This is a genomic window from Staphylococcus sp. mip270_02, assembly GCF_054031535.1.
Genome location: NZ_CM132934.1, coordinates 1 through 57,671 on the forward strand (window position 1 = coordinate 1; position 57,671 = coordinate 57,671).

The following is a 57,671-nucleotide window of genomic DNA, read 5'->3' on the forward strand; positions in this document are numbered from 1 at the left end:
CTGGCAACGTCCTACTCTTGCGGAACGTAAGTCCGACTACCATCGGCGCTAAAGAGCTTAACTTCTGTGTTCGGCATGGGAACAGGTGTGACCTCTTTGCCATTGTCACCAGACAATGAAATGTATGAAATTATACATTCAAAACTAGATAGTAAGTAAAATATGATTTAACCAAAACAAAACAATTTAAAATTTGATTAAGTCTTCGATCGATTAGTATTCGTCAGCTCCACATATCGCTATGCTTCCACCTCGAACCTATTAACCTCATCATCTTTGAGGGATCTTATAACCGAAGTTGGGAAATCTCATCTTGAGGGGGGCTTCATGCTTAGATGCTTTCAGCACTTATCCCGTCCATACATAGCTACCCAGCGATGCCGTTGGCACGACAACTGGTACACCAGAGGTATGTCCATCCCGGTCCTCTCGTACTAAGGACAGCTCCTCTCAAATTTCCTACGCCCACGACGGATAGGGACCGAACTGTCTCACGACGTTCTGAACCCAGCTCGCGTACCGCTTTAATGGGCGAACAGCCCAACCCTTGGGACCGACTACAGCCCCAGGATGCGATGAGCCGACATCGAGGTGCCAAACCTCCCCGTCGATGTGAACTCTTGGGGGAGATAAGCCTGTTATCCCCGGGGTAGCTTTTATCCGTTGAGCGATGGCCCTTCCATGCGGAACCACCGGATCACTAAGTCCGTCTTTCGACCCTGCTCGACTTGTAAGTCTCGCAGTCAAGCTTCCTTATGCCTTTACACTCTATGAATGATTTCCAACCATTCTGAGGAAACCTTTGAGCGCCTCCGTTACTCTTTAGGAGGCGACCGCCCCAGTCAAACTGCCCATCTGACACTGTCTCCCACCATGATAAATGGTGCGGGTTAGAAATCCAACACAGCGAGGGTAGTATCCCACCAACGCCTCCACGTAAGCTAGCGCTCACGTATCTCAGGCTCCTACCTATCCTGTACAAGCTGTGCCGAATTTCAATATCAGACTACAGTAAAGCTCCACGGGGTCTTTCCGTCCTGTCGCGGGTAACCTGCATCTTCACAGGTACTATGATTTCACCGAGTCTCTCGTTGAGACAGTGCCCAAATCGTTACGCCTTTCGTGCGGGTCGGAACTTACCCGACAAGGAATTTCGCTACCTTAGGACCGTTATAGTTACGGCCGCCGTTTACTGGGGCTTCGATTCGTAGCTTCGCAGAAGCTAACCACTCCTCTTAACCTTCCAGCACCGGGCAGGCGTCAGCCCCTATACATCACCTTACGGTTTAGCAGAGACCTGTGTTTTTGATAAACAGTCGCTTGGGCCTATTCACTGCGGCTCTCCTGGGCGTTAACCCTAAAGAGCACCCCTTCTCCCGAAGTTACGGGGTCATTTTGCCGAGTTCCTTAACGAGAGTTCGCTCGCTCACCTTAGAATTCTCATCTTGACTACCTGTGTCGGTTTGCGGTACGGGCACCACAATTCTAGCTAGAGGCTTTTCTCGGCAGTGTGAAATCAACGACTCGAGGAAACAATTTCCTCTCCCCATCACAGCTTGACCTTAAGAGTGCCGGATTTGCCTAACACTCAGTCTTACTGCTTGGACGTACAATCCAATAGTACGCTTCGCCTATCCTACTGCGTCCCCCCATCGCTTAAAACGAATTATGGTGGTACAGGAATATCAACCTGTTATCCATCGCCTACGCCTATCGGCCTCAGCTTAGGACCCGACTAACCCAGAGCGGACGAGCCTTCCTCTGGAAACCTTAGTCAATCGGTGGACGGGATTCTCACCCGTCTTTCGCTACTCACACCGGCATTCTCACTTCTAAGCGCTCCACATGTCCTTGCGATCATGCTTCAACGCCCTTAGAACGCTCTCCTACCATTGTCCTTACGGACAATCCACAGCTTCGGTAATATGTTTAGCCCCGGTACATTTTCGGCGCAGTGTCACTCGACTAGTGAGCTATTACGCACTCTTTAAATGATGGCTGCTTCTAAGCCAACATCCTAGTTGTCTGGGCAACGCCACATCCTTTTCCACTTAACATATATTTTGGGACCTTAGCTGGTGGTCTGGGCTGTTTCCCTTTCGAACACGGACCTTATCACCCGCGTTCTAACTCCCAAGTTAAATTGATTGGCATTCGGAGTTTGTCTGAATTCGGTAACCCGATAAGGGCCCCTCGTCCAAACAGTGCTCTACCTCCAATAATCATCACTTGAGGCTAGCCCTAAAGCTATTTCGGAGAGAACCAGCTATCTCCAGGTTCGATTGGAATTTCTCCGCTACCCACAACTCATCCGCTCACTTTTCAACGTAAGTCGGTTCGGTCCTCCATTCAGTGTTACCTGAACTTCAACCTGGTCATGGGTAGATCACCTGGTTTCGGGTCTACGACCAAATACTCAACGCCCTATTCAGACTCGCTTTCGCTACGGCTCCACATTCACTGCTTAACCTTGCATCAAATCGTAACTCGCCGGTTCATTCTACAAAAGGCACGCCATCACCCATTAACGGGCTCTGACTACTTGTAAGCACACGGTTTCAAGTTCTATTTCACTCCCCTTCCGGGGTACTTTTCACCTTTCCCTCACGGTACTGGTTCACTATCGGTCACTAGAGAGTATTTAGCCTTGGGAGATGGTCCTCCCGGATTCCGACGGAATTTCTCGTGTTCCGTCGTACTCAGGATCCACTCAAGAGTGAATAAACTTTCGACTACAGGATTATTACCTTCTTTGATTCATCTTTCCAGATGATTCGTCTAGTTTATTCTTTTGTAACTCCGTATAGAGTGTCCTACAACCCCAACAAGCAAGCTCGTTGGTTTGGGCTCTTCCCGTTTCGCTCGCCGCTACTCAGGGAATCGATTTTTCTTTCTCTTCCTGCGGGTACTAAGATGTTTCAGTTCTCCGCGTCTACCTTCAGATATGCTATGTATTCACATATCGATAACATGACATAACTCATGCTGGGTTTCCCCATTCGGAAATCTCTGGATCAAAGCTTACTTACAGCTCCCCAAAGCATATCGTCGTTAGTAACGTCCTTCATCGGCTTCTAGTGCCAAGGCATCCACCGTGCGCCCTTAATAACTTAATCTTTTTTGACTTTCAACACGAACAAGTCGGTTGAAAACCCAAAATGTTATTAATCTGTGAGTGTTCTTTCGAACACTAGCGATTATTTCTTTTTGAATTCAAAGCTTGTTAAAAAACTCTAATTCACTCGGTTTTGCTTGGTAAAATCATAAATTTTACTTACTTATCTAGTTTTCAATGTACAAAATAATGCAATGAATACTCCAATGAGCACTCAAAACTGAATACAATATGTCAATGTTATTCCTATTTCATCTTCGTAAGAAGATGTTTCCGAATATATCCTTAGAAAGGAGGTGATCCAGCCGCACCTTCCGATACGGCTACCTTGTTACGACTTCACCCCAATCATTTGTCCCACCTTCGACGGCTAGCTCCATAAATGGTTACTCCACCGGCTTCGGGTGTTACAAACTCTCGTGGTGTGACGGGCGGTGTGTACAAGACCCGGGAACGTATTCACCGTAGCATGCTGATCTACGATTACTAGCGATTCCAGCTTCATGTAGTCGAGTTGCAGACTACAATCCGAACTGAGAACAACTTTATGGGATTTGCATGACCTCGCGGTTTAGCTGCCCTTTGTATTGTCCATTGTAGCACGTGTGTAGCCCAAATCATAAGGGGCATGATGATTTGACGTCATCCCCACCTTCCTCCGGTTTGTCACCGGCAGTCAACCTAGAGTGCCCAACTTAATGATGGCAACTAAGCTTAAGGGTTGCGCTCGTTGCGGGACTTAACCCAACATCTCACGACACGAGCTGACGACAACCATGCACCACCTGTCACTTTGTCCCCCGAAGGGGAAGGCTCTATCTCTAGAGTTTTCAAAGGATGTCAAGATTTGGTAAGGTTCTTCGCGTTGCTTCGAATTAAACCACATGCTCCACCGCTTGTGCGGGTCCCCGTCAATTCCTTTGAGTTTCAACCTTGCGGTCGTACTCCCCAGGCGGAGTGCTTAATGCGTTAGCTGCAGCACTAAGGGGCGGAAACCCCCTAACACTTAGCACTCATCGTTTACGGCGTGGACTACCAGGGTATCTAATCCTGTTTGATCCCCACGCTTTCGCACATCAGCGTCAGTTACAGACCAGAAAGTCGCCTTCGCCACTGGTGTTCCTCCATATCTCTGCGCATTTCACCGCTACACATGGAATTCCACTTTCCTCTTCTGCACTCAAGTTTCCCAGTTTCCAATGACCCTCCACGGTTGAGCCGTGGGCTTTCACATCAGACTTAAGAAACCGCCTACGCGCGCTTTACGCCCAATAATTCCGGATAACGCTTGCCACCTACGTATTACCGCGGCTGCTGGCACGTAGTTAGCCGTGGCTTTCTGATTAGGTACCGTCAAGACGTGCACAGTTACTTACACATTTGTTCTTCCCTAATAACAGAGTTTTACGAGCCGAAACCCTTCATCACTCACGCGGCGTTGCTCCGTCAGGCTTTCGCCCATTGCGGAAGATTCCCTACTGCTGCCTCCCGTAGGAGTCTGGACCGTGTCTCAGTTCCAGTGTGGCCGATCACCCTCTCAGGTCGGCTACGTATCGTTGCCTTGGTAAGCCGTTACCTTACCAACTAGCTAATACGGCGCGGGTCCATCTATAAGTGATAGCAAAACCATCTTTCACTTTAGAACCATGCGGTTCCAAATGTTATCCGGTATTAGCTCCGGTTTCCCGAAGTTATCCCAGTCTTATAGGTAGGTTACCCACGTGTTACTCACCCGTCCGCCGCTAACGTCAAAGGAGCAAGCTCCTTATCTGTTCGCTCGACTTGCATGTATTAGGCACGCCGCCAGCGTTCATCCTGAGCCAGGATCAAACTCTCCATAAATGAATTATGATGTTTGATTAGCTCATAAAATACTAATTTGTGTTATCTCTAACACTTGTTTTGAACCAACAATTTAATGTTGCGTTCGGAATTAACGTTGACATATTGCAATTCAGTTTTCAATGTTCATTTCTTCAATCACAAGAAACAATTTTACTCTCTTCAACTCAGAAAGTCAAGAAGTTTTTAAAATTATTTTTTATTTTTTTGGTAAAACTTCCATAAAAAAACGACCCAAGGGTCAATATGGAATTGCCTGGCAACGTCCTACTCTTGCGGAACGTAAGTCCGACTACCATCGGCGCTAAAGAGCTTAACTTCTGTGTTCGGCATGGGAACAGGTGTGACCTCTTTGCCATTGTCACCAGACAATGAAATGTATGAAATTATACATTCAAAACTAGATAGTAAGTAAAATATGATTCAACCAAAACAAAACAATTTAAAATTTGATTAAGTCTTCGATCGATTAGTATTCGTCAGCTCCACATATCGCTATGCTTCCACCTCGAACCTATTAACCTCATCATCTTTGAGGGATCTTATAACCGAAGTTGGGAAATCTCATCTTGAGGGGGGCTTCATGCTTAGATGCTTTCAGCACTTATCCCGTCCATACATAGCTACCCAGCGATGCCGTTGGCACGACAACTGGTACACCAGAGGTATGTCCATCCCGGTCCTCTCGTACTAAGGACAGCTCCTCTCAAATTTCCTACGCCCACGACGGATAGGGACCGAACTGTCTCACGACGTTCTGAACCCAGCTCGCGTACCGCTTTAATGGGCGAACAGCCCAACCCTTGGGACCGACTACAGCCCCAGGATGCGATGAGCCGACATCGAGGTGCCAAACCTCCCCGTCGATGTGAACTCTTGGGGGAGATAAGCCTGTTATCCCCGGGGTAGCTTTTATCCGTTGAGCGATGGCCCTTCCATGCGGAACCACCGGATCACTAAGTCCGTCTTTCGACCCTGCTCGACTTGTAAGTCTCGCAGTCAAGCTTCCTTATGCCTTTACACTCTATGAATGATTTCCAACCATTCTGAGGAAACCTTTGAGCGCCTCCGTTACTCTTTAGGAGGCGACCGCCCCAGTCAAACTGCCCATCTGACACTGTCTCCCACCATGATAAATGGTGCGGGTTAGAAATCCAACACAGCGAGGGTAGTATCCCACCAACGCCTCCACGTAAGCTAGCGCTCACGTATCTCAGGCTCCTACCTATCCTGTACAAGCTGTGCCGAATTTCAATATCAGACTACAGTAAAGCTCCACGGGGTCTTTCCGTCCTGTCGCGGGTAACCTGCATCTTCACAGGTACTATGATTTCACCGAGTCTCTCGTTGAGACAGTGCCCAAATCGTTACGCCTTTCGTGCGGGTCGGAACTTACCCGACAAGGAATTTCGCTACCTTAGGACCGTTATAGTTACGGCCGCCGTTTACTGGGGCTTCGATTCGTAGCTTCGCAGAAGCTAACCACTCCTCTTAACCTTCCAGCACCGGGCAGGCGTCAGCCCCTATACATCACCTTACGGTTTAGCAGAGACCTGTGTTTTTGATAAACAGTCGCTTGGGCCTATTCACTGCGGCTCTCCTGGGCGTTAACCCTAAAGAGCACCCCTTCTCCCGAAGTTACGGGGTCATTTTGCCGAGTTCCTTAACGAGAGTTCGCTCGCTCACCTTAGAATTCTCATCTTGACTACCTGTGTCGGTTTGCGGTACGGGCACCACAATTCTAGCTAGAGGCTTTTCTCGGCAGTGTGAAATCAACGACTCGAGGAAACAATTTCCTCTCCCCATCACAGCTTGACCTTAAGAGTGCCGGATTTGCCTAACACTCAGTCTTACTGCTTGGACGTACAATCCAATAGTACGCTTCGCCTATCCTACTGCGTCCCCCCATCGCTTAAAACGAATTATGGTGGTACAGGAATATCAACCTGTTATCCATCGCCTACGCCTATCGGCCTCAGCTTAGGACCCGACTAACCCAGAGCGGACGAGCCTTCCTCTGGAAACCTTAGTCAATCGGTGGACGGGATTCTCACCCGTCTTTCGCTACTCACACCGGCATTCTCACTTCTAAGCGCTCCACATGTCCTTGCGATCATGCTTCAACGCCCTTAGAACGCTCTCCTACCATTGTCCTTACGGACAATCCACAGCTTCGGTAATATGTTTAGCCCCGGTACATTTTCGGCGCAGTGTCACTCGACTAGTGAGCTATTACGCACTCTTTAAATGATGGCTGCTTCTAAGCCAACATCCTAGTTGTCTGGGCAACGCCACATCCTTTTCCACTTAACATATATTTTGGGACCTTAGCTGGTGGTCTGGGCTGTTTCCCTTTCGAACACGGACCTTATCACCCGCGTTCTAACTCCCAAGTTAAATTGATTGGCATTCGGAGTTTGTCTGAATTCGGTAACCCGATAAGGGCCCCTCGTCCAAACAGTGCTCTACCTCCAATAATCATCACTTGAGGCTAGCCCTAAAGCTATTTCGGAGAGAACCAGCTATCTCCAGGTTCGATTGGAATTTCTCCGCTACCCACAACTCATCCGCTCACTTTTCAACGTAAGTCGGTTCGGTCCTCCATTCAGTGTTACCTGAACTTCAACCTGGTCATGGGTAGATCACCTGGTTTCGGGTCTACGACCAAATACTCAACGCCCTATTCAGACTCGCTTTCGCTACGGCTCCACATTCACTGCTTAACCTTGCATCAAATCGTAACTCGCCGGTTCATTCTACAAAAGGCACGCCATCACCCATTAACGGGCTCTGACTACTTGTAAGCACACGGTTTCAAGTTCTATTTCACTCCCCTTCCGGGGTACTTTTCACCTTTCCCTCACGGTACTGGTTCACTATCGGTCACTAGAGAGTATTTAGCCTTGGGAGATGGTCCTCCCGGATTCCGACGGAATTTCTCGTGTTCCGTCGTACTCAGGATCCACTCAAGAGTGAATAAACTTTCGACTACAGGATTATTACCTTCTTTGATTCATCTTTCCAGATGATTCGTCTAGTTTATTCTTTTGTAACTCCGTATAGAGTGTCCTACAACCCCAACAAGCAAGCTCGTTGGTTTGGGCTCTTCCCGTTTCGCTCGCCGCTACTCAGGGAATCGATTTTTCTTTCTCTTCCTGCGGGTACTAAGATGTTTCAGTTCTCCGCGTCTACCTTCAGATATGCTATGTATTCACATATCGATAACATGACATAACTCATGCTGGGTTTCCCCATTCGGAAATCTCTGGATCAAAGCTTACTTACAGCTCCCCAAAGCATATCGTCGTTAGTAACGTCCTTCATCGGCTTCTAGTGCCAAGGCATCCACCGTGCGCCCTTAATAACTTAATCTTTTTTGACTTTCAACACGAACAAGTCGGTTGAAAACCCAAAATGTTATTAATCTGTGAGTGTTCTTTCGAACACTAGCGATTATTTCTTTTTGAATTCAAAGCTTGTTAAAAAACTCTAATTCACTCGGTTTTGCTTGGTAAAATCATAAATTTTACTTACTTATCTAGTTTTCAATGTACAAAATAATGCAATGAATACTCCAATGAGCACTCAAAACTGAATACAATATGTCAATGTTATTCCTATTTCATCTTCGTAAGAAGATGTTTCCGAATATATCCTTAGAAAGGAGGTGATCCAGCCGCACCTTCCGATACGGCTACCTTGTTACGACTTCACCCCAATCATTTGTCCCACCTTCGACGGCTAGCTCCATAAATGGTTACTCCACCGGCTTCGGGTGTTACAAACTCTCGTGGTGTGACGGGCGGTGTGTACAAGACCCGGGAACGTATTCACCGTAGCATGCTGATCTACGATTACTAGCGATTCCAGCTTCATGTAGTCGAGTTGCAGACTACAATCCGAACTGAGAACAACTTTATGGGATTTGCATGACCTCGCGGTTTAGCTGCCCTTTGTATTGTCCATTGTAGCACGTGTGTAGCCCAAATCATAAGGGGCATGATGATTTGACGTCATCCCCACCTTCCTCCGGTTTGTCACCGGCAGTCAACCTAGAGTGCCCAACTTAATGATGGCAACTAAGCTTAAGGGTTGCGCTCGTTGCGGGACTTAACCCAACATCTCACGACACGAGCTGACGACAACCATGCACCACCTGTCACTTTGTCCCCCGAAGGGGAAGGCTCTATCTCTAGAGTTTTCAAAGGATGTCAAGATTTGGTAAGGTTCTTCGCGTTGCTTCGAATTAAACCACATGCTCCACCGCTTGTGCGGGTCCCCGTCAATTCCTTTGAGTTTCAACCTTGCGGTCGTACTCCCCAGGCGGAGTGCTTAATGCGTTAGCTGCAGCACTAAGGGGCGGAAACCCCCTAACACTTAGCACTCATCGTTTACGGCGTGGACTACCAGGGTATCTAATCCTGTTTGATCCCCACGCTTTCGCACATCAGCGTCAGTTACAGACCAGAAAGTCGCCTTCGCCACTGGTGTTCCTCCATATCTCTGCGCATTTCACCGCTACACATGGAATTCCACTTTCCTCTTCTGCACTCAAGTTTCCCAGTTTCCAATGACCCTCCACGGTTGAGCCGTGGGCTTTCACATCAGACTTAAGAAACCGCCTACGCGCGCTTTACGCCCAATAATTCCGGATAACGCTTGCCACCTACGTATTACCGCGGCTGCTGGCACGTAGTTAGCCGTGGCTTTCTGATTAGGTACCGTCAAGACGTGCACAGTTACTTACACATTTGTTCTTCCCTAATAACAGAGTTTTACGAGCCGAAACCCTTCATCACTCACGCGGCGTTGCTCCGTCAGGCTTTCGCCCATTGCGGAAGATTCCCTACTGCTGCCTCCCGTAGGAGTCTGGACCGTGTCTCAGTTCCAGTGTGGCCGATCACCCTCTCAGGTCGGCTACGTATCGTTGCCTTGGTAAGCCGTTACCTTACCAACTAGCTAATACGGCGCGGGTCCATCTATAAGTGATAGCAAAACCATCTTTCACTTTAGAACCATGCGGTTCCAAATGTTATCCGGTATTAGCTCCGGTTTCCCGAAGTTATCCCAGTCTTATAGGTAGGTTACCCACGTGTTACTCACCCGTCCGCCGCTAACGTCAAAGGAGCAAGCTCCTTATCTGTTCGCTCGACTTGCATGTATTAGGCACGCCGCCAGCGTTCATCCTGAGCCAGGATCAAACTCTCCATAAATGAATTATGATGTTTGATTAGCTCATAAAATACTAATTTGTGTTATCTCTAACACTTGTTTTGAACCAACAATTTAATGTTGCGTTCGGAATTAACGTTGACATATTGCAATTCAGTTTTCAATGTTCATTTCTTCAACCACAAGAAACAATTTTACTCTCTTTAACTCAGAAAGTCAAGAAGTTTTTTGAAATTGTTTTTTATGTTTCGTTTGTATGTTTGTCGTTTTGTTTCGTCCGACAAGTAAATACTATACACGTATAAAAACCTTTTAACAACGGTAAAATTTACACTTACTCTCTTTAAGAACCTAGCTTTATTAGCAAAAACCAAACTTTAAATCATCAATTGTAATTAAAGTCCTTTTTTCAGCGTTTTTCAATACTAAAAAAGTACTGATATATATAAAATAGCTCCTATATCCATACTTTATTTTATTTTACATTTTCTTAATTTTATTTATAAAAATAAGGCTATCCCAAAATGGAATAGCCTTATACTCTATTTACTATGCATTTCATGCATTGCTACATCTCTGTTCTACCCATTATAGCTTTAGATAATGTAACTTCATCTGCATACTCTAAATCTCCACCTACAGAAAGACCTTGTGCTAATCTCGTTACTGTAACGCCGATTGGTTTTACTAGTCTTGAGATATACATAGCTGTCGACTCTCCCTCTAAATTAGGGTTCATTGCTAGTATCAATTCTTTTACTTCTTCGTCTTTTAAGCGATCAATCAAACTAGGTATATTAATATCTTCAGGTCCAATACCGTCCATAGGTGATATAGAACCATGTAGTACATGATACAGTCCTTTGTATTCACGCATCTTTTCCATTGCAATAACATCTTTATCATCTTCTACTACACAGATGACAGATCGATCTCTTTGCTTATCTTGGCAAATATAACATGGGTCTTGTTCTGTGATATGTCCACATACACTACAATAGGTTAGCTCTCTTTTAACATCTACAAGTGATTTGGCAAATTGAACAACGTCGTCTTCTTTCATATCTAATACATGAAACGCCAGACGTTGAGCCGTTTTAGGTCCAATGCCTGGCAGTTTCATGAAACTGTCAATAAGTTTCGAGATTGGTTCAGGATAATGCATGCGATCACATTCCAGGAATGTTTAAGCCTTGCGTGTGCTTACCTAAACGTTCTTGCGTAAGTTCATCTGCTTTATTCATTGCTTCATTTGTAGCAGCAATCACTAAGTCTTGTAACATTTCAATGTCATCTGGATCTACCGCTTCTTCTTTAATTTCTACATCTAATACTTCTTTATGACCTGATACAGTTACAGTTACCATACCGCCACCAGCTGTACCTTGCACTTTTTCTTCTTTAAGCTTTTCTTGCTCTTCGCCCATTTTCTTTTGCATTTTTTGCATTTGTTTCATCATTTGTTGCATATTTCCGCCACCGCGCATAATTATATCCTCCTTAAAACTTTTACATCACTTTGTTGTGATTTATCTTTTTTCTCATTATACATGCCTTTTTGAACATTGTCATGTATCACTCTTCATCTATAACATTTACAGTACTTTCACCGAATAAGTCTTTTGCTTTTTGAACAACATCTACTTCATCAGGTATTTGAGTCGTAGTTTGTTCGTCATTTCCAGCTTCTGTTGTTGAGCCAGTTTTTCTATTTTGAAGATATTCTGTTCTCACTCTCATCCATTGATCTGCTGGCACCCCAACTACTTTAACTGTCTTATCTATAATATTACAAACAACATTTTCGATGTTCTCTCGTTTTTCATCATCTTTATTAACAATTTCACAATGAATCTCTTCCTCAAATTTGATAAGCACATGGGTCTCACTAGCTGCCACTGGTTCAGAATTCTGTAACAAGCTAACTAAAGATTTCATATCATTATTTTTGGCATGATCGACAACTTCTTGCCAATGCTCTTTCAATTGTTTGATATCATCTTTATTCGCTTTATCTAAAACTTTGGCAATTTGTTGCATTGAAAAGGCATTTTTAGATTGTCCACCTTTGCTAGAAACACGCTTTGTTTGCTGCGGCGATGTAGTTGTCGCTATACCATTCGCCCTAATTGATTTAAGCTCATTTTCAAGTTGTTCCATTCTTTGTATTAATACATCATTATTAGGTTCTGTTGCAACACCTGTTGTAGCAACTGTTCGAACATGTTCAGGTGTTTCTTTAATCATTTCAGCTAATTTTACTAATAATACTTCAAAATGTACACTTTGATTCACACTGAAACGAATCGATACAAGTGTATCGTTAATAACATCTATCATTTTGTATAGTACATTTAACTCAAAATGCATTAATGCATCATATTCAGTTTCTTCGTTAGATGTTTTATTCATAATCGTATCTCTAACAAAATAAATCATATCATTAATCAAGCGATTTACTTCTTTACCCTGAGACACAAATTTATGGTACGTTGCAAAGGCATTTCTTACATCCCCCTCTACAACCTCTCTAAATAATTCATCTAACGCTTTCGCATCTACACTACCCGTGACATTCAAAGCATCTTCTAAGGTCAAGTGCTCATCACCAAAAGCAATAGCTTGGTCCATAATACTTAGCGCATCACGCATACCACCTTCAGAAGCTTTCGCTATAAAATCTAATGCCGTTTCATCATAATCAATTTGTTGTTCTTCTGCTACGAATTTCAATCTTTCTACAATTTCATTTTGACTAATTGCTTTAAAATCAAATCTCTGTGCTCTTGAGATAATTGTAGGCGGAATTTTGTGAGGTTCTGTTGTCGCCAATATAAAAATCGCGTGTGCTGGCGGTTCTTCCAATGTTTTAAGCAATGCGTTAAACGCGCCAGTCGTAAGCATGTGTACTTCATCTATGATATAAACTTTAAATTTCGATTCACTAGGTGCATATTTAACTTTATCTCTAATATTTCTAATTTCATCCACACCATTATTACTAGCTGCATCAATTTCAATAACGTCTGAGTTTGTACCACGAGTGATACCTTTACAAATCGCACATTCATTACAAGGTTCTCCATCTGCACGCTCAAGACAATTAATAGCTTTGGCAAACACTTTGGCGATACTTGTTTTCCCAGTACCCCTAGGCCCGCTAAATATATAAGCATGTGATTGTTTATTTTTCGAAATCGCATTACGTAGTGTTTTGGTAACATGTTCCTGTCCTACAACATCATCGAAACTTTGCGGTCGGAACATTCTATATAAAGCTTGATAATTCACTTTCGCACCTCCAATTACATTCACCAATAATTATAGCATTGTATTTTCCACTTTGAATATTAGTTAAAAGCTTCAGGATAAATTACATCACCTTTTGGTTGTTCAAGTAATTGATCCCATAAAAATTTAACCATAAAGAATTTCGATGGTACATCAAACGGATTAGAAATCTCAAAATCTTGTGCCTCTTCATAACCAAACTTACCATAATATGATGGGTCTCCCAATACAATAATCGTACTATAGTCTTGTGCTTTAGCCCGTTCTTCAACCGCTTGAATCAGCGCTTTGCCTATACCTTTCCCTCTATAATCTGCTAATACAGATAATGGCGCTAATGCCAAAGTGGTATAACGGTTGTCTCCACTTACAATTGCAATTTCAGATAACATGATATGACCTATGACTTCACCGTCATCATTTTTAGCTACAACCTCTAGTTCATAATTATATTCAGGTGCTTTCCTCAACTTTTTCACTAATTCTTGTTCATCGTGATTTGATTCTGCCACATCTGAAAAAGCCGCTTCAATAGCATCTAAACTTGTATCATAATCATTTTCAGTTAAAGTACTTAAGTAAATTTGCATGGCTACCCCCTCAAAACGTTTAGTTTTATTTTTAAACATTATAACATCAGTTAGCACATTCCATTTGTACGGATACTAAAACAACATTTAAGCATTGCTTATATTTTAATATAAAAAAAGAGCGACTGCTATCAAAAGAAGTCACTCTTTATATATGTATATTTTAATTTAATTATTTTTTAAAATTAAAACCGTGCACCTTCGCTTCGAATACGTATCATAAACGTAACCAAAGTCGACAGCTAAATCTCGGCAACCCTACGGCACATACGATGATCCACTTAATGCTGCTTCCGTCAGGACCTGACATGGTTCATGGGTTCATATTGCATAGGACCGAGATCTTCAAACACTACGTGCTTTGGGCAGACTTCACAAAAACGTACCCTTAGCAAAGGAATTCAGTCTCGCGTAAAGCGGATTTCGAGTACAGGGAACCGCTACCTCCCCACCTAGCACGGCAAAATATATCATACTATATTCTTCTATCTGAATGCAAGCATTAGCTTTTCATTTAACAAATAGATTATTAGAACCATTCACAAAATGGTCATCTTATAAATAAATTTTATATTTTGTGACGTCTTGAGAAATCTTTAAATTTAAACTCTGTGGCTAAATGCCTAGAAATATTATATTGGAATTGTGTAGTATCTTTGAGATGTACAATCCCCCGTACAGTAGCTGTATAAGGTGGCGCTACATCACCAAACATCTCATACTCTAAATCACCAAAAGCTTCAAATGTTATTGATTTATTAGAATAACTAATATCTAACCCTAGCACATTCTCTACATATGCATATAGAGACGTTTTTACAATATCTAAGGTCAAACCTGGAACAATTGCTTCTATTAAATAATCTTCATCAATTATCTTTACTTTGTCATTAATTTTTCTAGTACGAATAACATGCCACAATACTGTGCTTTGGGTAACATTTAAAGCTTCCTTCACCCTTGGCACATCCCCTGCAGGTATTCGCTCTAAAACTTTCACTTCAGTTTCATGTTGTAATCCTAGCCCTTGTTGAACTTCTCGAAAGCTCGTTAAATCTGCAAATGGAAATTCTGTTAGTCCTTGATATATTACAACCGAACCTTTACCACGAATTTTTTGTATCATTCCATCTCTCACTAATAAATTCAAAGCTTTACGGACAGTTTCACGTGACGCATCATAAGTTTCTACCAGTTCATATTCTGACGGTAATTGTGTACCATAAGATATGCGCGATTCAATGATGTCTGCTCGCAAAGTTTCATATATTGTAATAAACTTTTTTTGTGTCATATGCGCTCACTCACTACCCTTTTATAAATTATTGTGCTACAACTATTGCACCAAAACCATCTATCAGCCCATCCGAGATATTACCATGTTGCATCATCACTCGACCTTCAACATTTAAGTCTTCTGGTATAGTAACACTTTCTTTTGAAAAGTTCGCCACAACTAACCAAGTTTCACCTTTATAATGTCGTTTATATACAAATAACTCATCGTGTTCCATGTACAATGGTTCAATACTACCATAAGTTATAATATCGTATTCATGACGTAAGCGAATTAAGTCTCTGTAAGTATGCAAAACAGATTGATCATCTTTAATAGCTGCTTCAACATTGATTTGATCAAAATTATTAGGAATATCTATCCAAGGTATTCCTGTAGTAAATCCTGCATTTTCCTCGCTCGTCCACTGTACAGGTGTTCGTGAGTTATCTCTAGATTTTTGACCTAATATTGTTAACATTTCATCTTCATCATAACCAGCTCGTTTCATATTATTATAAGCGTTTAACGATTCTATATCTCTGTACTGGTCAATACTACCAAAACCAGGATCCGTCATACCTATTTCTTCCCCTTGATATATATATGGCGTCCCTTGCATCATATGCAATACTGTTGCCAGCATCTTAGAGCTTTGTTTACGTAACATTTCATTAGTATCGTTTCCAAAACGCGAAACAACACGCGGTTGATCATGATTACACCAAAAAATCGCGTTCCAACCTCCACCTTCATAAATGCCCAGTTGCCATTCCATTAGTATATCTTTTAATTTATGAAAGTCTAATTTTGCATTTGACCATTTTTCGCCATTAACGTAATCCACTTTAAGATGATGGAAATTGAAAACGCTATTCAACTCTTGACGTTCAGGCGCCGTATATTTTATACAATGATCAATCGTTGTGGAAGACATCTCACCCACAGTCATTAAGTCTTTACCTCCAAAAGTACACTCATTCATTTCATGTAAATATTCATGTACATGTGGGCCGTCCGTATAGAATTCTTTTCCTATTTTTTTAGAATTTTTAAATTCACCTTTTGAAATTAGATTAATAACATCAAAACGGAAGCCATCTATACCGAAGTCTATCCAATAATTGATAATATCATATAATGCGTACCTTACTTTGGGGTTATCCCAGTTCAAATCCGCTTGTGTTACATCAAACAAATGTAAATAATACGCATCTGTCTTTTCATCGTATTTCCACGCATTCCCTCCAAATTTCGATTCCCAATTTGTTGGTGGTTGAGCATCAGATGACCTTTTAAAGAAATAGTAATCTCTATATTCACTATCGCTATCAGCGTATGCTTGTTTAAACCATTCGTGTTCTGTAGATGTATGATTTATAACAATATCCATCATTATCTTTAAATCACGTTTATGAGCTTCAGCAACAAGTGTTTCTAAATCTTCAATCGTGCCGAACTTCTCATTTATTTTATAATAATCACTAATGTCATAACCATTATCATTCATTGGAGATTCATACACTGGTGTTAACCAAATGTAGTCTACACCTAAATACTGTAAATAATCTAACTTTTCAATGATTCCTTTCAAATCACCTTCACCGTTACCTGTCGTGTCATTAAATGATTTCGGATATATTTGATAAACTACTGACTTTCTCCAATCACTTTGACTCATGAAATTACCACCTTTACTTATATTATTTAAAGAAGAAAAACCCGCTAAGCCGTTTTAGCGAGTTTAGTTGTATTGCTTTAGAATGCTTATTCTTCTACCATTTCTTTTGCTTTATCTTTACTAAATTTTGACAAGAATACCGTTAAAATTGCCGGAACCACAATTGCTAAAAAGGTACATACAAGGTAGATACCCCAATACTCGCTTTTAATTGAGATGAAAGCAGGAACGCCACCGACACCAACACTACCAAGCACGCGCGTTGCACCAATGATTGCTCCTAACACACAAGATGTTGAAATCGCTGCGACAAACGGATATTTCAATGGTAAATTGACACCAAATAATGCCGGTTCCGTCACCCCTAAGAAACCTGAAACACCAGAAGTCATCGCCAAACCTTGTTCTTTGCCCATTTTACGTCTTCTATAAACAAACCAAGCGCCGAATGCTGCTGACCCCTGACAAATATTAGATATCGCCAAAATTGGCCATAAGTATGTTCCACCGAGCTCACTACCCATAAGTTGGAAATCAACAGCCAAGAACATATGATGTAATCCTGTAATAACAAGTGGTGCGTATAACAAACCATAAATAGCGCCACCTAACCAACCAGCATGTTCAAAGACGAACGTCACACCATTTGTAATGCCAGTACCTAGCCATAACGCTACAGGACCAATAACAATGAATGCTAAGAATCCTGTTATTAGTAATGCAATTGGACCAACAACTAACATTTTAATTGAATCATGAATATGTTTATTTAAGAATTTTTCAATTTGAGCTAAAACATATGCTGCAAGTAAAATCGGCAACACTTGTCCTTGATAATTTAGTTGCTTGATTTCTAAACCAAAAATATCCCAAGTAGGAATGTTACCTTTTGCAATGTCATACTGAGAAACAAGCTGTGGATTCATTAAAATCAAACCTAACACTAAACCAAGTATTTGACTTCCTCCGAACACACGCATACTACTCCAACCAATCAATGCTGGTAAAAATATGAAAGCTGTACTAGCAATGACATTAATAATATTTGAGATATCGCCCAATTGCGGAAATTGTTCAACAAGTGGTTTCGGTCCAAATAAATCTTCCATTGTGAGTAAATTATTAATTCCCATAAGTAAACCAGCAGTTACGATTGCTGGCAAGATTGGTATAAAGATATCCCCCAGTAACTTAATCAATCTTTGAATAGGATTTCCCTTTTTAGCTGCTGCCGCCTTTGCATCATCTTTAGATGATTCACTAATCCCCGTTTCTGCTATCAGTTGCTTATAGACTTCGTCTACCGTTCCCGGCCCAATAACTATTTGATATTGGTTATCCGCTTTGAACTGGCCTTTCACTAAATCATTATTACTCAATCGGTCTTTGTCCACTTTATCATCGTCTTTCAAGACAAGTCTCAAACGTGTAACACAGTGTGTTGCTGTGTCCAAATTATCTTTGCCCCCAACAGCTTCGACTATATCTTGCACATCTTTCTTTTTAACGGCCATGACAATCCACTCCCTTATACTTTTAACATTACAGAAATTATAACTTGTCTAGACAAGTTTTGTAAAGGCTTTCACAAAAATCATACAAATCTTTTACCCCATCGCACAAAAGGCCATAATAAACTGTATTATTACTAAAAGTGAGAAGTAGCAATCTTTGGGCTTTCACTTAGTTATCAACTGTTCATTCTTCATCAAAACACATTTCTTTTTCATTGAAAAGTTACCATTTTGATTTTATAACTTTAAATTCCTTATTAATAAAGAACCGATAAACATAATTTTTTAGATACCTTACTATATAATCATGCAGTCTTAAAAAGCACATCAAAAAAGACAAGCATTCAATACGAGATTGAATACTTGCCTCATCTATTCATTAGTCTTGGTTTTAAAAATATAATGGCGGAGGAAGAGGGATTCGAACCCCCGCGAGCCGTTAAGCTCCTGTCGGTTTTCAAGACCGATCCCTTCAGCCGGACTTGGGTATTCCTCCAAACACAATACTCATCATATTATAGCCATTTGTAAAAGTCAATCAAAATTACAAAGTTACACTAATGTTTTTTCATTTAAATAAGAATCTACAGAATCCGCTACCGCTCTACCCTCTTGTATCGCCCATACAACTAAACTTTGTCCTCTTCTAGCATCGCCTGCAGCGAATATGTGTGGTTGGTTTGTTCTAAAATCTTTGTTATCAGCTACAATTTTATTGCGTTCTGTTTGAATATTAAAAGCATGTGGCACTGTTGTTTCAGTACCTACAAAACCTATAGACAGCAGTACTAAATCCGCTGGCCAATGGCGCTCAGTACCATCTACAACTACCATGCCTTCATCAGTTTCTTCGAGAATTTGTGTATAGACGCCTTTGACATTACCAATTCTATCCACATCATAGCGCATTGTTTGCACACCATAAGCACGTGGCTCAAAACCAAAGCGTGATTTATATTCTTTATGTGCATAATCCATTTTAAATACAGGCATTGCCAACGGCCAATACGTATTCTCATCAAATTCAATTTCTTCTGGTTGTTTTGTATATTTATTAAATTGTACGATTGATTTACAATTTTCACGCAATGCAGTAGCGACACAGTCTGCTCCTGTATCTCCGGCTCCGATTACGACCACATTTTTACCTTCAGCAGAAATAGATGGTTCATCGATTTCACCATTTAAATACTGACCTTGTTCTGTTAAATAATCCATCGCAAAGTGAATACCTAATCCCATGCGTCCTTCTAAAGGTAAATCTCTTGCGTTTTGTGAACCAGTACATAAAATAATTGCATCATACTGCTCGTTAAGCGTTTCTTTGCTAATATCCACGCCAATTTCTGTATCAGTTTCAAAACGTATACCAGATTCTTTCATCACTTTTATTCGGCGACGTACTACATCTTTATCTAATTTCATATTAGGTATACCATACATCAACAATCCTCCAGCTTCGTGCGCACGCTCGTAGACTGTAACGTTGTATCCTAATTTATTTAATTCATCTGCAGCAGTTAAACCAGCTGGACCACTGCCTACTATAGCTACTGATTCGTCTTTACGATACTCTGGTACTGTTGGTTTCACCCAACCATTTTCAAAAGCTTCATCTATAATAGTTCTTTCAATCCCTTTAATAGCAACTGATTCACGATTAATCTTCATGACACAAGATTGTTCACAAGGTGCTGGACAAACACGCCCTGTAAATTCAGGGAAGTTATTCGTTTCGTTCAACCGTTCATAGGCAGTTTTGAAATCTTGTCTATAAACAAGGTCGTTCCATTCTGGAATATAATTACCTATAGGACAACCAATGGTTTCTCTACCAAATGGTTCTCCAGTTTGGCAAAATGGCGTACCACAATCCATACAACGAGCACCTTGTTGTGCCGCTTCGTCTTTCGTAAATCTTTGTTGAAACGCATCGTGACTCTTCAAACGATCAACCAAAGACAACTCGTGCAATTGTTGTTTGTCATAATTCATAAATCCTTTGAATTCGCCCATGATAAATCCCCCTTCTACAATTAATATACGGCAGTCAATTGTTGCTCTGATTCTATATATGTGCGCTTGTCATTAAAAGCATTTAATAAAGCTTGGTCAAGTTCTGTTGAATTTTGCTTTTGTAAATCGATTTTTTGCATCATCAGTTTATAGTCTTTAGGAATTACTTTAACGACTTTATCTGCAACATATTCAAAGTTAGCTAAAATATTTTTCGCCTTCGTACTATTTGTATACTTCACATGTTCTTCTAACATAGATTTCAAAACATCATATTCTTCTTCGACAGTAATGAAATCGAAATCTAAGCTGTCTAATTTATTTTCTGATTTAAATTGCTCTATATCAGACGGGAAGATATAACTCACACCACCACTCATACCTTGGCCAAAGTTTTTACCTACATCACCTAACACAACAACTCTACCGCCAGTCATATATTCAAGACCATGATCACCAATACCTTCAACAACTACTTGTACCCCACTATTTCTAATACAAAAACGTTCTCCAGCTTTACCACTTATAAAAGCTTTACCATGAGAAGCACCATAAAAACAAACATTACCTACGATAATTTCGTCTTCACGTTGTTGGTTTGGCGCTTTAACAATCACTTTACCACCAGATAAACCTTTACCTACATAATCATTAGCGTCCCCTGTGTGATGAATTGTTAAACCACTTGGTGTATAAGCACCTAAACTTTGACCTGCATGACCAACAGTCTCAGCATAAATCGAATCTTCAGGCAGTCCGTCTTTACCATGTGCTCTTGTAATGGCGCTACCAGTGATAACACCTACATCACGTTGTTCGTTTTTCAATTGATATTGCCCACTAAATGATTGACCACTTTCAATCGCCGCTTTAGCATCTGGATAAAGTTCTGTTAAATCAAAGCCTTCATCGAGATGGTGGTTTTGCTCTACTTTTTTAAATCTTTCACCTTCGTGTTGATACAACAATGCTTCAACATTCATCGATGCTGCTTTAGGACGACTGTTGGCTAGATTATTCTTACGTGTTAATAAATCCGTTCTACCTACAAGTTCGTCTACAGATTTCAATCCAAGTTCAGCTAGTATCTCACGCAATTCTTCAGCAACAAAGTGCATAAAATTAACTACATGATCCGCTCTACCGTTAAACAAGGCTCTCAAATCTTGATTCTGTGTAGCAATACCTACAGGACAAGTATCCTTATGACAGACACGCATCATAATACATCCGAGTACTACTAATGGTGCAGTAGCAAAACCAAATTCTTCAGCACCTAGCGCACATGCATAAGCAACATCTTTACCTGTAAGTAACTTGCCATCGGTTTCTACTTTCACTCTTGATCTTAAACCGTTCATCATTAGAGTTTGATGCGTTTCCGCTAGACCAATTTCCCATGGCACACCTGCATGTTGAATACTCGTTTTAGGAGAAGCGCCTGTACCTCCGTCATATCCACTAATAACAATCTTATCTGCGTATGCTTTAGCAACACCAGCTGCAATTGTACCTACACCTGTTTTGGACACAAGTTTCACCGTAATATTTGCGTCTTTATTTGCATTTTTTAAATCATGTATTAATTGTGCTAAATCTTCTATTGAATAAATATCGTGATGTGGCGGTGGTGATATTAAACCTATACCTGGTGTTGAACCCCTTACTTCAGCTATCCACGGATATACTTTAGTACCTGGTAATTGTCCACCTTCCCCTGGTTTAGCGCCTTGCGCAACTTTGATTTGTATTTCTTTGGCATGTTGTAAATAATCACTCGTCACACCAAAACGACCGGATGCAACTTGCTTAATTGCACTAGAACGATTACGGCCTTCTTCATCTACAATATAGCGTTCCGGATTTTCCCCACCTTCACCGCTATTACTTTTACCACCCATTCGGTTCATCGCTTCAGCTAATGTTTGATGTGCTTCTTCAGAAATTGAACCATAACTCATTGCCCCTGTATTAAAACGTTGAACAATGGTACTTGCAGGCTCAACTTCACTGATATCAATAGCTTTTTGCTTTTTAAATTCCATCAAGTGACGAACGTGATCAGTGCGTTTATGATTAACTTCATATGAAAATGATTTGAATTTTTCATAATCATTTAATCTACATGCATGTTGCAACAAATGAATAGATGTCGGATTAAAGGCATGGTGTTGACCTTGTTTACGCCATTGAAATGTACTTCCTGATTCAATATATTTACTGGTAGGTGTTTGTCTTGCTTTATTTTCCTTATCTATCATATCTATGGATATACCTGAAAGTTTAGTTTGTGTACCTGTGAAATATTTTTCAACAACTTCAGATGATAAGCCTACTGCTTCAAAAATTTGTGCCCCTTGATAACTTTGAACAGTAGAAATACCCATTTTAGCCATAACTTTTATCACACCTTCAGATAATGTATCTGTATAGGTTTGAACATTTTCAGAAATACCCCCTTCTAAACGTTGATTTCTCACTAACTGCTCAATCGTACGTTGTGCTAAATAAGGTACAATCGCGTTTGCTCCATATCCTAACAAGCAAGCAACATGATGTACTTCTCTCGTTTCTCCTGACAAGGCTACTATACTTGTACGCATGCGCAATCCTTCTCTTATCAACAACTGGTGAATATGACTCACTGCTAACAGCATCGGCATCGCATATCCTTCACTAGCATTCACTAATCCACGATCATCTAATACTATGATTTCTTTACCTTTTTTTACAGCATGAATCGCTTTATCTCCTAATTCCTCTAAAGCTTCCTCTAAATTATTTTGATAAATCGTAGATAAATGCGTAACATTAAATCTACTCTGCTCAATGACTTCTAGTTGCGCTTCTGTTAAAACTGGTCGTGCTAATTGAATACGGTTCAATACGTCTTCATTCGGATTCAATAAATTCCCTTCGCTGCCTAAATAAGATAGTTCACTCGTAACTATTTTTTCACGGTAAGCATCGATAGGTGGATTCGTAACTTGCGCAAATAATTGCTTGAAATAATTAAATAACGTTTCATCTTTTTCATTTAAAGCCGCAATCGGCACATCGTACCCCATTGCACCTATTGGGTCTTTCTTATTTTCAACAATTTCAGTCAGGTATTTATCTATTTCTTCTTTTGTGTAAGCGAATTGTTTTTGTAAACGCGTTAAACTTTCATCGCTCCATCCAGAATTTTGATACGCTACTTTAGCCAATCCTAAATCTACTTTGAATTGATTCAACCAACTCTCATATGGATGTTCATCAGCGATACGCGCTTTCAATTCGTTATTTTCTATTACTTTATTTTGTTTGAAATCAACCAGCAACAACTTCCCTGGGTTTAATTGACCTTTAAACGCTACATTATCTTCTGGTACATCTACCACGCCGACCTCTGAAGAAAAGACAATATAATTATCTTTCGTAATCGTATAGCGTCCTGGTCTCAAACCATTTCTATCCGTTAACGCACCAATCTTATCTCCGTTACAAAAAGAAATCATTGTAGGACCATCCCACGGTTCCATAAGATAACTATAAAACTCATAAAATGAGCGTACATTAGCATCATTAGCTTTATTGTATAACCAAGGTTCTGGAATCATCAGCATCGCTGCTCTTTCAGGTTCCATAGCTAACGATAAAAATTCTAATGCATTATCTACAATGGCAGAGTCACTACCATCTTCATCTACAATTTCCTTAATCTTATCTTTATCGTCACCAAATATTGTTGCTATTAAATCATTTTGTCTTGCTCTCATCCAGTTCACATTACCTTTTATAGTATTAATCTCACCATTATGCATGAGCAATCTATTAGGATGTGCACGTTTCCAACTTGGAAACGTATTTGTACTAAAACGTGAATGCACAAGCCCTAACTTTGAAACGTAAGTCTCATGATTCAAATCTTGGTATAACGCTTTTATTTGATCTGAGCGTAGCCAACCTTTGTACACAATTGTTCTATGAGATAAGCTTGTAAAATATAAATTCAAACGTTGTTGATTAGCGTAATTTTCAATTTGTTTACGCGCTAAAAATAATGTTCTTTCTATGTGTGATACATCGTTTAACGCAACAAACACTTGTTGTATATGCGGCATAGTTTCAACTACGTGCGATGCTATTGCATTCGTATCTACAGGAACATCTCTATAACCAATGACACTTAAGCCTTCTGCTTCAAAGTGAGCATTAAATTGCGCTTCATGTTGAGAATCAGCTATCTTCTCATTAGTAAAAAACATCCCAACCGCATATTTACCTTCAGCCGGTAAATCAAAGTCAACTTTTGCTGCAAAGTATTCATAAGGCACTTCTGTCATAATACCGGCACCGTCGCCAGTAATACCATCAGAACCAATCCCCCCACGATGATCTAACCTACGTAACATTTCTAATGATTTTTCAACAATCTCGTGATTCCTCTGATTATCCATATTGGCATAAAACCCTATACCACATGCATCATGTTCTTCGCGGCCATCATATAAGCCTACTTTTTCACCATATTCAAGCATGACCCTCACCTCTTTTACGAAAATTCTGAATATTAAATTAAGTAAGTAAACTATATAGCAGTTGATTAATCTGTTCAATATATAAATTAGATGATATCATTCTAATAATTAGAATGATTTGGAATAGGAGTTATTAACTATGGAAATAAAACAATTAAAATATTTTATAGAAGTAGCTAAAAGAGAGCACTTATCAGAAGCTGCACTTGAATTGGATATTGCACAATCTGCCATCAGTCGACAAATCACGCAACTCGAAAAAGAATTACAAGTTACATTATTTAAAAGAGAAGGACGTAATATTCACCTTACTGATGAAGGTAAGCATTTGTTTACAGAAGCGACTAAGATTATCGATCAACTTGAGGAAACTATACGCTTATTTCATAACCAATCTGAGTCAAACCACTTTATTATTCGCATAGGTTATGTCGAAAGTTATATTTCTCAAGTACTAACTTTATTAATTCAAGCCTTTGAAAATAAAAGCGATTCAGTAGTTGAACCCATTCTAATGGAAGAAAATGACATACTCAATGCTTTACTCACCGATCAAATCGATATTGCTTTTACAGAGTTAACGCATAACCTTAAGCAAAACCCTTCATTAAGGATTAACCCTTTATTCGAAGAAAATTTTCATATCTATGTTCCAAAAGATGATCCCATTACCATGGCAACTAACCCACCGCTAATACAATTTTCAAATAAAATGATTTACGAACTCTACGCCTTACCTCAAAACATCAGACAAACATTAGAAAAGGTAGTTGAAACACCAATACGCACAGTTACACACACACAACTCGCACAATATTTACTTAATAAAGAACGTGGTTACATCATTGCCCCCTCATACCATCTTCTAGATAAAAACCCACAAAAATGGGTAGATATTTCACTAGAACACACAGAGCTAAGACGTACGATTTGTAGTATTGTTCGGCAAGACAATCGTAAAAACGATTTACAATTGATGCTTACAACTATAGAGCAATTATTAAGCCGTAGTGCGACTTATCATTAATGCAGACTCAAAACTATAACCTATAAATCTTTGAATTCAACAAAGCTGGGGCGTATAATCACATTGTCTAAAAATAGAGAGGATTGAGTCAGCTTGAATTCAGCTAAAAAATTATTGAAGCACCCTTTTAATTGGGTTGTCTTTGCTTTTTGTATCATATTTTTAGGAGTTTTTATTTTCACTTTCATGAATGCTAAATTTTACGATATACCTATAGGTCAAATTATCAATATTGAAAATAAATCTACATCCCAAATTACAGATGAGCATCATAACAAAGATACGAAACATAAAGAACAGTTAACAATCAAAATACTCAACGGAAAATACGAAGGTAAAACGACTACCATTCAAAATCAATACATTGAGTCACAAGCAGACAGTGAAGCTTATTCCACCAACGATAAAGTCCTGCTACATATTGACGATAAACTGAATAGTGCATATATCACTGAAAAGAAACGCGATAGCCTAATTGTCGCCATTACAGGTTTGTTTTTATTAACTGTATTGCTAGTGGGAAGAAAAATCGGTTTACAATCAATTTTATCGTTAGTGATTAATACAATGGTCGTTGTTTTAGCCATTTACATTCATAATCAGTACCCTAACATCAGTTTATTCGGTTTGATGAGTATCGGCATTTTCATTTCAACTATATTAACTTTAATCTTAGTTACAGGTTGGCAATGGCGAACACTCATTACAATTATCAGTACATTACTCGGTACATTCATTTGCGTCGGCATTACACAATTAGTTATACATTTCACTGACGGTTCAGGTATAAAGTTTGAAACAATGAGCTTTTTAACGTTACCACCTAAAGAAGTATTTCTCGCTTCTGTATTAATTGGTACCTTAGGTGCTGTAATGGATGTCGCGATAACTATCGCAAGTGGTATGGCCGAAATTTTACGGCGTACACCAGACATCAGTATGACGCGTTGGGCGTTAGCTGGGCGTAATATCGGACAAGATATCATGGGCACTATGACAAATATCTTACTCTTTTCGTATTTATCAGGTAGCTTACCAATGCTACTCATATACTTAAAAAATGCAAACACCATTACATATACTATTTCTATGAATTGGTCACTTGAAATTTCCCGGGCGATCACAGGGGGTATTGGCATCGTACTAACAATCCCGATTACAATCTTATTGATGCAACTATGGTTTAGAATGAGAGGTGCTAACCAATGAGTGCTATAACAATTTTAGGTCTAATATTGCTGGTATTAATGCTTATCTTCGGTGGTAAAAAAGGACTCATTTCTTATATGACACTGTTCTTGAACTTTGTCATCCTATTAATCGCAATTGTCATCATTATATTTGGGGCACCGATTTATCTAGTCACACTTATATTCTGTATTATTATCGCAGCATGTAACTTATTTATGTTGAATAGTTATAACACTAAAACCAAAGCTGCATTTTATGCGACGATTTTAACTACAGTAATATTAATCTTGGCAATTTATTTTTCTGTTTCAATCGGTGATTTACAAGGCTTCACGACAGAAGAACAAGACGAGACTTATATATTTTCCATGAATATCGGTATCGACATGGTTAAATTCATGGTCTTTACAATTGTGTTGGCAGTCATTGCAGCAGTGATTGATTTAGCGATTACGATAAGTTCTCCAATGTGCGAATTAAACGAAACAAATCCTGAATTAACTCAGAAAGAACTATTCCAATCTGGTATGCGCGTTGGCAGAGAAATATTAGCAACTTCAGCAAACACCATTTACTTAGCTTATTTTGGTGGTCAACTGACATTATTTTTCTGGTTCTTCAAACTTAATTATTCATTTGGCCACATAATTAATTCGAAAATTTTTGCTCAAGAATTTATTTCAATTCTGTTAGGTGGAATTGCTGTAGCCATTAGCATTCCAATTACAGCATGGTTAACCTCCATTTTAATTAAAAAGCAAAAGACATCAGTAACACAAAATAACCAATAATTTTAACTTGAACCTATCGGGATTAGAACATATATTTACGTCTATATCTCGATAGGTCTTTAATATATTTAATATATTCAATCTTCCAATTTGCTTTTCAGATATCACATCATATATTTTTCGTAAACATTAAATCTTAAAAACGTCTATTCAATTTATTCAATTCACCATTGAAATATGCATTTTCCCCATGAACAACATAGTCTAGACCTTGTTCTTCTTCAACTTTACCCGTAGCAAGCTCGCTAAATAGGCCAATTATTTTTGCGATAATATATGTAACTAATCCACTAAATATAATTGTTACAATTACCGCCAATATTTGAACCATTACCGCCTGTATATTACCACCAAATAGCAAACCATTCGGAATACCATCATTAACTTTTTGTGATTGGAATACGCCCGTTAATATCGCACCGATAATACCTCCGATACCATGGATTCCAAATGCATCTAAAGCATCATTATATTTTAATTTCACTTTGATATAATTAATCGCAAAATAACAACATAAGCCACCTATAAACGCAATTAATATAGCACTCGTATAATCAACAAACCCTGCTGCAGGTGTGATTGCTACTAAACCTGCTAGCATTCCAGACAACATACCGATCAAACTAGTCGTCTTTTTCATCCAATATTCTATAATCGACCAACCTAATGAGCCTGCGCTCGCTGCTAACACAGTATTAATAAATGATGTCATTGCGATATGATCAAATGTTAGCGCACTCCCTACATTAAACCCATACCAACCAATCCATACGAATATACCACCTATTAATGAAATAATAAGGTTATGTGGTGGTCGTTTATCAAAATTTTTGCCTGCACCTATCATCACTGCTAACACTAGTCCCGAAACACCGGAAGTGATATGTACTACGGTCCCGCCAGCATAATCTATCGCACCAAGTTGATCAATCCAACCGCCGCCCCACACCCAATGCGCTACAGGGCTATATACTAAAATCACCCATAAAAATACAAAAATAAGATAAGGTATAAACTTCATTTTTTCTGCAATTGAACCAGATAATATCGAAACAGCAATTGTACAAAACATCATTTGAAATAACATAAATAATCCTAGAGGTACATGTGAGGCCATTTCCGTTTGAGTATTAAATCCAACATGTTGTAATCCCAAATATGTTAAATCGCCTAAGATTATATTTCCTGTACCGAAACTCAAACTAAAGCCGAGTATTATCCAAGCAAATGTAACAACTACAATAGCAGACATACTTTGCATCACTGTGTTCAAAACATTTTTAGACTGCACTAAACCTCCGTAAAACAAACTCAATCCTGGGGTCATTAACCATACTAATAACGTACAAAAAAATAAAAATAATGTATCATTCATATTCATATTGCTCACTCCTTTGTAGAAGATCATACCCCCTAACAAATTAGATCACAAAAATGCGTCAAATAAGATAACACACTGTGTTAAGTTATTTGACGCTCTGATTCATTTTTTATAAATTTTGTTTCAAAATATATACTGGTCGCCCTTCTAACTGTGAGGTTCCTACCTTTTGGTAGCAATATTGTTGATATAATTTTTGAGCTATTTCATTATCAGTATTTACTGTCAAATAGATTTCATCAACATCAGGAAAATATTGCCTTAAATATTTCGGTAGCGATTGAATGACTTGTTTGCCATAACCATGACCTCGATAATTCGAATCAATGCTGAATGATCTGAAAAATATCGCGTTTTTATTGTTTGAATAAGGTGCAACGCCCTCCCCTTCATGCAATGTAAAGAAACCAACGCATTCCGATTTAGCATTATATACCAACGTCGGGTGACGTTCCCCATCGTTAGTAGCAAGCTCAATATTTTCTTCAGGGGTTTTTGTAAACTTTCTATCTTCTGTTGTGATATTGAATTGTTTTATTTCTGAAATAAGTGTCTCTTCATAAGGTACAAGGTTAATAGTTTTACAATGTTCTATTTGTGTATCAATCCAAGTTAAAACTGCTGGCGCTATTTTATGACGTTCTGATTTATGTATCCATTGCATATCTGTAATTTCCTGGTCAGGTTCAATCGCCTCCCAATTTATATTCACTGTAGTACGATAACAATTCAGTTCTGTTTGTGTATTTTTCTGAGGATATGCTTGTCCAATGACTGTTTGAAGATAGACAAAAGATGACTCTGGTAAATCAATTCGTAATTCTTCTTGTACTTCTCTTTTTAGCGCTTCTTTATGTGATTCACCCACATCTATCTTACCACCAGGGAAATAATACTTTTTTCTATTTCTAGCTTGAACGAGCAATAAATACTCATTATATTCAACTACTAAACAAACACATTTAATCATTTTGCACCACTCCATCCCATATATACAATCGTACTATTTTTATATGAACATCGCTTATGTTATCATATTTCAATATTGTGTACATCTTATATTTCAAACAACATTAGACATTTATACATCAATCGTAAGTTTATAAAGTGTTATAATATTAAAATAAGATATACATTTTAAAATGGAGGATTTAGTAGAATGGCTAAAAAAACAAAAATCAATCGCATTTCAAATACAGTTAATTTTGTAGGCATTGCAGTAGAAGGTTTCAATTGGTATGCCTATCAATCAAAAAACAAAAAACTAATATATGCTAGCATGGCAATTACAAGCGTAGGTGCAGTATTAGATTTTTATACAGCTTTAAAGTCACCACGTAAATTCGCAAAAATATTTTCAACTTTTACACTTGCAAGTACGCTATTCACAACAGCGAAACGCGTTAAATCTTTACGCAAAGAGAACGCATAATAACATAGTACGCTTTCTGCTAAGATAGCATAACTTCAATCTCTTAAGTCGTACATCATTCTAATTTATATTAAAAACATATATATAAAGCTCGTATTACAGTTACACGTTTCATACTGTAATACGAGCTTTTTGCTATATTTATTTAGTGAATATATTTAAACGATTTAACTTGTGATGCTGGAATCGTTCTATAAGTAACTGTACCAGGTGCAGCAGAATAATTCATTTCAGATACGGTAATACTACCGTTCGAATTTACTGATTCTACAAAAGCAACATGCCCGTAATAACCTAAATCCGATTGTAAAATAGAACCCACTGTAGCATTATAATCCACAGTATAACCATCAGCCGCAGCACCAGTATCCCAACTATTAGCATTCCACCAATAAGTACTGATACCTTTGCCAATTTGCGCACGTTTATTAAATACATGCCAAGTACATTGTCCCCAATCATATAGATTAGAATGGTTGAATACAGGTGAGTAATATCCCGACGATCCTGTAGATCCTGTTGAACCAGAACCTCCAGTTGATGCATTACCTGATACTTTCAATTTTTGACCAGGATAAATATTGAAATTCGATAAACCATTTAAACTCATGATTTTTTGATATGTGGTGCCATACCTTGCAGCAATCGCTGATAATGAGTCCCCACTCTTAACTATATATGTTGTCGTACTTCCACTACTTGTATTTCCTGAAGTATTCGAACCTCCAGTTGATGTAGTACCTGACACTTTCAATTTTTGACCAGGGTAAATATTGAAATTCGATAAACCATTTAAGCTCATAATTTTTTGATAAGTCGTTCCATATCTCGCAGCTATACCTGATAGTGTATCACCAGATTTAACTGTGTATGTCGTTCCAGTTGATGTGTTTGAAGTCGTGTTCGAACTTGATGTCCCTGACACCTTCAATGATTGGTTTGGAAAAATAACATTTGAACTTAAATTATTCAATGACTTCAATTTGTCCACTGAAGTATTAAATTTATTCGCTATTGACCATAATGAGTCGCCACTCTTAACTTTATAAGTTGTAGCGGCATCTGCGTTAGTTGATGAAACTGCTGCTAAGGCGCTAGTGCCTATTACAGTAGCAATAATTTTTTTACGCACTTATGTAAACCTCCTACTATATATCTATTACACTTCGTGTCTATACTCACTCTTTTATTATACATCGTAAAAATGTACATTAGTATATTATTTATATGACATTATGATTACAAAAGAGAACGTAAAAATATAAAACTTGTAATATACAACTTATTTATGACCGTTCAAACGTTAATATATTTACATTATCAATCCCAAAATAGTTATCTAATATCGCTAAATAATTATCACTTGTCACAGGTTTCTTCACTTTTTCACCACGATCTGTAATAGTTAAATGGGAATTAGACAATGTTATACGACCATTATCGGTTGCTTTACTTACTATTAATTTTTTCACAAATATAGAACTAGGGTTGTGTTGGTTATACGTTATACCCTCTTCAAAATCTGAAATATTTTTAGGTGCATCCGTCGCTTGATATTGTATTTGCCATCCATTATCTTTATACTTACACATTTCAATCGTTTGTGTATCTATATAGGAAGCTCTGAAATAACCATTGATATCAGTAATGACTTCTTGATTATCCGATAAAGGCATTGCCTCTCTAGGTACATCTGCATATCCAACATCTACTAAATAGTCTTGTTGATTTACCTTTACCTTGAGCGCCATATGTGAACCTGACATCGCCCAACCATTGCCTGTATTAATTGTCGCAGATATCATATCTACATTAAATCCTTTTCCAACTAAATAATTTTTGAAAAAACGATTTTGTTCATAACAAAAACCACCTCGATGTTCTTGAAGGATTTTGTAGAGCATTGACTCATCATTAAGTGCAATTGGTTGCTTATTTTGGACATTTATATTTTCAAAAGGAACATGCAAAACATATTGATGAATATAATGATTTAATGATAGTAAATCAATTCGATTATATTTTTTTGTATCAATTTCTAAATAATTCTCTAATTGACTAAAATCTGTCATTTTAATCCCCCCTCAATTTATACTACCCTACAGTACACATATATTTTAATCCAAAAACATTATTTAAAACAATTTTTTAGATTTTCAAAAAATGGCTCAGTTCCTGATTTTCACAACATTAAATACAGGGTATAACAATATATATAGGTCATGATAAGTTTGACATTAATCCGATATACAGATAATGTGTACTTTCGATACTTTATAACTAACATCAGAAACCAACACAACTCTATACGTTCTTAAGTTTTTTAGTATAGATGTATGACTAACTGTTAAAAATTCTGATTTTTCTAACATTATAAAACAACATATCTAGGGGGTTATCACTTGGCTAAAGATCAAGAACAACAAACAAATCAACAAGATTTACGTATACGAAGTAAAGTAATTAGTGAAGGTGTCAGTAGAACGCCTAACCGTGCTTATTTACGCGCACTCGGTTTTGAAGATGAAGATTTCCAAAAACCTATGATTGGGGTCGCAAGTACTTGGAGCGAAGTTACGCCATGTAACATGCACATTGACGGTCTAGCACGTGCATCCAAACAAGGCATCAGTGAAGCAGGTGGCTCTCCGTTAATTTTCAATACAATTACAGTTTCAGACGGTATCTCGATGGGGACAGACGGTATGCGTTTTTCATTACCAAGTCGTGAAATCATTGCAGATTCAATAGAAACCGTTGTTAGCGCTGAAAACCTTGATGGCGTTGTAGCTATAGGTGGCTGCGATAAGAACATGCCTGGTTGTATGATTGGAATCGCTCGCTTAAATTTACCTGCCGTATTCGTTTACGGTGGAACGATTTTACCTGGAAAATTAGATGGCAAAGATTTAGATGCCGTATCTGCATTTGAAGGTGTCGGACAATATAATAATGGAGAAATTGATAAAGAGGCTTTACATAAAGTAGAATGTTCTGCGTGCCCTGGCGCTGGTGCTTGTGGTGGTATGTTTACTGCTAACACGATGTCATCAGCAATTGAAGCAATGGGTATGAGTTTACCAGGTAGTGCCTCACATCCTGCTGTTTCTACAAATAAAGCAAAAGATAGTAGAGCAGCCGGAAAAGCAGTTTATAAATTATTAGAAAAAGGTATTTATCCAAAAGATATCATGACTAAAGAGGCCTTCGAAAATGCAATCACCGTTGTAATGGCATTAGGTGGTTCAACAAATGCTATTTTACATCTACTTGCTATAGCACATACAATTGAAGTAGATTTAACACTAGATGATTTTGAGAGAATCCGTAAGCGTGTGCCTCATATTGCTGATCTGAGACCAAGTGGTAAGTATGTAATGGCACACCTTGACGAAGTGGGGGGCATCCCTGCTGTTATGAAGCTACTTCATGACAAAGGATTAATTCACGGTGATTGCTTAACTGTAACTGGCCATACAGTAGCTGAAAATTTAGCTAGTCAACCAGACCTAACTGATAATAAAGAAATCATAAATTTCGAAGAACCTAAACATGCAACTGGGCCTCTTGTTATTTTAAAAGGTAACTTGGCTCCTGAGGGGGCTGTAGCTAAAATCTCTGGCCTTAGTGTCACTTATATCAAAGGACCTGCACGTGTCTTCGATTCAGAATCGAAAGCCACTAAAGCTATACTAAATGATGAAATCAAACCTGGCGATGTCGTCGTTATTCGTTACGCAGGTCCTAAAGGCGCACCAGGCATGCCTGAAATGTTATCTGCATCTTCTATCCTTGTAGGAAAAGGATTAGGAGAATCTGTAGCATTACTTACAGATGGTAGATTCTCTGGCGGTTCTCACGGACTAGTTATAGGTCATGCTGCACCAGAATCTCAAGTAGGTGGACCAATGGCACTCTTAGAAGAAAACGATATAATTACCATTGATGCAGAGAACCTTGAAATTAGTTTCAACGTTTCTGAAGAAGAACTTGAACGTCGCTATCAAAATTGGGAAGTCCCTCCTCTAAAAGCAACAAAAGGTACGCTCGCTAAGTATGCTAAACTTGTCTCTTCAGCATCAAAAGGCGCAATTACTGACTAAATATCATTATAATATTAAGCAAAAAAGTCTTGTTACAAAGTGTTTTCTAACACATTGTAATAAGACTTTTTTCTATATAATGCAAAATTTTTCACAAAAAGACACTTTAGAATGCGCAATTGTTTATTCATTTTATTTTTAGTCATTAGAGAATGATTTTTTACAACTTAGGGAATATATAACAAAATTGAACGCAATTGTATTATATTTAATTTAACAAAACAAAGCGAGGTGAGTTACATGAGCTTTATCATTGATATCATCAAAAAAATCGTTGGTTTATTCACAGGTAAATAATTTCTAAAAATTATTTGAGACCGGGACATTCAATTGTTTCGGTCTCGTTTTATATTTTTTTACATTATAAACTATGTAGTGTTTACTCTCGTATTCCAAGCCATTCAAATTTTAGTATACCCATTTTAATGGCATCAAAATACTGTCCATTCACACTTCTTGCTTGTCTAATTCTAGCTTCTTCTCGCATGCCAACTTTTTGAGCAAGCTTAATCATTCTTTCATTACCTGACCATGTTGAGACACCCAACCTATGAACAAAATCTTTCTTAAATAAATAATCAATCCATAGTTGAAATACTTCTGTGCCAATACTACTTTCCCAATAATCACTATTGTAAATAACAATACCTATTTCTAACCAATTAGTATTTTTATCTATCCAATATGAACCGACAGTCCCTATAAAATTACCTTCTACCATAATCGCTAAAGTACTTTCTACGTTTGGATAGATATAACGATTTTCTTCTAAATCTCTAATAAATGATAATTTATCTATTTGCGGTTCCTCAATATATGGACCATTCCATTTTTTTGCTTTTTGTTCAAGCTCCTCATATTTCCAATAATAGAAATCATCCATAATCGTTTCATCAAGCGACTCTAAAGTACCTTTTGAAAACTGTATCATTACACCTCTCCTAACCTAATCATTATGTGTTAGTATACTTTAAACTAACCAATACTCAAAATAGAAAAAGGGCCAAGCATAAACCAATAATTACAAATTGATTTCAATGCCTGCCCCTCTGGATTATAATAATTAAGTTAACCTTGTTATACCGTCATATTAATTTTTAGAAAAATAATGTTTTAATCACACGGAATAACGAACCTAATAAATCAAATAAGTCTCCTGTCATGACCATTACCTCCATTATTTAAATTTTAATTTTAATTTTATTTAAGCATCAAATTGCTCGTTACGAACTAAATCTGCTGCTAAATTATGCCAAAACTGTTGCAACTCTTCAGTAGGGTGATTAGAGTCAGTAGAATCTTGTCCAACAAAATCAACATGGTCCCAACCGTGTTTAATTGGAGTCACTTGCCATATACCTTTTTTCACTTCATTTGTAGCTTCTGTAAAGGCTTGATTAAACGGATGTTGTGATGAAATAGTAGATACTAAGCCATCATTTTCACGCCACTCTTTTTCTGCAGCTTTACCAATTACATTACCTGTTACAGTAAATCGTAGAAACATATTAATGTCTGATTTTTGATTTCCGAGCAAAGTAGGTCTTGTAGATTCTCCTGTATATGTTTTATAGACAATATTAGGGTTTAACGAGGTGTTTTTATTTAATTTAGCAGCGCCTTCCCTCGTCAAATCATAAAAGCCGTTATCTTTTGTTTTCCACAATCCACTATTTTGAACGCGTTGTACATATTGAGCGTATGTTTCTCCTTCTCTCTGCTTAAGCCCCCATTGGCCAAAACCAAAATCTACTTTTGAGTTTTTATTACCTTTAAATTTGGCGTAATCAAACGCTAATTGTCTAACAAGAGCTTCGTTACCTAATGCATCTGCAGCATGTGTACCATTATGTGGCGTACCTATGGTTGTAATTGAATTCACCATGTTATCGTTATTTCCTTGGAAAAGCGGGGAAATTTCACCGCCATGTTCCTTTTGATATTCTATTTCTGCTGGGCTACCATTACGTAATAATTCCTCAAGTTGCCTTACTGTTTGACCACCCATACTATGAGCCACTAAGTGCACTTTTTTACCTGGTTTCCAGTCTTTATATACACCTTCATATGTTTTACCATAACGTTCATGACCGTACTTCTCAGCATGGGCTGCACCATAATCCACCGTGCCACCCTTGATATAGTAATAAAGCTCAACGGCACGATCATAGTTACTACTTAACGCACCGATACTCGCTTCGTATGTTTCATAACCATTACTTTCTAAATCTTGGCGGATATCCAATTTATCTCCACCCCAATAATGCGCTAATACTGCTGGATTAATATCATCAGTAAAACCATTGAAACCATGTACTAAAATGATAGGATCTTGGTTTTTATACTGTCCTTGTTTTGCAGTTTTATTAGGTTGTTCATTCGTTTTTTCTACATTTTGTTGAGTTTGGTTCTTCGGCGTTGCCACAGCATTTTCTTTCAATGTATTTAATGCTTTATCAGGATTATCCTTATTATCTTGTTCAGAATCGCGATTTGCAGTTTGATTTGGTAATTTATCTAAGGATATCTCCTCTTTTTTATTTCCATCACTTTTAACATGTTTATTTAATGGTGTCTGATTGTTGCCTACCACTTTATTTTGTTTAGCATCTTTATAATCCACATGATCTTCTTGTTGCTTTAATTTATCTTCTTCATTAAATTCTGGATCCACTTCTAACTCTTTTTGCTCTTTCACTTTGTCGTTTGAATTAAATTCTGGATCCACTTCTGACTCTTCTTGCTTTTTCACTTTGTCGTTTGAATTAAATCCTGGATCCACTTCTGACTCTTTTTGCTCTTTCACTTTGTCTTCCGAATTAAATTCCGGATCCACTTCTGACTCTTCTTGCTTTTTCACTTTGTCGTTTGAATTAAATCCTGAATCCACTTTTGACTCTTTTTGCTCTTTCACTTTGTCTTCCGAATTAAATTCCGGATCCACTTCTGACTCTTCTTGCTTTTTCACTTTGTCGTTTGAATTAAATCCTGAATCCACTTTCGACTCTTCTTGCTCTTTCACTTTATTTGTTGAATCGTTAACTTTATTTTTAGTATTTTGTTGATCTTTATGTAAGCTAGTATGAGTTGGTTGATTGAGTTTTTCATCATTCACTTGTGTTTTATCATCATTAACCGGTGTATTTGTTTTATCATTCACTAAATTTTGATGTTCATCATCTCCCAAATGATTCCCATTTTGTACTTGTGCGTCCGCTTCACTTTGATTATTTTCTTCTGCAGCTTCTACAGTTCCTATATTCAAAAATAATAACGAGCCAATTAAAATTGAAGAAGCGCCGACAGTAAATTTACGTATACTATACTTATTTCGTTTCTTCTCCATATACAACACCTCTAAATTTTATGATTTTAAAACACAATTTAATTAATAAGACAGACTAGATGAAAAAGTTAATAATAAAGCGCGGTATTAGTTCAAAAAATTTACCTATCAATGCTTTCATACCACTCACCCCTTCCGAAAAAAAGCGCTTACATTCTTTGAGAAAAATTTTATTTATCAAAAGAATTTCCAATAAATTGTTAAAAATCTTTATAATTAACAAATAAAAACTTTCAATAAATAATTTAATTAGATTTTACTAAACAAACTATTTTCAGTCAACAACTGATTACAACTAAATTACGCACAATTAAAAAATTCTCGATGCATTAAGCAACGAGAATTTTTACAATTATATAAATTGAACGATGAATATTAACACGATAACTACTGGTAAAACAAATTTAATTAAGTAGTACCATGGCATAAATAATTTAAACCTGTCTTTTCCAAAATGTGTTTCCAAGTCATTTTTATCTAATAATTGACCAACTACAAGCGTCGTTCCTAATGCACCTAATGGCATCAAAATGTTTGATACTAAAAAGTCCATATTATCAAATATTGTTCCAGCACCAAATTGGATACCGCTTAAACTACTAAATGACAACGTGGCCGGTATACTAATAATAAATACTAAAATGCTTGCATAAATTGCTATAGACTTACGTTTTGAATTATCATTTTTAGTAAAGTTCGATACATTTAACTCAAGTAACGAAATCGATGATGTCAGTGCAGCAAATAAAAATAGAATTAAAAAGATAAAATAAAAACCTTGTCCATAAGCCATTTGATCAAAAACTTGTGGTAATACTTTGAATAATAACCCAGGTCCCTCAGTAGGACTATACCCAAAAGCTGCAATCGCAGGGAATATTGCTAAACCTGCTAAAATAGATACCAAAATATTCATTCCTACGATTGAAATAGCAGATGTTTTAATCGTCATTTCTTTTGAGGCATAGCTCGCATAAGTAATCATTCCCGTCGTACCTAAAGATAACGTGAAAAATGACTGACCTAGCGCAAATAATACACCTTCCATAGAAATATCTTCTAATCTAGGTTGCAAGATATATTTCAAACCTTCCCACGAGCCTTCTAAAGAAAGTGATTTAATAACGATGACAATTAGAAAAACAAATAATAGCGGCATCATAAATTTAGAAGCTTTTTCTAATCCTTTTTCTACTCCCATCATTACAATAACCATTGTTAATAAGATAAAAATACCTTGTCCCATTATCGTTAACCATGGGTTTCCTATAATAGATTCAAACTTTATACTTCCTAATGTACTATCGCTAAAAGTTACTATTTGGAAAGCTACATTCAAGATATAGATAATAATCCAACCACCTATAACACTGTAAAAACCAAATAATATAAATACAGCTAAATTACCGTTCCAGCCAATAATATTTAGCCATTTTTTCTCAGTCAATTTTTCATAAATTTTAGTCGTGTATGTTTTACCCATTTTTCCGACCGTAAACTCCATCATAAGTAATGGCAATCCAACAAAAATGGTAAATACTAAAAACATTAGTAAAAATGCGCCACCGCCGTATATCCCAGCCATATACGGAAACTTCCACATGGCACCTAATCCTATTGCAGAACCAGCACTTGCTAAAATAAATCCTGTTGAGGATTTCCACTGTGATTGTTTATTCATAATTCTACATCCTTTATATTTTACAAAACTTTATTGCGTTAAAGCGTTTGCGTGACATAGCATCTACTATACCATTTTTTCATCTTTGACTCAATATGTATTTTCAGTAACTAGAGCTAAAAACTTGTCACTACAGTCAATAATTAACTTAAAATTTTTCGAATATTTCATGGCTTTTCTCACATGCAATACTTTAAATATTAAAAATTATCTGACATTTCATTGAATATAATGTTTTTTTATGTTAAAGTAGCATGTGTTTTGTGCAAGATAATCTCCTTGAAATTGAGGTATATAAAAATGAATAAACTTATCCTAATTTCTGGTCTAATGTTATTCTCATTTTTCTTTGGCGCCGGAAATTTAATATTTCCACCTATGTTAGGTTACACAGCTCAAGAAAATATGTGGGTATCGATGACTGGATTTGCTATTACCGGTATATTACTACCTTACTTAACAGTTATTGTAGTTGCCTATATGAACGGTGGCGTAGAAAGCATCGGTAACAGAGTCCATCCGATATTCGGTACGGTCTTTGCAATCTGTATTTACTTATCAATCGGTGCTTTATACGGTATTCCTCGTGCTGCTAACGTTGCCTATGAAATTGGAACAAATCATATATTACCCGTACATAACCATTTCACTTTAATTGTATTTTCATTAATATTTTTCTTCATTGTTTATATTATTGCTTTATACCCAAGCCGTATTATAGATAATTTAGGTAAATATTTAACACCAATTTTAATAATTATTATCGCAATTTTATGTATATTGGTAATTATTAATCCAGAGGGTTCTATTGGGCAAGCGAGTGGTGAATATGCTCAAACACCATTAGTATCAGGTATTCTACAAGGATACTTTACGATGGATTTAGTAGCTGCTTTAGCATTTTCGGTAGTAATCGTCCAAATGTTTAAATTAAATGGTGTTGATAATCAAAAGACACTCGTCAAGCACGTGATTAAAGCAGGTTTAATATCAGCGATTTTACTGTTCGTTATTTATTTTGCACTTGCTTACGTCGGAGCTACAACAAGTCATCCTGGATTTAAAGACGGGACTGGTATTTTAACGTTCAATTCTTTACGTGTATTTGGATCTATTGGTAATTTATTATTCGGTATCATCGTAATTTTAGCATGCTTAACTACATGTATTGGGTTAGTCAATGCCTGCGCTGCATTTGCTATGAAGAAATTACCAAAAGTATCTTATAAAAAGTTCGTATTGGTATTCTCTTTACTTGGTTTCATCGTTTCAACGCTAGGTTTAGAGCTTATTTTACAAATCGCTGTTCCACTGTTAACTTTTATTTATCCAACATCGATTGTATTAGTACTTATTTCATTAGTTGGCATTTTCATTCCATTTGAAATGAGATTTGCCTTTATCTTACCAACTATCGTTACACTCGTTATCTCAGTGTTGCAAATACTCAATGATTTCAACTTGTTTAAATCACTTAATACATTACATCAAAAATTACCTTTAGCTGATATTCAGTTAAGTTGGTTGATTCCATTTATAATTTTACTTGTTGTCGGTTTAATTATTGATTTTTTAAAAAGAAATAATGTAAAACCGTCATAATCTTGAAAACTTTTAACATTTAATATATAAAACATAAGTAATAGTCTTTAGACTTGTCTTAATACTTGTGTTTTAACTTAGAAATTAAAGGGAGTGAAGATATGAAATCATGTTATTGAATTTATATCTCCACTCCCTATTTTTATATGTTATCTGAGGATAATATATATTGAATTTGTTATGATAGCTAGTAAGTAATTAAAGCAATATTCCATATAAAAAAAGAATGGAGTTTTAATATGAATGAATTTAAAGAATTTTTAGAGTCTATTGATAATGCAGCACACAAAGAGAAATTGGAAGCCATTTTCAATTGGGTTTCAGAAACATTTCCAAACCTTGAAACTACAGTAAAATGGAACCAACCAATGTACACAGATCACGGTACTTTTATCATTGCGTTTAGTAAATCAAAAGCACATTTCTCAGTAGCACCTGAACCAAAGGCATTAGCTGAGTTCACCCAAAAAGTAAAAGCCGCTGGTTACTCACAGACAAATAATTTATTCCGTATAAAATGGGACCAAGATATTGACTATGCCTTATTGAAAGAAATCATCCAATACAATATCGATGATAAGGCTGATTGTGCAACATTTTGGCGAACGTAATTCAAACATTTTCAACATTAAAAAAGAGACCCTCTAACTTCATAAAGTGGGATCTCTAATTTACTTCAGTACAAAAGTTTTATAACTTTTGCTTACTGAGGTTATTTTTTAATTTTTTGTTGTTTGATTATTGTCGTCATTATGGTTATCTTTTATTTGATTTGAAGTATCTTCAATAGGCTCTTCAGCGTTGACCTCTTCACTTTGTTTTAAAGTTATATCTTCATGTGCTTTTTCATTTGTTTTTTCGTTTTGTTCGAATGCATATGTTTTCTTTTGATTTGAAACATTTTCAAGCATCTTAGTTAAATTAAAGCCTGTCATTTGGTTTAAACCTTCTTCAGCATTAGCCATTTGGGCAATAATACCATTTGATAATGAATTGATACCTTCACCATTTCCACCATCTAAAATACGAATATTTTCAACATTAGATAATGGTTCAGCCAGCGCTCTAGCAAACTCAGGCATTGTTTTAATCATCAATTCAGCCAACATAACATCTTTATTCTCAGCAAGTGCATTTGCTCTTTCTCTCAAACCATCAGCTTTAGCTTTCTCTTGTTCTCTAATAACTTCCGCTTCTGCTTTACCTTCTTTAAGTCGCGCTTCATAAGCAGCCTCAGCTTGCTTTATCTTAATTGCTGCATCTGTTTCTGATTGTTGACGACGCACGTCATCTTTTTGACGTTGAATATGTACATCATTCTCACGTTCCATCTGTATCAAATGTAACTCATTTTCTTTTTCGCTACGTTGAACATTTAATTGTTTTTCTTTGATTTCTAAAGCTCTAGATTCTTTTTCTAACTGCCCTGAAGCTTCTGCTTGGGCTTGTGCTTTATTTGTTTCACTTAAAATAGCTTGTTCTTTTAAATCTTTTTCTCTACGTGAATCTGCAACATTCATTTGACGAGATATTTTTTCTTTCTCAGTTAATTCAGTATTCTCAGCAATTTTCATCTCAGTTTCGCGTGCCGCATCACTTTCTGCAATGTCAGCTTTTTTCTTGATTTTAGCAATTTCAGGTTTACCTAAATTTTCTAAGTAACCTTCGTTATCGCTAATATCCGATAGCCCTAATGACGTAATAGTAAAGCCCATATTGTTGAGTTGTTCTTGAGCAACTTCGGTTACTTTATTATTAAATGCTTCTCTATCTGAATTGATTTCTTCTACTGTCATTTTAGATAATATTGCTCGTAAGTTGGTGTTCAACACTTGTGATATTTCTTCAGATACTTCAACTTTCGATTTTCCTAAGAATTGTTCAGCATATTTAACAATACCTTGTAATTGATCTGCAACTTTAACTGTAGCAACTGCTTCAGCCTCTATGCCAACACCAGCTTTGGTCCACACAACGGGCGTTTTAATTTCTAATTGGAAAGATTTCAATGATATACGTGTTGATGATTGGAACATTTTCATTCTATAACCGCCACCACGGACCACTCTCATATGACGGCCTTCATCATCTTGATAAACATTAGATTCAGTTTTTGGATTACCAATATTTGGTCCAGTAATAATTAAAGCTTCATTGGATGGTACCGTTTTAAATCTTGCTTTCATATAAAGATACCAAACTAAACCACCAAATAGTATCAGACCTATGATAGTAGCAATGCCGATTAGTACTAATAGATTCATGTCACTCGTCTCCTAATTTGTTTTATATTTTGATAAATTCTAAATAAACACTCCATATATCACTTTATTATAAATACAATAATAAGTATATATTTAAAACGAATAATATTTACATCTATTCAAAAACTTTAGATATTAATTAGATTCTAAACTAATATCAAAACAACAAAAGTGAGTTTAATGCATTTTTCGTATTTTAATCTTTAACATAGTATTTGCTTTAGTTTGGAACTCATAATCAACTTCTACTTCTTCCATTTTACAACCTAACTCAGACAAATACTTTATTATATCGTCCAGCTTCTCATAACGTTCACCTTTTAAAATTAATAATTGGAAAAATACGTATTTCTTTTTTAGTTACCCTTAACCTTTCATTCAAAGTCTGTTTATGAAAATTATAATCAAAGCAATCAGCATACATAAATAAAAATGCGCAGATAATAAGACATCAAATTCATTATTTTTATATGGTATCTTGGGCAATGAGACTACTTTATATGATTTAGGACATTATTCCATATCATAAAAACAATCTGTTAATGCTTGCATTCTATGCCTCTCCAAGTGGTTTATATTTTCAAAATAACTCCAATAATAATTTGATTTTGATAATTGCATCTTCTCAATTGCGTGCTTTAAATCATCTTTCCCCTTATTGTATAATTCTTCAACACTAAAAGCATATGCAATATCACAAGACTCTATATTCAAACCTTTTTGTCTTCCTATTGCTGTAAACGAACATGCACCAGCAGGGCAATCTAATATTTTCCTACCTTCTAATTCATCCAAGTTTAAATCAAACATACTCAAATACTCTTCATATGTTCGACCAATAAAAATAACTCGCTCAATTTCTAGTTTCCTACTTTTTAATTCTCCATTCATTTATATCCCCTTTGCAACTGTTACATATAAAATTTTCAACATTGTATTGCACCTTTACTACAAACACAGTGACTTAAATTTAAAAGACATTGATTATAATAAGGGTGATTTAACTCTAAAGAACCTTTTAAACACAGTAATATTTATAGTGCCTTAAGGCGTTATAAATTTTGTGATATTTAAAAAATCAAAGTCGTTCTTTATTAATCAAATGACTCGTCACCCTCAAAATCATTCTACTTATCTTATATCATCACCTATAATGTCCATTTAATTAAGGTAGATGCATAAGCTAATCCACCACCAAATCCAACTAGTAATACTAAATCACCTTTTTTAATTTTATTCTCTTTGACAGCTAGATCAATGGCCAACGGAATTGTGGCTGAGGACGTATTGCCATAGTTTTCAAGACTTTTTAATGCTTTATCCCTTGCTATACCAGATTTATCACATATAGATTCAATCATTCTAGCGTTCGCACTATGTGGTACAAACCAATCTAAATCTTCTTTCGTGTAATTGGCTTTATTCAAAGTCTGCTCAATAATTCTCGGTACATTGCCTACTGCCCATTTGTATACGCCACGCCCATTTTGGACAATAAACCCTGGATTTTCTAACTCTTCGTCAAACATTGCTTCCGATAATTCCGAACAATATAAATTATGGCCTTTTTTGCCATCTGATCCGGCATCGCTTGCTATAAAACTCGTCTCATCTTCATTATATTCTACTAAAAATGCACCTGCCCCATCTCCGAATAATATGCATGTGCCACGATCTTTGTAGTCTGTAATCTTAGATAATGTTTCTGCTCCTATAACTAAAACTTTCTTATTTTGACCTGAAGTTATGAGACCATTTGCAATATTAAGACCATAAGTAAAACCAGCACAAGCTGCATTAATGTCTATTGCGCCTGCATTTTCCAACTCTAACTTAGCTTGTACATATGATGCGACACTTGGCGTTTTATAATCAGCTGTTAATGTTGCATTAACAATCATATCCACATCACTTAAATCGACTTGATATTTCTCTTGTAAATCCAACACTGCTTTATAACTAATATCACTTGTATATTCATCTTCTTTTGTAATTCTTCTCTCTACAATCCCAGTTCTTTGTTGTATCCATTCATCTGACGTGTCTACTATATTTTCAAAATCGTGATTGTCCATTATCTTTTCTGGAACGTATGAACCTTGTGCAGTAATTTTGGCAAACGACTTCATCTAATTATTCCCCTTTGACTATTATAACTATTTAATTCTATATATTTATATTATTCATGCTACTATTTTCACAAATAAATTTAAATGATACTTTTAATTATATGTGTAATAATTCAAATAAAAATAACATCATATAACTTGCTTGATATTGCACTCTCAGGTTTATTGTTGAAATACATTTAAAGGAGGTTTTATAATATGGGAAAATTTAATAGTTTAGATAACAAAGTAGTAGTAATTGCAGGTGGTGCAAAAAATCTAGGAGGATTATTAAGCAAGACTTATGCTGAACATGGAGCCAAATTAGTCATTCATCATCATGATGAACATTCTTTGGAAGAAGCTCAAGAGACACTTGCCAAAATTGAATCACTGGGTGGGCAAGGTACATTATTTTCTGGTGATTTAACCCAAGTAAGTAATGTTGAATCCTTATTCCAGCACGCTCAAAATACTTTTGGAAAAATCGATATTGCCATTAATACAGTAGGAAAAGTACTTAAAAAACCTATTGCTGATACGACCGAAGAAGAATTTGATAACATGGCAGATATTAACGCAAAATCAGCTTATTTCTTTATAAAATACGCTGAAAAAGCTATGAATGACAACGGTAAAATCATCACACTGGCAACTGCTTTACTCGCTGCTTATACAGGTTTTTACGCTACGTATGCAGGAGGAAAATCACCCGTAGAACATTACACACGTGCAGCCTCCAAAGAATACATGGATAGAGGTATTTCTGTTAACGCTGTTGCACCTGGGCCAATGGATACACCTTTCTTCTATCCACAAGAAAGTGAAGAAGCGGTTGCTTTTCACAAATCACAAGCTCTTCACAACCAATTGACAAATATTGAAGACATTGCACCTATTATTACTTTCTTAACCACTGATGGTTGGTGGATTAATGGACAAACATTATTCGCAAATGGCGGATACACTACACGTTAATGTAAATAAAAATTTAGGAGGTTATTAAATTATGTATTACTTTGTAGCTATATTTAAAGATAATGAAACAGAAATACAAATCATTTCAGAAGAAAGTATTATTGACGACAAGCGCATTACAATCCCTAACGAAAATTATGTAAATGCTTTGGCCGAAGAAATCATAGAATTATCTCATCAAAACCAATTGTATCATAACGATATTAAACGCATCGGCTTATCCATCAATGATTATAAAGTAATCGGATACGACACGATGGACGAATTACAAAAAGATTTAGCATCCACATTTGGTTTTGAAGCTATCATCGACAATAACTATGAACATCTATTAGCAAAACTTATTAAATAGTACAAAGATGTAACTTTAAATGAAACGTTCTATAAAATAACTACAGCACGGAACATTCACAAGCGCTTTAGTATATCTAAATTCACAAGCTTTATGTTCCCCAGTTATATCTTTTAAGAAGACAGGAATATGTACTTAATGTTTGAGTTGTACTACCTTCCTGTCTTTCTATTTTAGGAGGAAAATGTATGCAAGTTAAAAAAGCAGCTGAACAATTAAACATGAGTGAACACACACTTCGCTATTATGATAAGGCCGGACTTTTCCCATTTGTTTCAAGAAATCAAAATGGTTATAGAGATTTTTCAGAAGAAGATTTATATTGGATTGAATTTATAAAATGTATGAGACAGACACATATGCCCGTCTCAAAATTAAAAGAAATTGCTGAATTGTATCATCAAGGAAGCACTACAAAACAAAAACGTAAGCAAATATTTTTAGACCATCAACAAAATTTAATAGAACAAAAGAAGATTATTGATGAAGGTCTGCAAACATTAGCAGAAAAGTTCAAAGTGTTAGAAAGTGAATAAATTCAAGCTTAGAAGAATCTATATATTATAGCGCTAAGTTTCAAAAAAATCATTAATACACAACTATCTTCTTACGCAAGTTAATGTTGTATTATATTATTAATAGTCTTCAAAAAATGCAATAATATCTTGTTCAACTTCAAGGTGACCTTCACCATGTGTCATCAAATGCTTAGACATCTTATACCCTTGAACTTCTTTATGTTCATGTTGAATTTGATTATAGATATATTCGGCGCTCGTTTTATATGAAGCATCATCCTGTTCACCGTACTTAATAGCAATCGGAGCCGTGATACGATCTAAATTCGACATGACATTTTCAACTAATAATTGAAATTTTTGTAGTTCTGGACCATAGTTAGGAATTCGATTTAATTGAGTGTCAATTTCTACTTGATCTAGACCTAACAAGCGCCCTATACGTTGACCATAATCTTTAAGTCTTCCTGTTAGCCCAGCATCACTCTTTCTGTATGGCGTTGACATAATAGCTATAGCGTTAATGTCATGCTGTTCTGCCAATTTCAATGACAATATACCACCTAATGATACCCCACAGACATTTATTTTTGAATAACCTTTATCTTGTAAAAATTGATAACCCTCAATCGCATCATTCAACCAGTCATCTACATCATAATCCATCAATGTGTTTAACATCAGACCATGACCTTTGTATGGTGGCACATAACATGTAAAGCCAGCTTTGTTTAATTTTGTGGCCAATAACTTTACATCTCGAACCGTGCCTGTAAATGAATGTAGTAATAATATAGCTTTTTCTGCTTCATGCTGTTCCAAAAATATTGGATTTGGTGCCTTTATGTTTATCATCTATTGTCACTCCAAGTTTTAGTTTCCTACTGTATTGTAATTGAAATTTACTCATCTCTCAAAATAATCCGTTTAAGTATCTATATTTTTCACTAAAACACAAACTCCCTTTAATACGACATATTGCCATGTCGTTGTATTAAAGGGAGTTTACATTTAAATATTTACATACTTCTCTTAGTTTAATGTTACTGCGTCATATTAAAAAATTGTAATTCATAGATTGCTTTTTCGTCATACGCATTAAAACTATCTATTTTACCGTTTAAATATAACTCTTGTGTTTTTCTACTAACATTATGTTGGTAGGATAACTTAACGTTTAAATCAGATTCATAGCCATTGTTTTGGATGGTATTTTCAATTTCAGAAAATACATCTTTATTTATTGGCAATAAATATCCTTCTTTACTAGGTAGAATATTTACGTATTTAGTTTGTAGTACTTCTTGTTGGCCAATATAAATTTCAATTTTTATATTCTTCGCAGCACCACCACCAAGATTATATAACTTTAAGTAATCTTGGTCGGACTGACTTTCGATACCAACATTTTTCAGTTGCAGTTCATTTTTGTCTCGTGTAATCAATATTTGATTAAAACCAAGTGCTGGTAAAAAGCTGATCTTCATTTGATAAAGTTGCACACTGACTGACACAAAGTAAAAGAGCGCCATAATGAAAGTACCTAAAGAACCTATAGCCGATATAATGTTTATCATTATTTTAACACCTCCAAATTTTTTATGAGAGGCAGGATAAGCATTATAACATACATCATTTATAAAAAAAACGAGCTACTTATAAAAGTAGCTCGCCAACTAAGAGGAGTCTGTATACATGCCGAAGGGCATGTTACAGACCTGCCTCTTAATTAACATGCCCTAAGGCATGAAAATTCATTGTACAACGCTTTTGAACCATCCGCAACATATCTTTTAAATAAAATTATATAATTTTTTATACCTTAACAAATTGTATGATAATATTATATTTATAAAATATTATTAATACGTATAGGAGTTTATTATGTACTTTTTAAAAGCAATTACCTTATCCTATTTCAAATGCATACGGGCTATAGCACTATGCTTGTTTGCAACCATCACTTTTGTCACTGTTCTACCTTCTTCTAAAGTTTATGCCGCCGATTTATATGCCTCTATGTCAGAACTTATGGATGATACTGAATCTGGCGTAGATTGGCAACTATCATATCGTAATAATCAAAGTGACACATTAATTGCCGCTATACATGGTGGCAACATTGAAGCTGGTACGACAGAATTATCCACGTTAACTGCAGCTCTAGGCAATTATAATTATTATTCATTTCAAGGTATTCGCACATTAAACAATGCTGAATTACATGTCACATCAACAAACTTTGATGAACCTGTTGTAGAAGACATGCAACAAGCTGTTTCAAACTCTGTAATGATACATGGCGCAAGCGGTAGCGAACCAGCCGTTTATATTGGCGGTAAAGATGAACGTCTTAAATCATCTATAGAAAATGCATTACAAACAAAGGGCTTCAATGTTTTAGAATCACCATCCCACTTAGAGGGAGAATCTAGTCAAAATATAGCTAATAAAAATGCTAAAGGTGCAGGTGTTCAATTAGAATTAACTTATGCACTAAGACAGTCCTTTTTTAATAATCAAAATTTATCCATGAATTCTCGCTCGAATGAAGCAAATTGGAGTATTACAATGTATGCATTTGCCGAAGCCATTCATCAAGCAATTGAAGAAAATGATTAACTTTATCAAATATGGAACGTTATTATAAAATTATTCATAAACATTCAATTTTTGTAATATTCTCACAAATAACAAATTATTTTTCATCATTTTTGACGATTAACTCTGTTATTTATTAGAGTATAGTATATACTGACATAATTTATAGAAAATGAGGTTAATAATATGGATGATTTGAAAATAAACAAAAGATTAATTATGACCCCTGGCCCCGTAAGTGTAGACCCTCGTGTCTCTCAAGCAATGTCTAATTCAATTTTAGGTCAATTTGATTATGAATTTGTAGACATAATGAATAAAACGATGGAACTCATTAGAAAATCCTTTTTAACAGACAATCAATGGTCATTTCCTATCGATGGAACAAGCCGTGCAGGTTTAGAAGCCGTTATCTCTAGTATCGTCAAACCTGGTGACACCGTACTTGTCCCAATCATTGGTAGATTCGGTTACTTGTTTACTGAATTAGTAAAACGTGCAGGCGGTGTCGTACATAATATCCAAAAGCCAATGGGTGAAGTTTTTGAACAAGCAGAAATCATTGAAGCTTTAGATACTGTAAAACCAAAAGTACTCGCTATTGTACATGGTGAAACTTCTACTGGTCGCTTACAACCGATTGATCAACTAGGTCGTGCTTGTAAAGAACGCGGTATTTATTCAGTAGTTGATGCAGTAGCTACATATCAAGGTATGGTCATTCCGGTAGATGAGTGGGAACTAGATGCCGTCATCGGTGGTGCACAAAAATGTTTATCCATACCTTCAGGCATTACACCAATTACATTTAACGACAGATTTAGTGAAGAAATCAATAAACGTAAACGCGTAGAACTTGGTATCCGTTCAAATGAAAGTACGGAACAAGACTACTTTATACGCAGTAATTATCTCGATTTAACACAATTACAAGATTATTGGAGTCCTAAGCGATTAAACCACCACACAGAATCAACGACGTCGATTTACGCGCTATATACCGGTCTAAAAATAGCATTGACTGAAGGCATTGAAGCCCGAGCTGAACGTCATGCATATCACCAAGAAGGCTTGAAACAAGCATTGAAAGCTTTAGGTTTAGAAATATTTGGTGATGAGACAAATGAAATGAAAATGGTCATCTGTGTTAACATTCCAGATGGTGCGGATGATAGTAAATTTAGAGAAGGCTTGTTAAAAAATTACGGCATTGAGATTGCAGGATCCTTCGGTGAACTACAAGGTAAAATTTGGAGAATTGGCATCATGGGTTATGCTATTGAAAAGCAAAACATCTTAACATTCTTATCTATATTTTCACTTTACCTAGCACATCAAGGCGTACAAAATTTAAATCCAGAAAAAGCTATCGATACACTATTAGCTTATTACGCATAAAAACCAAAAGGAGAGACCTAGACATTGATTAATGTTTAGGTCTCTCCTTATATATGCAGTAGTCAGCTAATTACATGAATTAAATTGACTGCAGAAAATATTTTCACATAAATATCAAATCAATAATACTTATTAGTGATCTTCTACAACTCTATTTTTAGCAGCTGGATAGCCAAAAATAAAGAATAATGCTGACATCACAATTAAAGCAATAATGCCAGAATCCCAACTTTCCGTAGCATCATGAAGAAAACCAATCAAGAATGGTCCAACAGCGGCAATTAAATAGCCAACAGATTGACCAAAACCAGATAATGAAATACTACCATCACTTGTACGTGCTCGAATTGAGAAGAAAGTCATACATAAACTGAAACAAGCACCCATCGCTAATCCTGCGATGATAATACCAATAATCAGTAGCACTAATGATTGTGTAAAGAATAGGCTAAATCCTACTAAGAACAACACCGTAATAATCACGACTAATATGCGTTGGTCTTTCAATTTAGATGCGATGATTGGGAATGTAAAGGTCATTGGCACTTGTGAAAATTGATTGAGCATTAACAAATATCCTGCCGTAGAAGGGTCCAACCCTCTGTCTACAAGAATTGATGGCACCCAAGCCACTACGGTATAAAATACCATCGATTGGAAGCCCATCGTCAAGGCAACCATCCACGCCAATTTAGATTTCGTGATAGTGACCTTTTTAGGTCTATCTTGTTGATCCGCTATCGCCGTTGCCTTCTCTAATTGCACACCTTTTCGTGCTTTAGGTATCCACAATATGATTGCAATAATCGCAAAAAGAATCCAAAATGATAATGACACTCTAAAACCTAATGGTGTTATTTCTGACAGTGGAAAGCTTAAACCACCGCCTAAGCCAGCGGTAAAATTCATTGTTCCACTATAAATACCAGTAGCTAGACCAATTTGCATCGGGAAATACCATTTAACATAACTTGGTAACACCACGTTGCCGAATGCAATAGCAATTCCAAGAATGACCGTGCCAATTAAGAACAACGTAAAATCTCCTGCAATACGTAAATATAGTGCAACAATGAGTAGCATCGTAGAATACAATATTGTACGAGACATCGTTAATCGAGCTGTTACTTTTGAAACGAATGGCGAAACAATTGCAAAAATAATCAGCGGTATCGTAGTCAAGATGCCTGCAACACTGTTATTAATTTCCATAACTTGTTTAATTTCATCAACTACAGGACCGACCGACGTTAATGGCGCACGTAATGTTGAAGCAATAAAAACAATCGCAAGTATTACGCCCCAATTATTATTAACTTTATTGATGCGATATGGGTCAGTCATCTTATACCACCTTTCTTAAATCTCTTTTTTATAATTATATAATGATGAAGCGGGACAGTAATCTAACATTTCAATTTAGATTACTATTCCCGCCCCACAAAACAATTTGCTGATTAAAAAATTATAATAAAAATACAATAAACAATCAGTGTTTTGTAATGTTTATTATGCACTTCAATCAAAGCAGTATCACTTTGTACATATTACTTTTTACAATTAATTTACCGCTTCTATTGATGGCTCCAATAAAATACGAGTGCCAGCTTTACCTGCTAAAGCGTCTATCGCATCATCTAATGAACAAATAATGGCCTCTTTACCCATTTCAGCAAACTGAATTGCTGCTTCTATCTTAGGTAACATACTGCCAGCTGGAAATTGTCCTTCAGCAACATATTGTTTCGCTTGTTCAACAGAAATCGTTTTTAGTTTTTCTTCGTTTGATTTTCCAAAGTTAACACATACGTTTGAAACGTCAGTTAACATTACAAATGTATCGGCATCAACTTGTTCTGCTAATTTTAAACCTGAACGGTCTTTATCAATTACTGCTTCTACACCTTGAATATTACCATTGTCGTCTTTATAGACCGGAATACCGCCGCCACCTGAAGAAATAACGACTGCTTGGTCAATAAGTGACTTGATTTGATCTACACCATGAATAACTAATGGTTCTGGTGAAGGAACGACACGACGGTATCCTCTACCTGCATCTTCTACCATTACGAAACCATGTGTTTCTTCTAAACGCTGTGCTTCTATTTCATCAAAGAATACACCAATAGGTTTAGTTGGATTATTGAATGCAGGGTCATCTTTATCTACTTCTACCATTGTCAATAACGTTACTACATTACTGTCGATATTTAAAGATTTCAAATGATTTTTTAATGATTCTTCCATCATATACCCTATAAAACCTTGTGATTCCGCATTACAAGCATTAATTGGTAAAGGCTCGACAATGTCTTTAGCCGCTTCATTTTGGGCAATTATATTCCCTACTTGAGGCCCATTACCATGCGTAACCACAATATTGTGTCCTTGCGCTTTTAATTCAGCCATTTTTCGTGTAGCTGAATACACATTATTATATTGATTTTCGTATGACGCTTCTTGCTTTGGTTGAAGAATTGCATTACCACCTAAAGCTAATACTACACGTTTACTCATACGTTCCACTCCTTAAAGTTGTTGCTATAAATATCCCATACAATGTATCTTTTCCAGATGATGATCCTATTTCTAACAGTTGGTTCATGTGATACACCGTTGGTTGATGTTGCAACACTAATATTTTCGAACTAAACAATTCTTTTAATGCGCTATCCAAAAAGGCTGTAGCAACTATTGTTGTTAACTGTTCTTGAATAAGCTCCTGTATAATCTCTAAATTCTTATCAAATATAAAAGGCTTCATAAAATGCACAAATAACATACCAGTTAATATATCGTCACCTGAAGGAGTTAAACCTTGTCCTCTTCCAATCAAATAACGTAATGAAGATTTAACTGTCTTATCATCTTCTTGTTTCAATGTCTCCATGATGGACTGCATTTTCAAATAAGAAAAATCTCCCTTGTTATACTCTGAAAAGTCGTATGTTGTGATGTTTTCATGCAACATTGGCCATAAGAATGAGTTTGAATTTAGCTCAACCTTACTCGCATGTACCTCTTGATTACGCCAAACCAATTGACAATTATCGGTAATAAATATTGCATTTGCAGTTATTTTTATAGGTTGGTTCACAGCAATGTTTTCTAACAGTTGTTTTTTAGTTTGATGGTCTACAGTAACGCCAAATGGAAACGTACCATTTTCGTCACTACCTATAAAAATAAGTTTTTGATCATCATTTACAATGTTAAAGCCTTTTTCAAAAATACTATGCACATAAGACGTTTGTTGCTGTCCAAGTATTTCCTGGGCAATTGGCCCTATTGAACGCGCATAGAAAATCACGCTTTAAAGCCTAATTTTTCTGCATATGCCGTAATTGCTTTTTCAAAACATTCGATTGGCGGGTGTACTGTTCCAGCACCAATTTGACCGTAACCTGCAATTTTATGTGCAATACCTGTATTAATTACGGGTGTTATTCCTGTTTCTACTACTTTTCGTGCATCTATACCTAAACACGCACCTCTAAAGTTCCATGTAGGGATTGCAAAGTTAGGATTTTCACCGATACAAATTTCAGTCATTTCGTTGCTGATTTCTAAAGCATCATCAAATCCACCTGTACCTACGAATCTTGTTACTGCAGGTGCAGCAATCATTGCCATACCACCAACACCGATAGTTTCAGTAATAGCAGAGTCACCAATATCCGTATTAGCATCGTCTGAAGAATAACCTGTGAAATATAAACCTTGAGGCGTATTTACTGGTGCAGTGAACCATTCGTCCCCCATACCAGCGATGCGCACACCAAAGTTTTCACCATTACGACATAATGCAGTCACAACTGTACCGTGTTCAATTGTACGTGCAGCATCCATCATCGCTTTACCTGTTGCCATCGCTATATTTAGGAAGAATTGGTCTGTATCAGCTAAGAATTGAAGTACTTCTGTACGTTTTTCTTGTTCCACATCATCTAATGCAGCTATAATTGGTGTTACTTCTTTTAAAAATGCTAATGAAGCAGCAATGTTACGTTGGTGGAATTCGTCTCCCATTGCAATAGCTTTCGCAATAAGCACATTTACGTTCAAACCATCTTTCATTTGTTTTAAAGCTTTACTAAGTACAGGCCCCAAAACATCTTTCATCCAGTGCAGGCGGTTTACTACAGTTTCGTTGTAAGCGCCAAAACGTAGGACTGCACCTATACCTTCATTCATTTGACAATAAGCTTCATTACCAGTTTCTCTATTTTCTACAACTAAGACCGGCATATTTGCTGAAGTAATACCACCCATTGGTCCAACAGCTTTAACATGATGGCACGGAATAAATGTAATTTTTTCGTTTTCTAGTAATGAACGGGCATCTTCTTCGTTGTTCGCCCATCCTTCAAACAAGATAGCGCCTACACATGATCCTTGCATAGGATCTGTCATATTTTCATATTTAATCGGTGGTCCTGCGTGTAACAGTACGTGCTCTGTTAATTCAGGAATTTTTGATTTCGCTGGCACTACATCTACTAAAAACGGTGCTGCAGCAATCATCTTATCTATAACCGCCTGGTTTGCTTCATCTATTGTTTTGTAACCCATGTTATACCGTCTCTCCTTCGAAATTATTTAAATATTGGAGTACTTTCATTAGTTTTTCGTCTCCTCCAGCAATTGGACGCCAATTAAACTGTACAACTTCTGCGCCGCCATCTTGAATCGCTGATGTAAAACTTTGTAATCCAATATTAATTACGCTAGGTGTCATATTGATTAAATTCATCACTTTCTCATCAACAGTTAAATCTACTTTCTCTACTTCAAAAGATTTTATTTCACGGTTTGGTTGTGCCACATTACTACCAATAATGTTTAACGCAGTACGTACCATTTGATCATTTGTTTCACATACTACAGCTCCAGCTGCTTTTAAAGTGTTGATTTGTGCGTGATAATCTTGATGATCATGCTCTGTTCCAACTACAGTTGCTAACACTGCTAAAGAGCGTCCTTCTTCTTTTACTTTTTGAAGAATGTTTTTAATTGTCGGAGCTAATTCATTTGCCATATCATCATGACTACCATAACCAATGACATTATCTAACATAATGACTGCAGTTGATGGATCTGCTGATGATGTTTCTAACATTTCAATACGTTTTGATGGGTCAATCATAGGATGTGGCCTACCTTGAGTATAGATATCATCGCCTAAATCAATAATTTCATGATTTCCGCCTTTGTATGAGTAACCTTCTGGTGGTGCATCTGTTGAATCATCACCTAATGTATCTTTAACTAGCATTGCTGCTTCGGATGCTAAAGTACCTCCAGAGTAATACCCCTTGATACCATTTTGTTGTGCATTTAAAATCACCGAAATATTCTCTTTCACATGTGGTTTAAATTGTGGTGTTTCATCATTTGAAAGTTGAACAGAAATACGAGCAGCCTCTTCCAATGTATAAGCATGATAAATGTTTTCTTCAGTATACGTAGGCTTTGAACCTAAGAATAAAGTAACGACTGGTTTATCAATATTACGCAATAAATTCAACACTTTTTCTTCTACTTCTTTAGCTGGTGGCTTAGAAATAACAGTAATCACTTTAACTTTTGGATCTGAATTCAAAGCTTTTATGCTATCTAACATTGTGATTGCACCAACTTCAGTTGATAAATCACGTCCGCCTGTACCTAATGCATTCGTTACACCTTTACCCTCTCTATCGATAATCGTTGTCACTTCTTGAATACCTGTACCTGACGCACCTACGACGCCAATATCACCTTGGTTGACTGTATTAGTAAACGCCAGTGGCAAGCCATGAATAATTCCTGTACCACAGTCTGGTCCCATAACTAGTAATCCTTTATCATGGGCGATTTTTTTCAGACGTACTTC

38 protein-coding genes, 1 tRNA gene, 6 rRNA genes and 1 other RNA gene (1 of these 46 running past the window's edge) are annotated in these 57,671 nt (G+C 36.7%); 12 read left to right on the plus strand and 34 right to left on the minus strand.

Translation table 11 applies throughout. The features are described 5' to 3' along the window. The 17 genes from rrf (ACW5YJ_RS00005) to gltB all read right to left on the minus strand — a co-directional run bounded on the left by rrf (ACW5YJ_RS00005) (window position 1) and on the right by gltB (window position 25,020). Window positions 1-113 (minus strand): 5S ribosomal RNA (gene rrf, locus ACW5YJ_RS00005). An 80-nt stretch (window positions 114-193) separates the two neighbouring features. Continuing rightward, window positions 194-3,116, minus strand: a 23S ribosomal RNA gene (locus ACW5YJ_RS00010). A 288-nt stretch (window positions 3,117-3,404) separates the two neighbouring features. Continuing rightward, window positions 3,405-4,957, minus strand: a 16S ribosomal RNA gene (locus ACW5YJ_RS00015). A gap of 254 nt (window positions 4,958-5,211) precedes the next feature. Continuing rightward, a 5S ribosomal RNA gene (gene rrf, locus ACW5YJ_RS00020) occupies window positions 5,212-5,326 on the minus strand. Window positions 5,327-5,406: 80 nt separating this feature from the next. Then, a 23S ribosomal RNA gene (locus ACW5YJ_RS00025) occupies window positions 5,407-8,329 on the minus strand. A gap of 288 nt (window positions 8,330-8,617) precedes the next feature. Then, a 16S ribosomal RNA gene (locus ACW5YJ_RS00030) occupies window positions 8,618-10,170 on the minus strand. The 16S, 23S and 5S rRNA genes sit together here, the layout of an rRNA operon. A gap of 527 nt (window positions 10,171-10,697) precedes the next feature. Further along, window positions 10,698-11,294, minus strand: coding sequence for a recombination mediator RecR (gene recR, locus ACW5YJ_RS00035; RefSeq protein WP_017723276.1), 597 nt, complete (start codon window positions 11,292-11,294; stop codon window positions 10,698-10,700). Window positions 11,295-11,298: 4 nt separating this feature from the next. Further along, window positions 11,299-11,616, minus strand: coding sequence for a YbaB/EbfC family nucleoid-associated protein (locus ACW5YJ_RS00040; protein WP_002484224.1), 318 nt, complete (start codon window positions 11,614-11,616; stop codon window positions 11,299-11,301). 88 nt (window positions 11,617-11,704) lie between these two features. Then, entirely contained in the window at window positions 11,705-13,420 is a 1,716-nt protein-coding gene (gene dnaX / locus ACW5YJ_RS00045) for a DNA polymerase III subunit gamma/tau (RefSeq protein ID WP_119603677.1), read from the minus strand. A 59-nt stretch (window positions 13,421-13,479) separates the two neighbouring features. Beyond that, window positions 13,480-14,010 carry a GNAT family N-acetyltransferase gene (locus tag ACW5YJ_RS00050; protein WP_107551725.1) on the minus strand — a complete coding sequence of 177 codons (531 nt, stop codon included), beginning with the start codon at window positions 14,008-14,010 and terminating at the stop codon, window positions 13,480-13,482. Between the two features lie 191 nt (window positions 14,011-14,201). Continuing rightward, window positions 14,202-14,471, minus strand: an RNA gene (gene ffs / locus ACW5YJ_RS00055) — signal recognition particle sRNA large type. 107 nt (window positions 14,472-14,578) lie between these two features. Continuing rightward, window positions 14,579-15,304: a trehalose operon repressor gene (treR, locus tag ACW5YJ_RS00060; RefSeq protein WP_017723279.1), complete on the minus strand. Its 726-nt coding sequence runs from the start codon at window positions 15,302-15,304 to the stop codon at window positions 14,579-14,581. Between the two features lie 28 nt (window positions 15,305-15,332). Then, the gene (gene treC, locus ACW5YJ_RS00065) at window positions 15,333-16,967 is read right to left on the minus strand and encodes an alpha,alpha-phosphotrehalase (RefSeq protein WP_457338302.1); all 1,635 of its coding nucleotides are present in this window, start codon (window positions 16,965-16,967) and stop codon (window positions 15,333-15,335) included. An 86-nt stretch (window positions 16,968-17,053) separates the two neighbouring features. Further along, window positions 17,054-18,481 (minus strand): PTS system trehalose-specific EIIBC component, encoded by a 1,428-nt coding sequence (gene treP / locus ACW5YJ_RS00070; protein ID WP_017723281.1) that lies wholly within the window; start codon window positions 18,479-18,481, stop codon window positions 17,054-17,056. 403 nt (window positions 18,482-18,884) lie between these two features. After that, a tRNA-Ser gene (locus ACW5YJ_RS00075) sits at window positions 18,885-18,977 on the minus strand. Between the two features lie 56 nt (window positions 18,978-19,033). Beyond that, window positions 19,034-20,497, minus strand: a complete 1,464-nt coding sequence (locus tag ACW5YJ_RS00080) for a glutamate synthase subunit beta (protein ID WP_017723282.1) — start codon at window positions 20,495-20,497, stop codon at window positions 19,034-19,036. 20 nt (window positions 20,498-20,517) lie between these two features. Beyond that, complete coding sequence (gene gltB / locus ACW5YJ_RS00085) at window positions 20,518-25,020, minus strand: glutamate synthase large subunit (RefSeq protein WP_171914414.1); 4,503 nt, start codon at window positions 25,018-25,020, stop codon at window positions 20,518-20,520. 139 nt (window positions 25,021-25,159) lie between these two features. Between gltB and gltC the strand changes: the two genes are divergently transcribed. The 3 genes from gltC (at window position 25,160) to ACW5YJ_RS00100 (ending at window position 28,029) form a co-directional block, all read left to right on the plus strand. Beyond that, the gene (gene gltC / locus ACW5YJ_RS00090; protein WP_017723284.1) at window positions 25,160-26,047 is read left to right on the plus strand and encodes a glutamate biosynthesis transcriptional regulator GltC; all 888 of its coding nucleotides are present in this window, start codon (window positions 25,160-25,162) and stop codon (window positions 26,045-26,047) included. A 93-nt stretch (window positions 26,048-26,140) separates the two neighbouring features. Then, window positions 26,141-27,256 carry a YibE/F family protein gene (locus ACW5YJ_RS00095; RefSeq protein ID WP_026113518.1) on the plus strand — a complete coding sequence of 372 codons (1,116 nt, stop codon included), beginning with the start codon at window positions 26,141-26,143 and terminating at the stop codon, window positions 27,254-27,256. Then, window positions 27,253-28,029, plus strand: a complete 777-nt coding sequence (locus ACW5YJ_RS00100; protein ID WP_017723286.1) for a YibE/F family protein — start codon at window positions 27,253-27,255, stop codon at window positions 28,027-28,029. The genes ACW5YJ_RS00095 and ACW5YJ_RS00100 overlap by 4 nt, the downstream gene beginning before the upstream one ends. Window positions 28,030-28,165: 136 nt before the next feature. On the opposite strand, the gene ACW5YJ_RS00105 is transcribed toward ACW5YJ_RS00100, so the two are convergent. Then, window positions 28,166-29,410 (minus strand): ammonium transporter, encoded by a 1,245-nt coding sequence (locus ACW5YJ_RS00105; protein ID WP_171914416.1) that lies wholly within the window; start codon window positions 29,408-29,410, stop codon window positions 28,166-28,168. 109 nt (window positions 29,411-29,519) lie between these two features. Next, window positions 29,520-30,380, minus strand: a complete 861-nt coding sequence (locus ACW5YJ_RS00110) for a GNAT family N-acetyltransferase (RefSeq protein ID WP_171914417.1) — start codon at window positions 30,378-30,380, stop codon at window positions 29,520-29,522. 189 nt (window positions 30,381-30,569) lie between these two features. Between ACW5YJ_RS00110 and ACW5YJ_RS00115 the strand changes: the two genes are divergently transcribed. Next, window positions 30,570-30,842 carry a hypothetical protein gene (locus tag ACW5YJ_RS00115; RefSeq protein WP_017723289.1) on the plus strand — a complete coding sequence of 91 codons (273 nt, stop codon included), beginning with the start codon at window positions 30,570-30,572 and terminating at the stop codon, window positions 30,840-30,842. A 145-nt stretch (window positions 30,843-30,987) separates the two neighbouring features. Here ACW5YJ_RS00115 and ACW5YJ_RS00120 read toward each other — a convergent pair whose 3' ends face one another. Then, complete coding sequence (locus ACW5YJ_RS00120) at window positions 30,988-31,974, minus strand: LysM peptidoglycan-binding domain-containing protein (protein ID WP_017723290.1); 987 nt, start codon at window positions 31,972-31,974, stop codon at window positions 30,988-30,990. A gap of 154 nt (window positions 31,975-32,128) precedes the next feature. Beyond that, entirely contained in the window at window positions 32,129-32,914 is a 786-nt protein-coding gene (locus tag ACW5YJ_RS00125; RefSeq protein WP_107551730.1) for an arylamine N-acetyltransferase family protein, read from the minus strand. 330 nt (window positions 32,915-33,244) lie between these two features. Here ACW5YJ_RS00125 and ilvD point away from each other — a divergent pair, with 330 nt between their 5' ends. Beyond that, the gene (gene ilvD / locus ACW5YJ_RS00130) at window positions 33,245-34,945 is read left to right on the plus strand and encodes a dihydroxy-acid dehydratase (RefSeq protein WP_017723292.1); all 1,701 of its coding nucleotides are present in this window, start codon (window positions 33,245-33,247) and stop codon (window positions 34,943-34,945) included. A 379-nt stretch (window positions 34,946-35,324) separates the two neighbouring features. On the opposite strand, the gene ACW5YJ_RS00135 is transcribed toward ilvD, so the two are convergent. The 3 genes from ACW5YJ_RS00135 to ACW5YJ_RS00145 form a co-directional block, all read right to left on the minus strand. Beyond that, window positions 35,325-35,876, minus strand: coding sequence for a GNAT family N-acetyltransferase (locus tag ACW5YJ_RS00135; RefSeq protein WP_457338303.1), 552 nt, complete (start codon window positions 35,874-35,876; stop codon window positions 35,325-35,327). Between the two features lie 273 nt (window positions 35,877-36,149). Continuing rightward, the gene (lip, locus tag ACW5YJ_RS00140) at window positions 36,150-38,291 is read right to left on the minus strand and encodes a YSIRK-targeted triacylglycerol lipase (protein ID WP_457338304.1); all 2,142 of its coding nucleotides are present in this window, start codon (window positions 38,289-38,291) and stop codon (window positions 36,150-36,152) included. A 352-nt stretch (window positions 38,292-38,643) separates the two neighbouring features. Continuing rightward, on the minus strand, window positions 38,644-39,975 hold the full coding sequence (locus ACW5YJ_RS00145; protein ID WP_171914438.1) for a sodium-dependent transporter: 1,332 nt from the start codon (window positions 39,973-39,975) through the stop codon (window positions 38,644-38,646). A gap of 297 nt (window positions 39,976-40,272) precedes the next feature. Here ACW5YJ_RS00145 and brnQ point away from each other — a divergent pair, with 297 nt between their 5' ends. Together brnQ and ACW5YJ_RS00155 are read left to right on the plus strand one after the other, a co-directional pair. Next, on the plus strand, window positions 40,273-41,574 hold the full coding sequence (gene brnQ / locus ACW5YJ_RS00150; protein WP_107551620.1) for a branched-chain amino acid transport system II carrier protein: 1,302 nt from the start codon (window positions 40,273-40,275) through the stop codon (window positions 41,572-41,574). Window positions 41,575-41,813: 239 nt separating this feature from the next. After that, a complete protein-coding gene (locus ACW5YJ_RS00155; RefSeq protein ID WP_017723297.1) occupies window positions 41,814-42,185 on the plus strand; it encodes an iron chaperone in 372 nt (123 codons plus the stop codon). Window positions 42,186-42,293: 108 nt separating this feature from the next. On the opposite strand, the gene ACW5YJ_RS00160 is transcribed toward ACW5YJ_RS00155, so the two are convergent. The 3 genes from ACW5YJ_RS00160 to ACW5YJ_RS00170 form a co-directional block, all read right to left on the minus strand. Beyond that, complete coding sequence (locus ACW5YJ_RS00160; protein WP_457338305.1) at window positions 42,294-43,838, minus strand: flotillin family protein; 1,545 nt, start codon at window positions 43,836-43,838, stop codon at window positions 42,294-42,296. A gap of 513 nt (window positions 43,839-44,351) precedes the next feature. Then, the gene (locus ACW5YJ_RS00165) at window positions 44,352-44,729 is read right to left on the minus strand and encodes a hypothetical protein (protein WP_457338306.1); all 378 of its coding nucleotides are present in this window, start codon (window positions 44,727-44,729) and stop codon (window positions 44,352-44,354) included. Window positions 44,730-44,986: 257 nt separating this feature from the next. Then, window positions 44,987-45,967 carry a ketoacyl-ACP synthase III gene (locus ACW5YJ_RS00170; RefSeq protein WP_171914432.1) on the minus strand — a complete coding sequence of 327 codons (981 nt, stop codon included), beginning with the start codon at window positions 45,965-45,967 and terminating at the stop codon, window positions 44,987-44,989. A 198-nt stretch (window positions 45,968-46,165) separates the two neighbouring features. Between ACW5YJ_RS00170 and ACW5YJ_RS00175 the strand changes: the two genes are divergently transcribed. The 3 genes from ACW5YJ_RS00175 to ACW5YJ_RS00185 all read left to right on the plus strand — a co-directional run bounded on the left by ACW5YJ_RS00175 (window position 46,166) and on the right by ACW5YJ_RS00185 (window position 47,812). After that, on the plus strand, window positions 46,166-46,924 hold the full coding sequence (locus ACW5YJ_RS00175) for an SDR family oxidoreductase (protein ID WP_107551617.1): 759 nt from the start codon (window positions 46,166-46,168) through the stop codon (window positions 46,922-46,924). 31 nt (window positions 46,925-46,955) lie between these two features. Next, window positions 46,956-47,276 carry a hypothetical protein gene (locus ACW5YJ_RS00180; protein WP_017723302.1) on the plus strand — a complete coding sequence of 107 codons (321 nt, stop codon included), beginning with the start codon at window positions 46,956-46,958 and terminating at the stop codon, window positions 47,274-47,276. Between the two features lie 188 nt (window positions 47,277-47,464). Next, window positions 47,465-47,812: a MerR family transcriptional regulator gene (locus ACW5YJ_RS00185; RefSeq protein ID WP_017723303.1), complete on the plus strand. Its 348-nt coding sequence runs from the start codon at window positions 47,465-47,467 to the stop codon at window positions 47,810-47,812. A 99-nt stretch (window positions 47,813-47,911) separates the two neighbouring features. Here ACW5YJ_RS00185 and ACW5YJ_RS00190 read toward each other — a convergent pair whose 3' ends face one another. Beyond that, the gene (locus ACW5YJ_RS00190) at window positions 47,912-48,649 is read right to left on the minus strand and encodes an alpha/beta hydrolase (protein WP_107551616.1); all 738 of its coding nucleotides are present in this window, start codon (window positions 48,647-48,649) and stop codon (window positions 47,912-47,914) included. 188 nt (window positions 48,650-48,837) lie between these two features. Then, window positions 48,838-49,371 (minus strand): hypothetical protein, encoded by a 534-nt coding sequence (locus ACW5YJ_RS00195; RefSeq protein ID WP_153672527.1) that lies wholly within the window; start codon window positions 49,369-49,371, stop codon window positions 48,838-48,840. Window positions 49,372-49,678: 307 nt separating this feature from the next. Here ACW5YJ_RS00195 and ACW5YJ_RS00200 point away from each other — a divergent pair, with 307 nt between their 5' ends. Together ACW5YJ_RS00200 and ACW5YJ_RS00205 are read left to right on the plus strand one after the other, a co-directional pair. Continuing rightward, window positions 49,679-50,416: a poly-gamma-glutamate hydrolase family protein gene (locus tag ACW5YJ_RS00200; protein WP_017723306.1), complete on the plus strand. Its 738-nt coding sequence runs from the start codon at window positions 49,679-49,681 to the stop codon at window positions 50,414-50,416. Between the two features lie 165 nt (window positions 50,417-50,581). Further along, entirely contained in the window at window positions 50,582-51,793 is a 1,212-nt protein-coding gene (locus ACW5YJ_RS00205; protein WP_171914430.1) for a pyridoxal-phosphate-dependent aminotransferase family protein, read from the plus strand. Between the two features lie 132 nt (window positions 51,794-51,925). On the opposite strand, the gene ACW5YJ_RS00210 is transcribed toward ACW5YJ_RS00205, so the two are convergent. From ACW5YJ_RS00210 to ACW5YJ_RS00230, 5 genes are all read right to left on the minus strand, one after another. Further along, window positions 51,926-53,137, minus strand: coding sequence for a CynX/NimT family MFS transporter (locus ACW5YJ_RS00210; RefSeq protein WP_426432885.1), 1,212 nt, complete (start codon window positions 53,135-53,137; stop codon window positions 51,926-51,928). Between the two features lie 216 nt (window positions 53,138-53,353). Further along, a complete protein-coding gene (gene arcC, locus ACW5YJ_RS00215; RefSeq protein ID WP_017723309.1) occupies window positions 53,354-54,313 on the minus strand; it encodes a carbamate kinase in 960 nt (319 codons plus the stop codon). Next, window positions 54,306-55,106 carry an oxamate carbamoyltransferase subunit AllH family protein gene (locus tag ACW5YJ_RS00220; RefSeq protein ID WP_171915305.1) on the minus strand — a complete coding sequence of 267 codons (801 nt, stop codon included), beginning with the start codon at window positions 55,104-55,106 and terminating at the stop codon, window positions 54,306-54,308. The genes arcC and ACW5YJ_RS00220 overlap by 8 nt, the downstream gene beginning before the upstream one ends. Further along, complete coding sequence (locus ACW5YJ_RS00225) at window positions 55,103-56,368, minus strand: YlbE family protein (RefSeq protein WP_107551611.1); 1,266 nt, start codon at window positions 56,366-56,368, stop codon at window positions 55,103-55,105. Before ACW5YJ_RS00225 ends, ACW5YJ_RS00220 begins: the two co-directional genes overlap by 4 nt. A 1-nt stretch (window position 56,369) precedes the next feature. Continuing rightward, window positions 56,370-57,671: the 3' portion of an acyl-CoA synthetase FdrA gene (locus ACW5YJ_RS00230; protein WP_017723312.1), read on the minus strand. The gene runs 459 nt beyond the window's last position; 1,302 of the gene's 1,761 nt are visible here — the last part of the coding sequence; the start codon falls outside the window, past its right edge; its stop codon occupies window positions 56,370-56,372.

Coding starts and splice junctions, on each gene's coding strand:
- recR (WP_017723276.1), bottom strand. CDS start 11,294: ATGCATTATCCTGAACCAATCTCGAAACTTATTGACAGTTTCATGAAA.
- ACW5YJ_RS00040 (WP_002484224.1), bottom strand. CDS start 11,616: ATGCGCGGTGGCGGAAATATGCAACAAATGATGAAACAAATGCAAAAA.
- ACW5YJ_RS00050 (WP_107551725.1), bottom strand. CDS start 14,010: ATGCAAATTTACTTAAGTACTTTAACTGAAAATGATTATGATACAAGT.
- treR (WP_017723279.1), bottom strand. CDS start 15,304: ATGACACAAAAAAAGTTTATTACAATATATGAAACTTTGCGAGCAGAC.
- treC (WP_457338302.1), bottom strand. CDS start 16,967: ATGAGTCAAAGTGATTGGAGAAAGTCAGTAGTTTATCAAATATATCCG.
- treP (WP_017723281.1), bottom strand. CDS start 18,481: ATGGCCGTTAAAAAGAAAGATGTGCAAGATATAGTCGAAGCTGTTGGG.
- ACW5YJ_RS00080 (WP_017723282.1), bottom strand. CDS start 20,497: ATGGGCGAATTCAAAGGATTTATGAATTATGACAAACAACAATTGCAC.
- gltB (WP_171914414.1), bottom strand. CDS start 25,020: ATGCTTGAATATGGTGAAAAAGTAGGCTTATATGATGGCCGCGAAGAA.
- gltC (WP_017723284.1), top strand. CDS start 25,160: ATGGAAATAAAACAATTAAAATATTTTATAGAAGTAGCTAAAAGAGAG.
- ACW5YJ_RS00100 (WP_017723286.1), top strand. CDS start 27,253: ATGAGTGCTATAACAATTTTAGGTCTAATATTGCTGGTATTAATGCTT.
- ACW5YJ_RS00105 (WP_171914416.1), bottom strand. CDS start 29,410: ATGAATATGAATGATACATTATTTTTATTTTTTTGTACGTTATTAGTA.
- ACW5YJ_RS00110 (WP_171914417.1), bottom strand. CDS start 30,380: ATGATTAAATGTGTTTGTTTAGTAGTTGAATATAATGAGTATTTATTG.
- ACW5YJ_RS00115 (WP_017723289.1), top strand. CDS start 30,570: ATGGCTAAAAAAACAAAAATCAATCGCATTTCAAATACAGTTAATTTT.
- ACW5YJ_RS00125 (WP_107551730.1), bottom strand. CDS start 32,914: ATGACAGATTTTAGTCAATTAGAGAATTATTTAGAAATTGATACAAAA.
- ACW5YJ_RS00135 (WP_457338303.1), bottom strand. CDS start 35,876: ATGATACAGTTTTCAAAAGGTACTTTAGAGTCGCTTGATGAAACGATT.
- lip (WP_457338304.1), bottom strand. CDS start 38,291: ATGGAGAAGAAACGAAATAAGTATAGTATACGTAAATTTACTGTCGGC.
- brnQ (WP_107551620.1), top strand. CDS start 40,273: ATGAATAAACTTATCCTAATTTCTGGTCTAATGTTATTCTCATTTTTC.
- ACW5YJ_RS00155 (WP_017723297.1), top strand. CDS start 41,814: ATGAATGAATTTAAAGAATTTTTAGAGTCTATTGATAATGCAGCACAC.
- ACW5YJ_RS00160 (WP_457338305.1), bottom strand. CDS start 43,838: ATGAATCTATTAGTACTAATCGGCATTGCTACTATCATAGGTCTGATA.
- ACW5YJ_RS00165 (WP_457338306.1), bottom strand. CDS start 44,729: ATGAATGGAGAATTAAAAAGTAGGAAACTAGAAATTGAGCGAGTTATT.
- ACW5YJ_RS00170 (WP_171914432.1), bottom strand. CDS start 45,967: ATGAAGTCGTTTGCCAAAATTACTGCACAAGGTTCATACGTTCCAGAA.
- ACW5YJ_RS00175 (WP_107551617.1), top strand. CDS start 46,166: ATGGGAAAATTTAATAGTTTAGATAACAAAGTAGTAGTAATTGCAGGT.
- ACW5YJ_RS00180 (WP_017723302.1), top strand. CDS start 46,956: ATGTATTACTTTGTAGCTATATTTAAAGATAATGAAACAGAAATACAA.
- ACW5YJ_RS00185 (WP_017723303.1), top strand. CDS start 47,465: ATGCAAGTTAAAAAAGCAGCTGAACAATTAAACATGAGTGAACACACA.
- ACW5YJ_RS00190 (WP_107551616.1), bottom strand. CDS start 48,649: ATGATAAACATAAAGGCACCAAATCCAATATTTTTGGAACAGCATGAA.
- ACW5YJ_RS00195 (WP_153672527.1), bottom strand. CDS start 49,371: ATGATAAACATTATATCGGCTATAGGTTCTTTAGGTACTTTCATTATG.
- ACW5YJ_RS00200 (WP_017723306.1), top strand. CDS start 49,679: ATGTACTTTTTAAAAGCAATTACCTTATCCTATTTCAAATGCATACGG.
- ACW5YJ_RS00205 (WP_171914430.1), top strand. CDS start 50,582: ATGGATGATTTGAAAATAAACAAAAGATTAATTATGACCCCTGGCCCC.
- ACW5YJ_RS00210 (WP_426432885.1), bottom strand. CDS start 53,137: ATGACTGACCCATATCGCATCAATAAAGTTAATAATAATTGGGGCGTA.
- arcC (WP_017723309.1), bottom strand. CDS start 54,313: ATGAGTAAACGTGTAGTATTAGCTTTAGGTGGTAATGCAATTCTTCAA.
- ACW5YJ_RS00225 (WP_107551611.1), bottom strand. CDS start 56,368: ATGGGTTACAAAACAATAGATGAAGCAAACCAGGCGGTTATAGATAAG.